The organism is Megasphaera sp. SC8-1, from assembly GCF_024436295.1.
Classification (GTDB): Bacteria; Bacillota; Negativicutes; order Veillonellales; family Megasphaeraceae; genus Megasphaera; species Megasphaera elsdenii.
On record NZ_JANFQH010000005.1, the window covers coordinates 1 to 57,671 of the forward strand.

General features: G+C 48.6%; 57 protein-coding genes, 2 tRNA genes and 2 pseudogenes (1 of these 61 running past the window's edge). 18 read left to right on the plus strand and 43 right to left on the minus strand.

All coding sequences use genetic code 11. From position 1 onward, the window contains the following. Positions 1-41 precede the first annotated feature (41 nt). The 6 genes from NOS26_RS00990 to NOS26_RS01015 form a co-directional block, all read right to left on the minus strand. Positions 42-947 carry a YadA C-terminal domain-containing protein gene (locus NOS26_RS00990; RefSeq protein ID WP_255917147.1) on the minus strand — a complete coding sequence of 302 codons (906 nt, stop codon included), beginning with the start codon at positions 945-947 and terminating at the stop codon, positions 42-44. A 374-nt stretch (positions 948-1,321) separates the two neighbouring features. Beyond that, positions 1,322-5,671 (minus strand): ESPR-type extended signal peptide-containing protein, encoded by a 4,350-nt coding sequence (locus tag NOS26_RS00995; protein ID WP_255917148.1) that lies wholly within the window; start codon positions 5,669-5,671, stop codon positions 1,322-1,324. A gap of 414 nt (positions 5,672-6,085) precedes the next feature. Beyond that, positions 6,086-6,535: a PPC domain-containing DNA-binding protein gene (locus NOS26_RS01000; protein ID WP_074787514.1), complete on the minus strand. Its 450-nt coding sequence runs from the start codon at positions 6,533-6,535 to the stop codon at positions 6,086-6,088. A gap of 100 nt (positions 6,536-6,635) precedes the next feature. Further along, complete coding sequence (locus NOS26_RS01005) at positions 6,636-7,007, minus strand: hypothetical protein (RefSeq protein WP_022498024.1); 372 nt, start codon at positions 7,005-7,007, stop codon at positions 6,636-6,638. A 1,099-nt stretch (positions 7,008-8,106) separates the two neighbouring features. Further along, entirely contained in the window at positions 8,107-8,625 is a 519-nt protein-coding gene (locus NOS26_RS01010; RefSeq protein WP_255917149.1) for a hypothetical protein, read from the minus strand. A gap of 2 nt (positions 8,626-8,627) precedes the next feature. Further along, complete coding sequence (locus NOS26_RS01015) at positions 8,628-9,647, minus strand: AAA family ATPase (protein WP_255917150.1); 1,020 nt, start codon at positions 9,645-9,647, stop codon at positions 8,628-8,630. A gap of 412 nt (positions 9,648-10,059) precedes the next feature. Between NOS26_RS01015 and NOS26_RS01020 the strand changes: the two genes are divergently transcribed. The 10 genes from NOS26_RS01020 (at position 10,060) to NOS26_RS01065 (ending at position 18,714) form a co-directional block, all read left to right on the plus strand. Further along, positions 10,060-10,758: a metallophosphoesterase gene (locus NOS26_RS01020; RefSeq protein WP_255917151.1), complete on the plus strand. Its 699-nt coding sequence runs from the start codon at positions 10,060-10,062 to the stop codon at positions 10,756-10,758. Between the two features lie 22 nt (positions 10,759-10,780). Then, a complete protein-coding gene (locus NOS26_RS01025) occupies positions 10,781-11,092 on the plus strand; it encodes a hypothetical protein (RefSeq protein WP_255917152.1) in 312 nt (103 codons plus the stop codon). A 20-nt stretch (positions 11,093-11,112) separates the two neighbouring features. Beyond that, a complete protein-coding gene (locus NOS26_RS01030; protein WP_255917153.1) occupies positions 11,113-11,832 on the plus strand; it encodes a DUF6557 family protein in 720 nt (239 codons plus the stop codon). Positions 11,833-11,979: 147 nt separating this feature from the next. Further along, positions 11,980-12,186 carry a hypothetical protein gene (locus NOS26_RS01035; protein WP_255917154.1) on the plus strand — a complete coding sequence of 69 codons (207 nt, stop codon included), beginning with the start codon at positions 11,980-11,982 and terminating at the stop codon, positions 12,184-12,186. A gap of 139 nt (positions 12,187-12,325) precedes the next feature. Further along, positions 12,326-12,907: an abortive phage infection protein gene (locus tag NOS26_RS01040; RefSeq protein ID WP_255917155.1), complete on the plus strand. Its 582-nt coding sequence runs from the start codon at positions 12,326-12,328 to the stop codon at positions 12,905-12,907. Further along, positions 12,907-13,752 (plus strand): nucleotidyl transferase AbiEii/AbiGii toxin family protein, encoded by an 846-nt coding sequence (locus NOS26_RS01045; RefSeq protein WP_255917156.1) that lies wholly within the window; start codon positions 12,907-12,909, stop codon positions 13,750-13,752. Before NOS26_RS01040 ends, NOS26_RS01045 begins: the two co-directional genes overlap by 1 nt. Before the next feature lie 66 nt (positions 13,753-13,818). Continuing rightward, complete coding sequence (locus tag NOS26_RS01050) at positions 13,819-14,001, plus strand: hypothetical protein (RefSeq protein ID WP_255917157.1); 183 nt, start codon at positions 13,819-13,821, stop codon at positions 13,999-14,001. 252 nt (positions 14,002-14,253) lie between these two features. Beyond that, positions 14,254-15,339, plus strand: a complete 1,086-nt coding sequence (locus tag NOS26_RS01055; protein WP_255917158.1) for a zinc ribbon domain-containing protein — start codon at positions 14,254-14,256, stop codon at positions 15,337-15,339. Positions 15,340-15,517: 178 nt separating this feature from the next. Further along, complete coding sequence (locus NOS26_RS01060; protein ID WP_255917159.1) at positions 15,518-16,324, plus strand: recombinase family protein; 807 nt, start codon at positions 15,518-15,520, stop codon at positions 16,322-16,324. Between the two features lie 287 nt (positions 16,325-16,611). Next, positions 16,612-18,714, plus strand: coding sequence for a MobA/MobL family protein (locus tag NOS26_RS01065; protein WP_255917160.1), 2,103 nt, complete (start codon positions 16,612-16,614; stop codon positions 18,712-18,714). On the opposite strand, the gene pglZ is transcribed toward NOS26_RS01065, so the two are convergent. From pglZ to NOS26_RS01090, 5 genes are all read right to left on the minus strand, one after another. Then, positions 18,709-20,418, minus strand: coding sequence for a BREX-1 system phosphatase PglZ type A (gene pglZ / locus NOS26_RS01070; protein ID WP_255917161.1), 1,710 nt, complete (start codon positions 20,416-20,418; stop codon positions 18,709-18,711). The genes NOS26_RS01065 and pglZ overlap by 6 nt on opposite strands. A 71-nt stretch (positions 20,419-20,489) precedes the next feature. Continuing rightward, positions 20,490-21,065, minus strand: coding sequence for a BREX-1 system adenine-specific DNA-methyltransferase PglX (locus tag NOS26_RS01075; RefSeq protein ID WP_255917162.1), 576 nt, complete (start codon positions 21,063-21,065; stop codon positions 20,490-20,492). Positions 21,066-21,164: 99 nt separating this feature from the next. Beyond that, positions 21,165-22,079 (minus strand): DUF4268 domain-containing protein, encoded by a 915-nt coding sequence (locus tag NOS26_RS01080; RefSeq protein ID WP_229778450.1) that lies wholly within the window; start codon positions 22,077-22,079, stop codon positions 21,165-21,167. Between the two features lie 43 nt (positions 22,080-22,122). Then, on the minus strand, positions 22,123-23,337 hold the full coding sequence (locus NOS26_RS01085; protein ID WP_008858595.1) for an RNA-splicing ligase RtcB: 1,215 nt from the start codon (positions 23,335-23,337) through the stop codon (positions 22,123-22,125). Between the two features lie 64 nt (positions 23,338-23,401). Then, on the minus strand, positions 23,402-24,763 hold the full coding sequence (locus NOS26_RS01090; protein ID WP_006555382.1) for a transposase: 1,362 nt from the start codon (positions 24,761-24,763) through the stop codon (positions 23,402-23,404). Between the two features lie 160 nt (positions 24,764-24,923). Here NOS26_RS01090 and NOS26_RS01095 point away from each other — a divergent pair, with 160 nt between their 5' ends. The 3 genes from NOS26_RS01095 to NOS26_RS01105 all read left to right on the plus strand — a co-directional run bounded on the left by NOS26_RS01095 (position 24,924) and on the right by NOS26_RS01105 (position 27,261). Then, positions 24,924-25,274 (plus strand): hypothetical protein, encoded by a 351-nt coding sequence (locus NOS26_RS01095; RefSeq protein WP_006555381.1) that lies wholly within the window; start codon positions 24,924-24,926, stop codon positions 25,272-25,274. A 2-nt stretch (positions 25,275-25,276) separates the two neighbouring features. Then, positions 25,277-26,131 (plus strand): IS3 family transposase, encoded by an 855-nt coding sequence (locus NOS26_RS01100; RefSeq protein ID WP_009014516.1) that lies wholly within the window; start codon positions 25,277-25,279, stop codon positions 26,129-26,131. Between the two features lie 275 nt (positions 26,132-26,406). Further along, entirely contained in the window at positions 26,407-27,261 is an 855-nt protein-coding gene (locus NOS26_RS01105) for an extended-spectrum class A beta-lactamase ACI-1 (protein ID WP_006555379.1), read from the plus strand. 201 nt (positions 27,262-27,462) lie between these two features. Here the strand turns inward: NOS26_RS01105 and NOS26_RS11685 are convergent, their stop codons facing one another. From NOS26_RS11685 to NOS26_RS01175, 14 genes and pseudogenes are all read right to left on the minus strand, one after another. Further along, positions 27,463-29,031 carry a recombinase family protein gene (locus tag NOS26_RS11685; RefSeq protein ID WP_014128548.1) on the minus strand — a complete coding sequence of 523 codons (1,569 nt, stop codon included), beginning with the start codon at positions 29,029-29,031 and terminating at the stop codon, positions 27,463-27,465. Next, positions 29,016-29,720: a zinc ribbon domain-containing protein gene (locus NOS26_RS01115; RefSeq protein ID WP_255917163.1), complete on the minus strand. Its 705-nt coding sequence runs from the start codon at positions 29,718-29,720 to the stop codon at positions 29,016-29,018. Before NOS26_RS01115 ends, NOS26_RS11685 begins: the two co-directional genes overlap by 16 nt. Continuing rightward, the gene (locus tag NOS26_RS11690) at positions 29,721-30,140 is read right to left on the minus strand and encodes a recombinase family protein (protein ID WP_370687612.1); all 420 of its coding nucleotides are present in this window, start codon (positions 30,138-30,140) and stop codon (positions 29,721-29,723) included. It lies immediately after the preceding gene. 114 nt (positions 30,141-30,254) lie between these two features. Continuing rightward, positions 30,255-30,690, minus strand: a pseudogene (locus NOS26_RS11695) (recombinase family protein); the annotation flags it as partial. 48 nt (positions 30,691-30,738) lie between these two features. Next, positions 30,739-30,900, minus strand: a complete 162-nt coding sequence (locus NOS26_RS01130) for an SHOCT domain-containing protein (RefSeq protein WP_009146349.1) — start codon at positions 30,898-30,900, stop codon at positions 30,739-30,741. Continuing rightward, the gene (locus NOS26_RS01135; protein ID WP_255917165.1) at positions 30,893-31,285 is read right to left on the minus strand and encodes a sigma-70 region 4 domain-containing protein; all 393 of its coding nucleotides are present in this window, start codon (positions 31,283-31,285) and stop codon (positions 30,893-30,895) included. The genes NOS26_RS01130 and NOS26_RS01135 overlap by 8 nt, the downstream gene beginning before the upstream one ends. Positions 31,286-31,408: 123 nt before the next feature. Then, on the minus strand, positions 31,409-34,072 hold the full coding sequence (locus tag NOS26_RS01140) for a DEAD/DEAH box helicase family protein (RefSeq protein WP_255917166.1): 2,664 nt from the start codon (positions 34,070-34,072) through the stop codon (positions 31,409-31,411). A 4-nt stretch (positions 34,073-34,076) separates the two neighbouring features. Then, on the minus strand, positions 34,077-36,107 hold the full coding sequence (locus NOS26_RS01145) for a site-specific DNA-methyltransferase (protein ID WP_255917167.1): 2,031 nt from the start codon (positions 36,105-36,107) through the stop codon (positions 34,077-34,079). Position 36,108: 1 nt separating this feature from the next. Further along, complete coding sequence (locus NOS26_RS01150; RefSeq protein ID WP_255917168.1) at positions 36,109-36,498, minus strand: hypothetical protein; 390 nt, start codon at positions 36,496-36,498, stop codon at positions 36,109-36,111. Between the two features lie 96 nt (positions 36,499-36,594). Then, positions 36,595-36,861: a hypothetical protein gene (locus tag NOS26_RS01155; RefSeq protein ID WP_255917169.1), complete on the minus strand. Its 267-nt coding sequence runs from the start codon at positions 36,859-36,861 to the stop codon at positions 36,595-36,597. A gap of 2 nt (positions 36,862-36,863) precedes the next feature. After that, positions 36,864-37,460, minus strand: a complete 597-nt coding sequence (locus tag NOS26_RS01160) for an N-acetylmuramoyl-L-alanine amidase (protein WP_370687613.1) — start codon at positions 37,458-37,460, stop codon at positions 36,864-36,866. A 29-nt stretch (positions 37,461-37,489) separates the two neighbouring features. Then, positions 37,490-37,795: a hypothetical protein gene (locus NOS26_RS01165; protein ID WP_255917170.1), complete on the minus strand. Its 306-nt coding sequence runs from the start codon at positions 37,793-37,795 to the stop codon at positions 37,490-37,492. Between the two features lie 143 nt (positions 37,796-37,938). Next, complete coding sequence (locus NOS26_RS01170; protein ID WP_255917171.1) at positions 37,939-38,202, minus strand: BrxA family protein; 264 nt, start codon at positions 38,200-38,202, stop codon at positions 37,939-37,941. Positions 38,203-38,251: 49 nt separating this feature from the next. Next, positions 38,252-38,881 carry a helix-turn-helix domain-containing protein gene (locus NOS26_RS01175; RefSeq protein WP_255917172.1) on the minus strand — a complete coding sequence of 210 codons (630 nt, stop codon included), beginning with the start codon at positions 38,879-38,881 and terminating at the stop codon, positions 38,252-38,254. 102 nt (positions 38,882-38,983) lie between these two features. On the opposite strand from NOS26_RS01175, the gene NOS26_RS01180 reads away from it, so the two are divergent. From NOS26_RS01180 to NOS26_RS01195, 5 genes and pseudogenes are all read left to right on the plus strand, one after another. Further along, entirely contained in the window at positions 38,984-39,160 is a 177-nt protein-coding gene (locus NOS26_RS01180) for a DNA-binding protein (protein WP_204904869.1), read from the plus strand. A gap of 144 nt (positions 39,161-39,304) precedes the next feature. Next, positions 39,305-40,306 carry a phage replisome organizer N-terminal domain-containing protein gene (locus NOS26_RS01185; protein ID WP_255917173.1) on the plus strand — a complete coding sequence of 334 codons (1,002 nt, stop codon included), beginning with the start codon at positions 39,305-39,307 and terminating at the stop codon, positions 40,304-40,306. A gap of 1 nt (position 40,307) precedes the next feature. Next, positions 40,308-40,748: a hypothetical protein gene (locus NOS26_RS01190; protein WP_255917174.1), complete on the plus strand. Its 441-nt coding sequence runs from the start codon at positions 40,308-40,310 to the stop codon at positions 40,746-40,748. A 5-nt stretch (positions 40,749-40,753) separates the two neighbouring features. Then, positions 40,754-40,903, plus strand: a pseudogene (locus NOS26_RS11700) (Arm DNA-binding domain-containing protein); the annotation flags it as partial. A gap of 24 nt (positions 40,904-40,927) precedes the next feature. Next, a complete protein-coding gene (locus tag NOS26_RS01195) occupies positions 40,928-41,890 on the plus strand; it encodes a site-specific integrase (RefSeq protein WP_255917175.1) in 963 nt (320 codons plus the stop codon). Positions 41,891-42,257: 367 nt separating this feature from the next. Here the strand turns inward: NOS26_RS01195 and guaA are convergent, their stop codons facing one another. From guaA to thiL, 18 genes are all read right to left on the minus strand, one after another. Continuing rightward, on the minus strand, positions 42,258-43,793 hold the full coding sequence (gene guaA, locus NOS26_RS01200; protein ID WP_255917176.1) for a glutamine-hydrolyzing GMP synthase: 1,536 nt from the start codon (positions 43,791-43,793) through the stop codon (positions 42,258-42,260). A gap of 109 nt (positions 43,794-43,902) precedes the next feature. Continuing rightward, positions 43,903-44,385 carry a CBS domain-containing protein gene (locus tag NOS26_RS01205; protein WP_022498026.1) on the minus strand — a complete coding sequence of 161 codons (483 nt, stop codon included), beginning with the start codon at positions 44,383-44,385 and terminating at the stop codon, positions 43,903-43,905. Positions 44,386-44,401: 16 nt separating this feature from the next. Then, positions 44,402-44,872, minus strand: coding sequence for a CBS domain-containing protein (locus tag NOS26_RS01210; RefSeq protein WP_014016231.1), 471 nt, complete (start codon positions 44,870-44,872; stop codon positions 44,402-44,404). A 203-nt stretch (positions 44,873-45,075) separates the two neighbouring features. After that, positions 45,076-45,462, minus strand: coding sequence for a RidA family protein (locus NOS26_RS01215; protein WP_022498027.1), 387 nt, complete (start codon positions 45,460-45,462; stop codon positions 45,076-45,078). A 79-nt stretch (positions 45,463-45,541) separates the two neighbouring features. Beyond that, positions 45,542-46,951 (minus strand): amino acid permease, encoded by a 1,410-nt coding sequence (locus NOS26_RS01220; RefSeq protein WP_255917177.1) that lies wholly within the window; start codon positions 46,949-46,951, stop codon positions 45,542-45,544. A 13-nt stretch (positions 46,952-46,964) separates the two neighbouring features. Beyond that, positions 46,965-48,185, minus strand: a complete 1,221-nt coding sequence (gene ilvA, locus NOS26_RS01225) for a threonine ammonia-lyase (protein WP_036204928.1) — start codon at positions 48,183-48,185, stop codon at positions 46,965-46,967. Positions 48,186-48,665: 480 nt separating this feature from the next. Next, positions 48,666-48,741 (minus strand) — tRNA-Glu (locus tag NOS26_RS01230). A gap of 1 nt (position 48,742) precedes the next feature. After that, positions 48,743-48,818, minus strand: a tRNA-Asn gene (locus NOS26_RS01235). Positions 48,819-48,904: 86 nt separating this feature from the next. After that, positions 48,905-50,089, minus strand: a complete 1,185-nt coding sequence (locus NOS26_RS01240) for an MFS transporter (RefSeq protein WP_255917178.1) — start codon at positions 50,087-50,089, stop codon at positions 48,905-48,907. A gap of 198 nt (positions 50,090-50,287) precedes the next feature. Beyond that, entirely contained in the window at positions 50,288-51,919 is a 1,632-nt protein-coding gene (gene groL, locus NOS26_RS01245; RefSeq protein WP_014016224.1) for a chaperonin GroEL, read from the minus strand. A gap of 50 nt (positions 51,920-51,969) precedes the next feature. Continuing rightward, on the minus strand, positions 51,970-52,251 hold the full coding sequence (groES, locus tag NOS26_RS01250) for a co-chaperone GroES (protein ID WP_014016223.1): 282 nt from the start codon (positions 52,249-52,251) through the stop codon (positions 51,970-51,972). A 136-nt stretch (positions 52,252-52,387) separates the two neighbouring features. Continuing rightward, the gene (locus NOS26_RS01255) at positions 52,388-52,978 is read right to left on the minus strand and encodes an ANTAR domain-containing response regulator (protein ID WP_014016222.1); all 591 of its coding nucleotides are present in this window, start codon (positions 52,976-52,978) and stop codon (positions 52,388-52,390) included. Between the two features lie 3 nt (positions 52,979-52,981). Then, positions 52,982-54,394: a histidine kinase N-terminal domain-containing protein gene (locus NOS26_RS01260; protein WP_072014528.1), complete on the minus strand. Its 1,413-nt coding sequence runs from the start codon at positions 54,392-54,394 to the stop codon at positions 52,982-52,984. A 27-nt stretch (positions 54,395-54,421) separates the two neighbouring features. Continuing rightward, entirely contained in the window at positions 54,422-55,432 is a 1,011-nt protein-coding gene (gene tsaD, locus NOS26_RS01265; RefSeq protein ID WP_255917179.1) for a tRNA (adenosine(37)-N6)-threonylcarbamoyltransferase complex transferase subunit TsaD, read from the minus strand. Positions 55,433-55,446: 14 nt separating this feature from the next. After that, positions 55,447-55,920 carry a ribosomal protein S18-alanine N-acetyltransferase gene (gene rimI / locus NOS26_RS01270; RefSeq protein ID WP_014016219.1) on the minus strand — a complete coding sequence of 158 codons (474 nt, stop codon included), beginning with the start codon at positions 55,918-55,920 and terminating at the stop codon, positions 55,447-55,449. Continuing rightward, positions 55,911-56,621, minus strand: a complete 711-nt coding sequence (gene tsaB, locus NOS26_RS01275) for a tRNA (adenosine(37)-N6)-threonylcarbamoyltransferase complex dimerization subunit type 1 TsaB (RefSeq protein WP_255917180.1) — start codon at positions 56,619-56,621, stop codon at positions 55,911-55,913. Before tsaB ends, rimI begins: the two co-directional genes overlap by 10 nt. Further along, positions 56,605-57,075, minus strand: a complete 471-nt coding sequence (locus tag NOS26_RS01280; RefSeq protein WP_014016217.1) for a bifunctional tRNA (adenosine(37)-N6)-threonylcarbamoyltransferase complex ATPase subunit type 1 TsaE/phosphotransferase — start codon at positions 57,073-57,075, stop codon at positions 56,605-56,607. Before NOS26_RS01280 ends, tsaB begins: the two co-directional genes overlap by 17 nt. Positions 57,076-57,087: 12 nt before the next feature. After that, positions 57,088-57,671, minus strand: the 3' portion of a protein-coding gene (thiL, locus tag NOS26_RS01285) for a thiamine-phosphate kinase (protein ID WP_014016216.1). Its footprint extends 391 nt past the window's final position; 584 of the gene's 975 nt are visible here — the last part of the coding sequence; its start codon lies off the right edge, out of view; the stop codon is at positions 57,088-57,090.

The following is a 57,671-nucleotide window of genomic DNA, read 5'->3' on the forward strand; positions in this document are numbered from 1 at the left end:
GATGCGTATGCAAATCGTTGTCTGTGCCATGATTCCCCCTTTTATCCATTCAGGCGAGCCAGGATTTCCTGAATCTGTTTCTTCATTTCCTGGTTTTCTTTTTCCAAGGCATCGATTCGTTTATCCTTAGCAGCATCGTCGGCTTTGATAGCCGAGATTTCCGTAGCCTGGTCGTGGATGGTCTGTGCCATTTCAGCCTTGCTGACGCCGTTGTATGCGGAGCCTTTGCCAATCTTGAAGGAGACACCGGCATTGAACCCCGGGTCGCCATTGCCAAGAGAAACACCCATGTTGACCATGGTATTGGCATTCGGCTGGTAGAAGGCGCCGACAGCCGCCGCATTGGCGTTACGGTAATGACCATAACCGACAGCGAAGCTTGCTTTATCAGCCGGGTCGAAATCAAGCGGATGGAGCGCTGCCAAAGCATTGCTGCCGGCTGCCGCTCTGTTGATGTTCGTATCCAAACGGCTGTACGCGTTGTTCATGTCGCGGTAAATCTGCTGCGTGTTGGCGGCAGTCAGGCCGTTGACGTAGCCGACGTTAGCCGCACTGTTCGGGTCGTTAGCATCGCTGACAACACCAGTAATGACGCGGCCCTTGCCATCCTTGCCATTGACATCAATCTTCGTAGCCGTGCTATTGCCACCAATCTGGATGGTGTCACCTTTAGTATTCGTGTGGATGAGGTCACTCGTCGTCTTGAGTCCCGAATCCAGAGCAGACAGGTTCTGACCGACCGTATTGTTACTCTTGATATAGGAGCCATCCGTCGTGACATGAACTTCATTGTAGAGCGTGCCGCCGGAGATCAGGCCCGTATTGCCAGAAGCGACCTTGCCGTTACCTTCGACATTGACAGCATAGGTCGTTGCACCATCTTTATCAGTACCAGGTGCTACAGTTGTATTTGTACCAGCGATGACTTTAACAGCACCTTTTGCCAAATCCTTGATGACCTGTTTGCCCGCATCGGTGATATTGCCGAGATCTTTATTGGCTTTGTCGTCAAGACCTTTCGTGATGTTAGTTACTTTGTTGTCAACTTCACTCTTACTGTAAGTTTCGTTCTTCGTATAGACTTCCGACTTATCGGCCTTCGTATTTAATTTTTCATCGACATAAGTCTTATCGGCCTTCTTACCAAGTTCTTGGTCAACGTAGGATTTGTCCGCTTTGTTGGCAAGTTCTTTGGCTACAGCATCACTGGTGACCAGCTGCTTATTACCTTCTTTTACCTCATTGGTACCAATAGCCGAAGCCCAGGCATCTTTATTCGTCTTGACTGCATCAGTCGAAGCAGCTCTACCATCTGCATCTTTCAGATTTTCACCGATGTTGGATGGTCGACATTGGCCTTCATGCCTTCCAGTTTCTTCAGCTGTGCGACGTTGACGGCATCGGTATCGTTTGTACCAGCGGCTACGCCGTTAATCTGGCGGGTTACCTTACCATCAGCGGTACCGATGGATACAGCCGCATTGGTAGCCTTCCAAGTAGCAGTACCATCTGTCGAATCCTGACCGGTAGTAGGATCATAGCCTTCTACAGAATTACCTGCTACAGTTGCAATAGAACCACTGCCAATAGCTACACCATCAGCAACATGTGCTTCGGCCTTCTGTCCAAGGGCAACGGCCTTAGTAACTTTGTCTCCATAAACCCTAGCATATCTACCGATGGCAATATTGCTTCCGGAAATTGCATGGGATTCAGAGCCGATGGTAATACTGTTATCTCCTGCCGAGGTATTCACACCAATTGTAACGGCATTGCCGCCAGTTGCCTTAGCAGCACGACCAATAGCAACCGCATTGTCAGCACCAGTGTCGCTGGTTGCATTGGCATTGTGGCCAATGATGACCGCGTCATTAGCTTTAGTTTGAGTATTTTCAGTTTGAGTATTTTCAGTATCACTAGAACCAATGATTACCGTGTTCTTCTCTCTAGTCAGTGTATGATTATCGCCGATGACAATATTCGACTTGTTGGATCTTTTGATTGGCAGGACCTTGTCATCATCATAGCTGTCGCCGGAAAGTTTATTGTTGGCGCCGATGACATAATCATGCTTGCCGTTAATGACCTCATTGTTGAAGCCGTCGACGTAGTTATACTGTGAAGACTTTTCAGAGTTATAATCCTTGATAGCTGTATCGGAAGTGTCAGTAACCCATTCGCCTTTAGTTTTCTCTACCTGATTGCCCTTGACCGTATTGCCGACACCGACAACCTGGCTCATGTAGGCACTTTCGACGTTATTGCCGCCGCCCATAACCATGACCTGTCCGCCACTATCCTTGACAGCAGCCTGCAGAGCCTCACCGAGTTTCGCCGGATCGGATACATTGTCTAAGATGGCCCCAGCTTTCGTCGGATCAATGAGGCGGTAGGAATTCGTAACGGTGTTGCCTGCACCATAGATGATGGCTGCGTTAGAGTTCGTCGTCATATTGGCCTGGCCGACGATGCTGTTGGCTACGCCGCTGAATACTCCAGACTGGGCCGTACTCTGGTTAATATTAAATGTACCATAAGATAGAGCTGTTGCACCACGGAAATCATAGCCCATAAGTTTCACATCACCCGTATTGATGACGCCGGAATAGGAACCGGCTACGGTCGAAGCAATACCGTCTGCTTCCGTGCTGAAGCCGGATGCCAAACTGCCCATGCCTTTTGCACCCTTATTATCCGAATTGTCGGCAAGAAGATCTTTCACAGTAGGCAAAGTTTCTTGCGTGCTGCTTTTTTTGTCATTAACAGAATAGTACTTGATGTTATGAGTCTTATCGTTCAGCTTAGATGCATTATCTGCAACCTGTGCATCAAGAGCACTCAGGTTCTGGCCAGTCGTATTGTTTGCCGACACATAATTCAATTTCTTGCCAGTTTCTGCAACCGGTGCGTCGTAGTTGTACAGCGTCTTGCCCGTTACCAGCTGGTCGGAAGTAGAAGCATTTGTAGCAGTAGTGGTCGTGCCTTTAGAGAACGCATCTGCGCCAAGAGCCTGGCCCCAGGCAGTTTTGCTGGCCTGCTGTGCTGCTGCTTCCTTACTGGGATCTTCAATCGGGGTATTTTCAGCATCAAACTGAACATTACCATTTTCGTCTATCTTGTAAACTTTGACGTTACTACCTACACCAGAAGCATTCTTAAGTTGCTCCATAACAACAGCATCATGATCTTCGATGCCGTCAGCAGCCTTAACGAGACGATTGTAGTAAGCAGAATCATAATATGTCTCTTGAATATCAAAATCGTTGTAATCAATAATAGTACCATCAGGATTACGTTCTCCATCGGCGCGCTCTTTCCAGATTATTTTATACCCGGATACGTCGCCTTTATCATGGCCGAAAGATATGGTTTGGGGAGCGTCTGCTGTAGCCTTATCTCCGATTGCCGTTGCAAAATTATCGAATACTTGCCCATCCATTTGGACCCCGGATGCCAGCTGCTTCCCCTGCCCCAATTCTTCACACTCTTTGTCAGTCATATCTCTTCTACTAAGCCCAGTTCCAGTAACAACAGACTGATGGCCAGCAGCTAAAGTGTAAGGAGCATCTATTGATGTAGAACCGCCAAGAATGCCTACTGAATGAGCACCATTAACAACACCATACCATCCACCAATAGAGGTTGCTGTATCTCCACCAACAAAATTATAAAGTCCACCAACAACAGTACTAGTGTTACCATAAGCAATATTCGCCTGACCACCATTTGCCACAGAATCCTCGCCAAACGCATCATTGTATCTACCTCCCATGATAGCTGTACGAGTACCAAAAGCAGTATTCACCCAACCACCATAAACAGCAGAAACTCCACCTACAGCCGTATTACCTGTACCACCACTGACTATTGCATTATCACCAGAAGCGGTATTGCCAGATCCACCAACAGCTACAGTACCACCGGTAATGATCGTGCCCTTCTTACTAAGGGTAATTATAGCGCCAGTCGTTGTACCGTCTGTTGTTGTCTGGTTGCTGATAGAGGTGATGCCCTTCAGATCTTTGTTCAGCTTGATTTCCAGTTTGGATGCCTGAGTCGTGCCATCCGCACTTTCTGCTGCCGGAGTTGAAACGACACCGATATTTCCTTCTGTCAAATCTTTTTCCGTTGCAGCGCCGCCCGTGATATTGAGCGTCGTGTTGAGTTTTGTTGGAGTTTGGGTGTAGTCTTTCGGCACATCTTTTTGCACATCGCCGGTAAAGGTAATGCCATCATCCAGATTGGCAATGTATTCAGTCCCATCTATAGCATTTGAATATACCAGACGGCCTTTCAGGTCATTCGGTGCATCAGTAGCACTATGTAGATAGGTAGAACCTATTGTCCCCTTAGCATCAATATTGTTAAAGGCAATATATCCTTGTGCATTATTGTTATAGTCTTCTCCTACACCGAGGACGACGCCGCGCTTTGTCCCTGAAGTACCGTCTTCTTTTCCATAGTTGACACTAACCGTAGATCCATCAATGCTCACACGATTTCCCAAGTTACTGGCTTCAGTAGAATCGGAATACACATTCAGGCTGCCACCCTCGCCTTCAGTCGCTTCCCCAAGGACGATATCCTTGTTCAGACCGATTTTGACGTTAGAGCCATCGTTAGAAATCTTTACGTTTTTATGATCCGTTGTCCCGTTCTTTCCATCAACAGCAGGCGAAAAGTCGACAGTCTTGCCAGAGGTAATAGTTGTGGAAGAGCTGTAACCGTTGGTGCTTAGGTTCCAGCCCGTAGTCCCGATGGACTCAATGGCTTTGTTCATCTGTCCCACCGTAGCCACATCAGTGTCACCTGTACCGTCAGCAACATTGGTAATTCGGCGCTTTAAAGTCGAACTACCTACGGAAACATAAGGTGTAGCAGAACTTGTATCCGTAGCGTCTGAATAGGCACCGATGGCGATGTTCCCGTCTTTGGCTTGAGCGCTATAGCCTAAAGCAACGGAAGACCATTTGATTGACGGTTTTAATTTGATCCCATAATTATCGTCTTGTACCGTACCGGAAGTTCCTGCACTTCCTTCGTAATCTACTACCTGGCTGGTTTCTTGGGTATTTTCAGCGACGGCATTGGAACCGATGGCAATGGAACCCCAGCCGGTGGCATTAGACTGGAAACCAACAGCTGTTACATAATTGTTTCTCATTCCGACAGGATCATTCTTTCCCCCGTCATTATATCTGTCGAGTTCCCCGATAAACACACTGCCTTTTGACTGTCCGGCATTGCGGTTCCCAATGGTAATCGTCTGCTCTCCTGCCTGTGCATACAAGCCCGCAGTGACAGCACCCGGTTCCTTTGCACCGCCGCCCTTATAGTTGGGTAATTCTTGCCAAGAGCGGTTATTGTTGATATTGCTTAATTTATATGGATACTTCGTCCACTGATTTGTTTTTTCATCAAAGTACCAGTAGTAACCATTGGCTCCTACATAGTCATTATTTTTCAGACTTTCAGTTCCGTCTGCTGCCTGCGCCACTGGCATCCCTACAAACGAGAAAGCTCCCAAGGCCAGCAACACAGCTGCCGTCAAGGCTGCTTTGCTTCTGACTGTATGACTTTGTGTGGTTTTGCAATGACTTTTTGCTAGTTCCGAGACGACAACGTAGCAATGTCTGGTTTTGCTGTAAATGACTTTAAATATTTTGTTCATAATTTTGCGCATCCTTTACTTATAATGACTTCACCTTATATACCATGTAAGATTTTTCCGATGCACCGCCTTTCACTATATTGCATTTTTATGTATTTTATATGGTCTTTTTGTGATATCATTATAGCACTTATTTTTGTTAATAAAAGGCTTAGTAAAGCCATTTTGCAGCTGTATAGACATCAACTTGTTATTACATTTTTATTCTTTTTATTGTAAATTATTAATATTTATTTAATACTATATATTAATAAAATATTACAAAAAATTTTACAAAAAAAAGAGCATTTCATGGAAATTCTCGCTTGAGGGGTTCATAAAATGCTCTCTTTTTGTATATAGACATGGGACAATTTTGCAGGGAATCTGCACAGAAAAAAGACCGTGTATGATGAAACATCATACACGATCCCGTTAATCTGTTTCTGGCCCGAAATCCCAAAATCCGGTTCCCGTTTCCGGATCATATTTCCGCCGAATTCGTCCGCCAAGGACGGGCCGTAGTTCGATTTCAGCCGTGTACAGAACTTCAATCGACTTGATATGCCCTGCCGCAATATGATGTTCGCCATCTTTTTTATAAGAAAAAGCCGCGTGGGTGTGATGGAAATAGGCACCCGCATCATCAGTAACGACATTCCCAGTCAGCGAGACTAGTTCCAGCATCCCTTTCAGCTCTTGGACCTCAAAACTCCCCGTTTCCGGAATAAACGTCTGGATTTCGGCCGAACGGCAGCCGCCAATACCCGAAAAAATAGCCGATTCAATCTGTTCATTCTGACAAATCCCTAAAATCGTGCTGATGATTTCATCCCCCTTGTCCATCCGAACATAATAAGTTTCACCAAATTTACGATAATCCATATGTCATGCCTCCTTGTAGCACACTGACCTACTGCCATTGTAAAGCCGGCACCAGAAAAGAGTCAAGGCAAGCACCATGGCGGTATTTTGGTAATTGCTCCTAAATCAATTTATTTTGTTTAGCAAGTTCCTTGATGATGGAAAGTGATAATTTGGTATACTTTGCGACTTTGTCTAAATCCACACCATCCTTGAGCATTTCCAAAGCTGATTCCAATTTTCCCTTCATCAGACCATCTTCATACAATCCTTCTCCTAAGTTGCACATGAGCTTCAAATCCCCCTCTCCTTCTTGTGTCAAATCAATCCCAAAATCATTATGCAGGGCCGTAATCTTTTCGTTGGCATTCTTTGACGATTTGAACATCAAATCAAGCAGATTTATCAGCTGGTCTTTGACTTTGCTGTTCCCTGATAATAGATGATAGGTCCCCATTTTCCTAATTGTATCAATTTTAAACTTTTTGCACAATTAGGAATATCCTCTCCGTGGTTCATAAAAGCTTACCAATAGACAAGAACAAACTGTGATTGAATCTCTCTAACGGGCCGCCCTGTTCGGGTCGGCCCCTACGCACAAGGCCGTTGGTCGTGTATTTTTTTAGCCGGTAAACGTTGTTTCCATTTATCGCCTGACTGCGATTCTGTAGGGGCCGTCCTGATAAAGGCGGACCGCCTGAATTTTGTGCATAGCCGGAATTTATGACGAATGGCACATGGTCGTAATACAATCGTGAGTTCGTCGCGGCGGAGCCGCATAGAGTCCGAAAAAAGTGACGTGGTTCGTGGTTGGTGATTCGTGGCTCGTAAAAACCTGCCATTATAGCAGAATGGGCTGTGGCCGCATCTCACAGCGGGCCGCCCTGTCCGGGACGGCCCCTACGCACAAGGCCATTGGCCGTGTATTTTTGTAGCCAGTAAACAGAGTTTCCATTTATCGCCTGGCTGCGATTCCGTAGGGGACGTCCCAAAGGGCGTCCCGCCACAGCTGTCCGTTTTGGCAACCGCCCTGCGCCTTCCTCTGGTCGGCACCTGACGGGCCAAAAAGGCCGCGTGAATCCCGTGTACAGCCAGAATTTATGACGAATGGCACATGGTTGTAATATGATAGTGAATTCGTTGCGGCGGAGCCGCATCGTAGGGGCTCGCACGTGGCGAGCCCGCGTGAATTCTGTGCATAGCCGGAATTTATGACGAATGGTACATGGTTGTAATATGATAGTGAGTTCGTTGCGGCAAAGCCGCGTTGAGTCCGAGGTAAAACCTATTGTATTTTGGTACACTTTGGGAACTTTTGAAAAAGCAAAAGCCTTACAAATGGCTTGGTTAAGCGATTTGTAAGGCTTGTTGAAACTATTCCCATTCTATGCTCTACTGAATTTCGCCAAACTAAAATGGCTTAATTATCGCATTTCTGGTTCATCCATTTCGTAAAAGCAGACCTATATTCGTGTTTTATACTAAATCTTGGTACAATTTTGGTACACTTCATCTCTGAAAAATCTCCTCACCAGAACATAGCCAAAAACAACATAAAAATTCAGACAGCTTGCCCCTTAGTCATCAATACTTTACGATTGACATAAGTGAAATATCCTTGCCTGTGCTTCATTCAAAACTAAAACTTCTGCTTTCCATATTTTCAATAGAGCATGTAATCGTTTCTGTAAAGCCTCTTGTACTGAATTGCACCATTCTTTCTGATGATTTTTGATGATTAAGATGAATTGGATTTTAGGTTGAGAATATAAATGTCTTTGAAGCTCTTTCCCTAATACAATACTGCCACTCACACTTTGTACCTCACTATGAATGGCACTACAAATCAACAGGGAATCAAGAAATTTTTTAGCAATTTCATCAATGAACTGGTTGAAAGCCATCCCTTCGTGACTGTTAGGGTTCGGTGCAGATGTTTTAGCCTCGATAAACAGAACATATACGCCTCGCCTTAGTTCTTTGAGTGTAAGACATTCTACGACAGAAATCCCCTTACCTCTCAACGATGCATACAGCTCACTTTTCTCTATATAAAAGGATTTGTCTTCCTCAAAAGAAAATTTCATGCCAGATTCTTCAAAAGTAAGCATACCTATCCTCCCAACGACCAATCCACTTCTTGCTGGTATAATCGGATGGATTCATCAATAATAGAATTATCGGGCATCCCGTCTTCCATATCATCATAAGATGGCTTCCCATCGGCTGTTAAAGACAATACCGGAATGGACAGGCTATGCATTTTAGCTAAAAGATACAATTTTTTTACGACGAAATATGAATGAGTCGCAATAAAGAACTGAATCCCCGCTTGAGACAATTCAAAAATCATATCTAAATAATCGGAAATGGCCTTCGGGTGAAGCGCCGATTCCAGTTCATCAATAAAGATAACTGCGTGGTTATCCAAATAACGATTAGAGAGCAATCGATTGAAAATAGCAATTTTTTTTACCCCTTCTGAGGTCATCCCAATCGTAAAGCGCGCATTTCCTCGTTTATAGTACCATTCATTCTTTTGATCATCGTATTCTATCTTCCCCTTGATGACCTGTTCCAATTTTTTTCGTCCATCAGCAAAAGCATCAAAATTCCGCCCCCGCTGTGGAGCAATTTGCAGTGCCTTAACCAAATCAAGATACGTATCGTCAAATCCAAATAACGAATCTTGATCTCGCGATTTCAAGATGATGTTAAAAAGCGATAAGACTTCCTTAGCAGGAATAAAAACAGATTTATTCTGACGCGGTGTATCAAAGGTATTTTGAATTTTGCCGATTTTCATATTCGTATCTTTTCCGAAAGTAAAACAAAACTCGGCCGAGTCCTCAACCATAGAAAAATTTAACGCACTCTTCCCTTTCTTAACCAAGTCTCCCAAAGCTTCCACTTGAAAAGTCCAGTACAATTTTTCGGCTAAAATATCTGCCAATTCACGTTTATCATTCCCTTTACCATACTGCTCCAAAGTGCGTAAAGCAGCGTAAAGTGCTTTCAATAAAATCGTCTTGCCACTACTATTTTCACCAATAATTAAATTTATATTCTGCAATGATGTCCATTGCAAATTTTCATGCTGACAAAAATTTTCCAGCTGTATCTTCTGAAGCACTGGCCTCGCCTCTTTCTTGATAACTTTAGTACCATCATACCGAATTCCAAGAAATAATACAATGCCGCTTTCCAGCTTAATCCGTTTCTGACCCGAAATCTCAAAAGCAGTTCCTGTTTCTGGATCATATTTCCGCTGAATCCGTCCCCCTTGTCCATCCAGACATGATAAGTTTCACCAAATTTACGATAATCCATATGTCATGCTCCCTGTAACATCATAACCTACTGTCATTGTAAAGCCGTCACCAGAAAAGAGTCAAGGCGGAAAAGGTCGTGTATTGTAAACAGCTGCCTGCGGCCATAGAAAAATTCAGTGAAAATCTCCTTTTAAAAGGTTTTTCTTTCAAAACGCCAGCCTATTTCTTGTTTTGAGGCAATCCAGTATAATAAAGACAAACGGAGGTGATTGAATGATTTATGTTACCGGCGATATTCACGCCAATCCGGCAAGGCTGGGTATGGATGCATTGGCCCAGCGTGGGATTCATATGAAGCCAGAAGATTATATCATCATTTGCGGCGATTTTGGGATTCCCTGGGTCGGGGAATCGAATGAAACAGATCACAAGTGGCTGGAATGGCTGGCCCAGCTGCCGTATACGGTCCTGTTCGTCGATGGGAACCATGAGAACTTCGACCAGCTCTGCCGCTATCCAGTGAAAAGCTGGTCCGGCGGCCGGGTCCATGAACTGCGGCCCAATCTCTATCACCTGCTGCGCGGCGAAGTCTTCACCCTCGAAGGCCGGACCTTCTTCACCTTCGGCGGGGCCAAGTCGACGGACAAGGCACAGCGCTGGCCTGGTGTGTCCTGGTGGCCCCAGGAAGAGGCGTCGGCCGAAAACTTCGACAATGCCGCCAAAAACCTGACAGCCCACGACTTCACTGTCGATTACGTCATCACCCATACGGCGCCGGCCCGCTTTGTCGACCAAGTCGCGGACATGAGCCAATGGATTGATGGCTGCAAGACCTCCCAACTCCTGAGCGGTCTGGAAGAGCTGATGACCTATAAGAAATGGTATTTCGGCCATTTCCATGTCGACTACATTCGGGACGACTCCGTGGCCGCCTGGATGTATCAGGACGTCGTACCGATCGAGAAAAAATGATGCACCGAAAGGACGTGATAGGATGGATGACGTCATGGATGAACGACTTCCGGATCAGGAAATATGGGTCAAAGCCATCGTTGCAAGGCAAAATGAATCTCAGTGGCGGGTAACCGATGGGAGCAATGCCTTTGAAGTTTATGTCGAAAAGGATGTCCTGGACCGACTCAAACGGGAAAACCTCAAGATTACCCGCGGAAATATTTTCCGTATCCGCTACTATATCCGGCAAAGCGTGAAGAATCATGACTTGTCGAGCCAGTATGTCGTTACGGAAATACTCGAAATCAAGAAGAGAATGAAGCAAATCGAAATGCCCTGGACCATCCAGTAAGCACTGAGGGAGGTGATTCTATGATTTTACAGGAAGCCTTGCGGCAGGCTGATGTACAGAAATTGGCGGCGGCGACGTATGAATATCATCGCGCTGCTGATTCGGGTCCAACCGTGTATGATGAAAAGCGATGTCATGGGGTTACGAAAGCCTATTCCGATTTCATCCAACGGCTGCTGACTTTGTCCCCAAAAAAGGAAGACGAGCAATGCTTGCTGCCGGATAACGATGGGCCTTTCATGACCGCTGCATTATATTTGTATAGTGATGTGCGTGCCGCTCTAGCCCAATGGCAGCTGGAAAAGTGCTACACGAAAGCGGAATTACAGCACTTTTCGACGGCTGAACTCAAAGCCATCCATCAAACGCAGCAACAGCATCAACCTGATAGTTATGCCTATACGTTTGAACCTTGGGAAAAGATGCTGGCTGTTGATATTTGCTGGCCGTGCGATTTTTCAGAGGACGAAAAGTTGCAATTTTTAGCCGCCGTGTTATACGAAATATCTTTTTGCGGCGTTACCTTGGAAGAGCATCGCCGTGCCCTGGCAGAAATGGAAGACGAATGGCAAGCCGTGAAGGACGCACAAACCTATCCGTTCGACGAATTCCGTCGTGAAATGGGCTGGGACGCCCTGCCCAAACGGGCTATAACGGAAAAACGCGAAGACATCATCAACTCGATTCTTGCCATTCAGCAGACGTATAAGATGTTCCAGCGGGTCTTTACGATTTTGTAAGAGCGAATTTTAATAGTACTACACATACACATGTGTATGTGTACATGTGTATGTGTAATTGTGAGCCCCGTCTACGCCGTCTTTCCGCTCTTGTCTTTCCATAGCGATTGTGCTATCGTTCAAATAGAACAACGAGGAGGTGTTCGCATGAGTCGGGAATTGGAACAATGGCTACTAGAGGAGCGAAGAGAAGGATTCAAGGAAGGATTCAAGGAAGGGTTGAAGGAAGGTGAAGACCGAGTGGCGGCCTTATTTAAACGGATGAAAGCCGACGGCCGCTTGCAGGACTTCTCTAACGCCCTCAAAGATAAGAATGTCAGAGAAAAATTATATAAAGAATACGGTATCGAATGACCTAAAGGCCCCGTGCGGAACGCGCGGGGCTTTTTTCTTCTAGATTAATCACTCTTATCGTATCAAGACGGAAGAGATATCTGTCTAGACTTTCATGCTTATTTTATTTATAATATAAGCATGAAAGTTGGTGATTCCTATGAAGCAAACTTCCGATTTCATTGATACCTCCGGTATGTTGCTAACCAAAAATGCGATACAGGGAGGCATCAAAAAAGATGAATTCTATCGTTTTATTGCAGCCAATCATTTTGAAAAGGCAGCCCACGGTATATATCTTTCTCCGGAAGCCTGGGAAGATGAGTCTTTCGTGCTTCATCAACGCTGTCCGCAAGCTGTCTTTTCCCATGATGAAGCCTTGTTTTACCATGGACTGACCGATCGTGAACCTATGCAACAGACTCTCACGATTTATTCTGGCTACAATACCCAGAAACTGAAAGAATCTGGCATCAAGGTTTTCACAGTAAAAAAAGAATTATTGAATGTAGGAAAGATTATAGTTGAAAATTCCTATGGGCACAAAATTCCGGTTTATGATTTGGAGAGAACCATCTGTGATTTGATGCGAAGTCGCCGTTATTTTGAAATCCAGGATTTTCAGACAGCCATAAAGACCTACGTAAAACGCCCGGATAAAGATTTGAACAAACTTATGACTTATGCCCCTCTTTTCCGTGTTGAAAAACGAATCCGCCAATATATGGAGGTACTTTTGTAATGAAACTGACTCAGGCTCAATTGAAAGGCCGCCTTAAAAGCCTTGCACAGAAAAATCACGCAGACGCCCGGAGTCTCATTCGTATTTATATGATGGAACGGTTCCTGGAACGAGTATCAACTTCTCGCTATAAAGACAACTTCATTATTAAAGGGGGAATTCTTGTAACGTCCCTGATTGGTGTTGCCCTGCGCTCCACCATGGATATTGATACCACCATCAAAAATCTGAATCTTTCTGAAACAGATATTTGTCAAACTGTGGAAGAAATTTGTGCCATTGATTTGCAGGACGAGATTACTTTTCAGATTAAGCAAATCAGTCACATCATGGATGAGATGGAATACCCTGGTATTCGCATTACCCTGAATGCTTACCTTGGCAAAATGCCGGTTCCTATGAAAATTGATGTTTCCACGGGAGATATCATTACACCTGGGGAAGTCCAATATCAGTATAAACTGCTGTTGGAAGACCGTTCAATTCCATTGTGGTCCTATAACTTGGAAACATTGCTGGCTGAGAAGCTGCAAACTGTTCTGGCAAGAGGAATCTTGAATACTAGAATGAGAGACTTCTACGATTTATATGAGCTGACCAGTGTCTATAAAGATAAAATCGACCAGTTGCTATTGAAAGATGCTTTTCATGCCACCTGCACGAAGCGCGGTTCCCTGCTGCTTTTGACTACGGGTCCTCAGATTATCTCTGCCCTTCAGCAGGATTCCCATTTAATGGAAATGTGGAAATCTTATCAACAGAAGTATTCTTATGCCAATGAGATTTCTTACATAGACATCATGCAGTGTACCCAAAACCTCTATGAGGTTGTTTCCCGCATGTAGAAAGGAAAAGCAGCGTGACGAGGCATCTATCCAACCAATATCATAAAACTGAAGGAGGTGTTCACCATGAGTTTGGAATTGGAACAGTGGTTATTGGAGGAGTACAAAGAAGGCTTGAAGGAAGGTGAAGACCGAGTGGCGGCCTTGTTTAAACGGATGAAAGCCGACGGCCGCTTGCAGGACTTCTCTGACGCCCTCAAAGATAAGAATGCCAGAGAAAAACTATATAAAGAATACGGTATCGAATGACCGGAAAGCCCCGTGCAGAACGCACTGGGCTTTTGTTTTTTTGTGCCTAAAGAGTCCTAACGAAGAAAAAACAGACCTAACTTTTAAGGGTTGCTTTTGGCGCAAAAATATAACATGGGGCCGGGACTCCGGCAAGGGTAAAGTGTACAGCGAGCTGCCCTTGCCTGCATCCCAGCCCCATGTTTTTTGTTGCGCGTAAAAGCAAGAACCAAGTGGTTCTGGAAAAGATTTCACCCAAAGGAGCGAATGACCATGAAAACCAATGAACGCGCAAAATACATTTACTTGACCTTACAGTTACTGCCGACCGAGAAAGAACACGAAGCGTTGCAAATGACCTGGGACAACTACAAAAAAGCATGCAATACTTTTTCACGAATTAAGTATTTGAAACTGGCAAAAGGAAAACATATGAATGTTTCTGCCTGCAAAAAAGAAGAACCAAAATCAGCCCGCGCATTAGCCCAAAGATTGCTTCATGCGGTTTACGAAAATAGCATCAAGTACACAGTGGAAGAAGCTTATAAAAACCAGGAAGACAGCAAAAAGTTGGCGCTGATTGTTTTCGGGGAATATGATGAAACGAACGTTAAACTTCTTGCCATCCCATATTTTCGCAAGCCGACTTTCACAGTCGATTTTTCCACGAAAAAATGCCGATTGGATCTTGCAAAAAACTTCCAGAAGATAGCTTTCACTATCCCCAAAGGGTTGCCAGAACCACCGGAATCCTGGGAAGTCAAACGGGCTTACTTGAAGCTTATCTATGGGACTTGGTATCTGACATTAGGGTTCTCCAATCCGACAATTAAAACAGAGGTCAAGCCAGATACCCATATCGTCGGTATCGACCGCGGAGAAATCAATATTGCCACGACTTACTCCCCGGATAAAGGAGCCAAGCGATATAGCGCAAAGGACTACTCCACCTCTTGTAAGGGCGGTACGAAAGACGATTACCACAAGAATCTTTTTGCAAAAGATGTCATTGTCGCACAGGAAATCGTAGAGAGAGAATCTCCCGATACGATATTTGTTTTAGAAGACCTGCATTTCAATAAATTGCGAAAAGGATGGTCCTATCGTAATTTCAGTGACGCATTCATCTACCTTGCGGCCTTGCACCACCAATGTGTATTCTTCTGCGACCCGCGCAACACCAGCCGGACCTGTCCCAAGTGTGGCGAAGTCACGAATACAAAACGCAATCGTGATGAACACCGATTCATCTGTTATAGTTGTGGTTACGGCGAAAAAGAAATCGTAAATGATGATGAAAATGCGGCCGAAAACATTTACCTTCGCGGCCGAAAAGAACTTTTAAAAGATGATTTCTGAGTAAAGGTTAAGAATGAGTTGAACCATGCTACACATGCACATGTGTATGTGTAGCATAAGCTACGCTTTTATCAAAAATCTTAAGTTTTGAGATGATCGAAAATATGATATAATAGCTGCATCCATAAAGTCTCAAAACCCCTACTCATAACTATAGTTTAAAAAGGAGGCCCTGAATATGAAATATGGTTATGCCCGCGTCTCAGCATTGGTTCAACTGAAAGGCAATTCCTTGGAAGAACAGCAGCAGGAATTAATTGCGGCTGGCGTTGCTAAAGAAAATATCATCTGTGAACAATACTCCGGGAAGACGACGGCCCGGCCTAAATTTGAAGTCTTGATTCAAAAACTGATGCCTGGCGATGAGCTAGTATGTTGCAAGCTGGATCGTTTTGCCAGGAACGTAGAAGACGGCTTGCGAACGGTCCGCCAGCTCTCCGACAGAGGCATCGTCGTCAACATTTTGAATATCGGCCGAATCGACAATTCAGCCGTCGGAAAACTGACGCTGACCATCATGTTGGCCTTCGCCGAATTTGAACGATCCATGATTCTGGAACGGACTGCTGCCGGGAAGGCGGTAGCAAAAACCAAGGCCGGCTATCGAGAAGGACGGCCGCCTTATAAAAAAGCAGTCATCGATAATGCCATGGAACTATTGAAGACTCATACCTACAAAGAAGTCGTGGAAATTACGGGCATAAGCCGGGCTACATTGGCCCGCTACAAGCAAAGATATGAACTCCGGGTCACCGCCGTAACGCCCTGCCCAAATCAGATTCTAAAAGTCATATTCTCTAACGGAGAGACGCGCTGGTTCGACACCAAGAAACTGAAAGGACCCGCCTTTGCCCCATTGAAAGATAAGGCCGTATTCGAGAAGCCTGTCATTTTTCACGGCATCATTACTTGGGCTGACGGAACCGTTGATGTGGCTCCAGAAACGGTCTATATGGAAAGCCAATGTGACGAGGCATCGGTCTGACAAAAATCATAAATGCAAGATCCTTTTTTGCTTGACATCCCCCCCAAAACGATCGTACGATCAGACTATGACAAGGTCCAAAAACAGTGGGCCTTTTACTAAGAACTCGGCCAACAAGTCTTATAGCGACTTTGCTATAGGGCGTTCCAAGACAGACAAATGCGCACTTACCCATTCGTTCGGAATGGTGTGCGCCTCCGCCCGGCGGAAGGGGGTGCCGCGACTTGTCGCGGATGCCTTACGGCTTGGACCCTAAAGGCCCGTACAATCAGAAAGGAGTATCACTCATGGCCCATTTCCATCTTTCCATGAAGGTCCAGCCACGCCAAAAAGATGGCAGAAAACTATCGGCCAAATTACATTACGACTACATCGCCCGCCAAGATAAGTATGCCCATCTGAAAGGACGTCAGGAAGACTTTGTCCTTGCGGAAAGCGGCAATCTTCCGGCCTGGGCTCACGGCAACGCCGGCACGTTTTGGAAGGAGGCTGAGGACCATCGCAGCCCGAGCGGAACAGCTTACCGGGAAATCGAAATAGGGCTCCAGGAAGAACTCTCCCTCGAAGATAACTTGACTTTGTTAAAAGGGTTCATGAACGAATTCCATATCGACAACTACGCCTACACCTTTGCCCTTCACAGTAAGGATTCGTCGCTGGAACAGGGCCACACCAACATCCACGCGCACCTCATGTTCTGTGAAAAAATCCAGGAAGCTGACCGGCCGCTGGGGCCGGATAAATTCTTCCAGCGTTACCGGGAAACGGCTAGCGGCGAGAAGACCGGCGGCTATCTGAGCAGTCGGGAATTCAAACCAAAATCGGTGCTTCGTACTATGCGCAAGCGCTGGGCCGAACGGGTCAACGAGATGTTCAAGGAGCGCGGCATCGACGCCGAAATCACGGAAAAAAATAACGCCGACCGCTACGATGAACTCGTCGAGCAGGGGCGTTATGACGAAGCCGAACTGGTAAATCGGACGGCTGCTCCCCACCTCGGAAGAGCCTACCGGAACGACGCCATCATGGAAAAACTGCGGGATATGGAAGACGAAGAAATGAAACGCGATAACCTCGCCCTCAACGACGTAGACCCTGATACTTCCGACGAAGCCGAACAGGCCGAAACGGAAGAACGGGTAAAGGCCTTTGCGGAAAAATCCAAACAGGAACAGATGCTGATTCTCTTCGTGAACGACCTGCAAATCCGCCGCCTGGCAAGGGTTCTCCAGCAGGAACGGCTCAGACAAAGACAGGCCCAAAAAGAAAGTCGGGCCGAAGGGAAGGAAATAAAAGATCCCCTCATCATCACTGCCGGCGACCTGGACCTCAAGATGGAAGAAGAAGAACTCCGTTTGAGACAGCTCGTCGACGAAGCCAAGGAAACCTATCGGAAGGCCCGTTGTGAAGTCTGGGAAGAAAAACCGCTCGAGGACGAAGCCATCGCAAGTGTCCTCGGCGAAAACTGGCGTAAGGAAAAACAACGTCTCTTGGGACTCCAGGGAACCCTGAAAGCCATCCGGAGGCACCTGGATGACAAACGGAATCCAGAAGAAGAAAAGGCCTTTTTGAGACGGAATTGTCGCGTTATGACGGCCTATGATGACTGCCGGAAAAAGATGGCCCAATGGGACAAACTCCAGGCCGAAAAACAAAGCGACATCGACGCAATTTATAAAGCTTTAAAAGCGAAAAACGACGCCAATCGAAAAGCTTCTAACTTGGCCTACGGCGACTTGAAGGGCAAGGAAAAACAGCTCCGCGCCTTCCACGACAAACGTCTCCAATTAGAAAGGAATTACGCACCGGACCAAATCCTGTTTGCCGAAAAACTGGCCCGAAAAGTCCAGCCCTACTGCAAGGTCCTCGGTCGCCAGCCGTTGAAGGACTTGATGCACGGACCATACCAGGGGAAAGAGTATTATTTGACGGGAGAAGTCAATTTCGATCCCGAAAAACGGGAATGGCGAGCCTTGGCAATCCGTACCGGCGATGACATGGATCAGGGCAAAGCTCCGCTGTATAAAGTACGATTACATGAAGAAGGGCCGGATCAGGACATTACCATTTTTGAAGTAAAACCGACGAAAGAACGGATTGCCATGTACAAAGAACTCTATCAAGATCAGCCACGCTGCCAAAGTGGGAAATTCCGTGCCAAAGCCTACAATTCTCAAGGCCATGAAAAGCCTTTCAAAGGGGCCTCTCCGACACCACCGCGGCCCATCGCAAAGGCGGCTGTTCAGAAATTAAACGACCTCATGGACGAAGCCATGAAGAGCGAAACGGGACGCATTGTCATCCATTGGCAGGATAACGAACGCCATTACATCAAGAAAACAAAAATGGAAAAGATAGAAGAAGAACTTTATAAGGGACGGTCATTATAATTCTACGTCGGGCAGATCCATGACGACTTCGCGGGCCAGGGTTTCCTGGCCCGTTTTTTCATTGATGACCTTCAGGTAGTAGCGATCGTTGAGGTCGTAATTCTTCTTCTGCAAATCAAAGGACAAGACAACGATACGGTCACCGGGAGTGGCAGCCTTGCTTTCCGCCCGGTACAGGACTTCGTTGGAAATGATTTCGCCACTGCCCGTTTCAAAACGTATCCGGTAAGTGACGGGCTTGACGACGTCACTGATGACTTGTTCCTGATAGAAGCTGAATTTGACGTGGAAGGCCGTGATTTTCCGAATATCGTTGATGAGGGCCAGGCCGACGTCTTCCGTATCGACGAGACCTTTCCGCGTGCTGATGAAAAGGCACGGTACCAGCAGTTCCTGCGGGGACAATCCGCCGTGTACATAGTTCATGCCGCCATGGCATTTAAAGACGCTCATGCCCTTGGCCAGGACGATAGAACGCGTGTCTTCATTGACCAGGATCTTCCCTAAGGGAATGGAGTAAATTCCTTCTCGGTCCACCGGCTGGTCCGTCAACAGGAACCGGCGGTCGGTCATCCAGGTCTTCCCGGCTTCGACCGTGTCCAGTTTATCCGTTGGGTCGAGGGCCTTGCGGGTGTACAGGAAGCCGTGGTCGGCCGTAATCAGGAAGCGATAGATATTGCCGCTCTTGGACAGGCGTTTGACCAGTCTGAAGAGTTCGTCAATCGTCTGATCTGCCGCCTGAAAGACGGAGTTCTCCGTTTTCGAGGCTTCGCCTGTCGCATCGATTCGGTTATGGTAGACGTAGATGACTTCTTTCCCAGCAGAAAAACTTTTCAGTTCCGATACTTTCATGGCAATAAGTTCATCATAAAGAATGGCTGCCGAATGAGGATTCTCTTGCTGCAACAATTTTTCCCGTTGCTCTGTCGACGCACATGGCTTGCCGTCTAGCAGGACCTTGGGCGTATCATCCCGGGTCAGTACTAGCGTATCGTGAGGCAGCAGCTCGGCCATCCCCAATAGGGTAATAGACGGCAGTGGCGCCATGCGGACTTTCTCCTCGACTGAGCAATTTTCATCGTCCTGGAACCGGGCAGCCAGCTCTTTGGCGGCTTCCAGGCGGAAGGCATCGGAAATGATGACGGCCACTTTCTCTTTGACAGGCCGGACTTCATCTTGATAGAAATAGCGCTGGCGCGGCACGATTTCCTGACAGTAATCGTTGCCATAGGCTTCGTTCCACTGCAACAGCAGCGGCTCTAAGAAGGCGTTCTGGTAGAAGTTCTGGACCAGGGTCCGCAAAGTGTCGAACTGACCCGGATTTTCGCCATCCAAGGCATCATAGGCCGTGAAGAAATGGCGGTACTCCGTATCGATCTGGTAATCGCTTTGGCAGTACGTTTCGGTCAATTCTTTCAAGGTCGTCCGCGGTTCGTAGTCCTGCCGGACCAAGAGCTTCTGCGCCGCCAGGAGCAACGAGTATTCCGACCGGAAATGCTGGCCGAAATGAAGTTTCAGCCGTAAATCACACAGGGCTTCCAGGGACAGGCCGCCGACTTCCCCATTCGGGTCCAGGCCGACGAGGCGGTCATTGACCCATTGGATAAAGAGCTCGTCAAGGCAGGCAAAAGACGACGTATGGAGGAAGAGTTCCAGCGGTAGTTTAGCCAAGACGGACTTGGTATCAAGCTGGCCGGCAGCCATGATTGACCGCCTGGTACATCACGGTCATCTGTTGATATTTGAGGGTCCCAGCTACCGCATGGAACATGCCCTCATGCGTCAAGATGGCAGGGCTTCATCCCAGCCACAAACAATCCCGCCAAAAACAGGGAATTCCCCACGGTAATTCGAGGGAATTCTGAAGGTGAAATTAGGGAAAATTGCTTGACAAAAAACATCCGTTCGGCTACTTCCTGGAGCCAGCCGCTGAGGAAGAGGTTATTACAGCCTTCGTCGAGGAGCTGCTGCATATAGTCGAGGAGGCCGTCGTAGTTACCCGGTTCGCCCTGCAAGAGGCTGCCATAGTTCTTGGCGTCCCGGAAGGTGTCGATGAGTTCATCGGCGAGGTTGACGAACTGGTCTTCCAGGCTCATCTGTTCAGCTTCGACCTGGCCCCGCATATCGCTCCACTTAGTCAGGCCGTTGCTTTCTTCGATGGCGCAGACCTGGGGCCACAGTTCCCGTGAAAAGAGGCACCGATCGTACTGGCGAGCTTTCATCATCAAAGAGAAATACGTCAGCTGATAAGCCCGGTCGTCGATGTCCAGGCCGTAGAGGTTATGGGCCAGAATGCTCTGAGCGGCTTCTCGTTCCGTATAGCCCTGAGACAGGTATATATCCAAAGGCATAGACCAAGATGTGGTCGTTGCCGGAACAGGGATCTCAAAGGTGTCTGTATTTGATACAATCGAACGATAGCAGGGATTTTGAACACCCCCGTGTTCACTTCAATCGGTGTTGTACTGATTGGCTATCTTCTTGAGCAGAAGTGCTTTTTCCATGAACCAGTCAAAGTAGTTTTTATATTCTTTTCTATCAAACGCCGCATCAAGCTCCTTGGTCAAAAGCATACGTCCATCTTTTTCACCTTCTGACCACTCAATGGAAGCGCCTAATTCCTTTTCTATCGTATCTTGATTATCTTTCAGCTGCCTATACCAATCCTTCCCCTTGGCAACATACAAGCCCGCTGTCGCCCGATGGCGGGATGTGTTGATTGTAAATTCTACCACCACAGACGATACGCCGGTACTCAGGTTGTACCAATTGGTCGCGAAAGCCTTTCTGCATGAGAAGCTCTTGCTGAACTTACTGTCTTTATCGAAGGCATAGTCACAGAACTGCTGCCAGAAGTTCAATTGGAATTTCCGCAGCGGCGTCAGGGTTTCTGCAGCTTTCACCGTTTTTGCCCATTCGTTGGGACGTTCTACAACATTAAACCGTGGTGCTGGCAGCGAATCCCCAATGCGCCAGAGTTCAATTTCAATCAGGAAAAAACCAATATTTTCATCCGTATGCTGATTCAGCCATCCGATAGCCTGTTTATGCTCATCACGAGCCCTTTTGACAATCCAGACTATAATTTCAGCGTCTTTCCCTGCCGCATACGTAATGATTTTTCCCAAATGATCATGGTCGGTATCTTCCAGCTGATTCTCGATGATAATCCCACGGGAACTCCCGCTTTCGCGGGCGTAGATGTCTACACTGAAACTTCCTACTGGAGATTCCGTTTCCTCAAGCTCTAGGTCAATTTCAATGGCATCACTCAGCTGTTCCAGATTTTCTTTTTGGGCAAGCCATTTTGAAAAATCCTGTTCCTCATGCGGCCAGATAGACCGCAAGTCATCAATCCGTTTCATGCACCCTAGTTTTTCCATATATGTCACTTCACTTCCCGATGCTTTAGAAATGCTTCTCCTCTGCCGCCTTGAAATTATAGACTGGTTTCATCACGTCGATAACGTCCACGGTGTCACCGATGACATCCAAGATATCGTCAAGGGATTTGTAGGCCATAGGAGCCTCGTCAATGGTACCTTCGTTTACCGATGTTGTATATACGCCTGCCATCTCCTGCTGGTATTCCTTGAGGGAAAGCTCTTTGATTGCCTGGGTACGGGACATGATGCGGCCTGCGCCGTGCGGGGCAGAGTAATTCCACTCGGCATTGCCTTTGCCGAGTGCCAGGATGCTTCCGTCACGCATGTTGATGGGAATGAGAACCTTTTCACCCTTATGTGCGGCGATGGCTCCTTTTCTGAGAATCATCTCATCGACATCGATGTAGTTGTGAATGGTATGAAACGCTTCGCCGGGCTGAAGGCCGGCTCTTTCCAGCAGTTTTTTGGCAATCTGCTCCCGGTTCAGTCTAGCAAACTGCTGGCAAAGAGCCACATCATGCAGATACTGCCTCAGGTATTTTCCGGAGACAAAGCAAAGATCTTCCGGCAGCTTTTCTCTGCGTTGTTCTGACTTCGCCTGCTGGATGGCCTTCTGGATTTCTTTTTGCCGTCCTGCTGCCTTGTATTCTGCTATGATATGCTGGAGCCGTTCTTCCAGTGTTTCATCATGGGCATTCAGCTCAACGGCCATGCGCTGATAAATCTCCGCCACCTGTTTTCCCAGGTTCCGGCTTCCTGTATGGATGACGAGATAATGTCGACCATCATGGGTTTTATCGACCTCGATGAAATGATTCCCGCCTCCCAGGGTACCGATACTGCAGGCAATCCAAGACAGTTTTTTCAGCTTGTCATAACAATAGAGCCGCTGCAAATTGAAGTCAGCCTGTTTCTCAGGCCAGACATTCATCCCGGAAGGTACGATGTGAGCCGCTTCATCGAGTCTGGCAAAATCAATCGGCTGCTTGTCAAGAGCAATCGTATACATGCCACAGCCGATGTCCACGCCGACGATGTTCGGTACTGCCTTGTCTGTGATTGTCATCGTCGTACCAATCGTACAGCCTTTCCCGGCATGGACGTCCGGCATAATCCGCACCCGGCTCCCCTTCGTCAGCTCATAGCTGCACATGCGGCGGATTTGTTCCCTCGCTTTCTCATCGATACTCTTGGCATACGATATTGCCGTTGTAACTGTTCCTTCAATCCGTTCCATTGTCGCTTCACCTGCCGTCCCTGAGTTCCATAATTTTCTACTATTATACAACAGTTTACAGCTTTTAAGCCGCTTGCTCATCGCCCCAAGCCAATGCTTGCAAAGCCTTGAGCAATGTGCTTGAATTTATGCTACTTTGGGCTTTGGACACCAAAGTGGCGAAAAATACTTCCTTGTGGATCTGCTGGCTTAGCGCGTGCCGCAGCTCTTGCGGGCTCTTGTCCCGGTAGGTGTTCAGCCGCTCGTCCTCATACGGCAGGATCTTCATGAGAGCGTGCCCGGAATTCGTTAGGTTCAGCAGATGCTCAATCGCAGTCTTTGTGCGAACTTTGTAGCTGCCGAGCTCCCAGAACATCTTCTGCTCGTAGTAGTTCGTCTCAATGCCCCAGCGGAGCTTGTAGAGCTTGAGCGGGTAAATCGCCATATGCTTGGAGCTGGTGTTGCGGAGCCCTTTGTTCTCCTGCCAAGCAATGCTCATGTGCAGCGCCATCGGATCTATGGTGCTGAAAAAGAGACGGTACGAGCCACTCTTGCTCAGCGTCACATAGGCATGGACGGTATGGTCGCCAAAGATGCGCGTTTTCACCAGACGGTGAGCAACAAAATAGTTGTCCATCCGGCAAAGGTAATTCGTGAGATCATTGGCAATCTCGTCCAGCATCAAGCGTTTACCGTACTTTGGTGGACGGCCGCGACGGCCTGCCGTCGAATCCGGCAACTCGAACATGGCCGTATCGTGGCGTGCATTGCAGGTCACATTGAGATTCGGATAGCTGAGAGCATGTGCGAGCAACTCGCGCTTGGCGTACCAGCTATCGAAGAGCAGGATGACCTGGCGTTTTTCAAGGATTGGCATGACTTCATCGAGAAGCTGGCAGGCAAGTGTCAGCTTCGAGGCTTCGCCGTTGCTCATGACGTAGCCAATCGGCACCGCGATATAACGGATCTGCTGCTTGCCTGCGGTCTCATGGAGGACCGGCACGCTCATCGTCAGGCTGACGAAGGCATGCCCATTGAAATAGGACTTGCCATCGTGTTTGGCGTGGTCGTACAGGATGCCTACACCGTCGAAGTGCTTGCCCCACTTGGCAATGGACGTGTCGTCCACGCTGAGCAGGATAGGCTCCTGCCGCAGTGCCTCTGGCACTATGGCAAGCGCCTGCAGCGCCAAGGCCTGGCGAATGGATGCATCCGTGACGAGGCCGTTGCCAAGGGCGCGGTAATAGCTGTTGAGCGATGCGTCCGTCTGCTTCGATAGGAACTGCCGGAACAGGCAGCGCACCGACGGCGCCGACTCCAGAGCCAGTTGAGCAATGAGTAACCACGCCAGCAGATGGCGCGTCCGTCTCGTCGCAGATGGGAACAAGGAAGAAAAAGTCGTCAGGAGTCTGTTAACTGTCGGCTGACTGGTGTATAATTGAGACATCACGTAGCACCTCTCGTGTTTGGTTTGTGGTGAATCTTGAAGTGGTAAACTAAAATTGGACACGGAGGGGGTAATTTTTGGACATACGGTGTATACTGTACGGATAGTACGAAATTAATTATCGGACAGAAATTCTCCCTCACAGGACAGGAGGTTTGCCGTGAAGTACACAAAAGAACAGAGATTGGACATTGGCCGCCGCATTTACGACGGCGAAATCAGCCGGTATGAAGCTGCAGAGGAATACGTTATCAATGAGCAGACGGCACGGAATTACATGAGAATGTACCGGGATGCCAACCAGTTGCCGCCCAAGCAGGGACGAAGAAGCATCTGTGCGCCCTCGTTCAAGAAAGCTCCGGCAGAGCTGGATGAACTGAAGGCGATGACAAAGGAAGAACTTATCCAGGAACTAATCAAGGCCAAGATAACCGAGGCACGGCTAAAAAAAGGCTACGAGGTGAAGGGGGATGGTACTGTAATTCTGTACGGCAACAAGATTATCAAGTAATCATGGAACTATCCGGAGAAATTCCGGTGAAGCTTCTTTGCAAGACAATGGGCATCCAGAGGAGCAGTTTCTACGCTTGGAAAAAACATCTTTCTCAGCCGTCGGGCAAAGAAAAGCGCCTTTTGAGCAACGTCCTGCTGTTCCAGGAGTACCATTGGAAGTATCCATCGCACGGCTATCGCTGGCTGAACGCCAAGATACGGTTGGACAAAGAGATTGTCCTGTCCGATCCCTATGCCCACAAATGCTGTAGGATTGCGGGAATCAAGAGCAAATCCAAGCACTACAGGTACAAGAAGGCTGGCGATCCAGCGCGGATATTTCCCAACCTGCTCATGTCTGAAATGCAGATCGATGGGCCAATGCAGTGCATCGTGAGTGATATGACCGCTTTTTATGTGAAAGGCATCTACCATGAACTGACTCTTTATATGGATCTATGGAACAATGAGATTGTCAGTCATTCCCTCTCTGCAAAACGCGGTGATCGCATGACTTACATCAGCGGACTGGAAAATCTGATTGAGTGGCAAAAACGGCATCCGGAGCACCAAATGGTTCTCCATTCTGACCAGGGATCGGTCTACGCCTCCAAAGCCTACAACGAGCTATTGCCCATGTACGGCATCACCCGATCCATGTCACGTGCCGGGACCCCCACAGACAATGCCGCTATGGAGTCCATCAATGGATGGATCAAGGCGGAGCTGTTCATGGACTTGCATGTGACCGGCGAGAAACCGGTCAAGGAGGAGGTGGATGACTACATTCTTTTCTTCAATGAACAGAGGCCAGCCTATTCCTTAGGCTACCTGACGCCGAAGCAGTATCGGGAACGTCACACGCCCATCTGCTGATCTCGTCTGCATTATCGATGGCATGGTTTGTCTAACAAGCTTGAAGGATGTCAGAAAAGTTGATGAATCTTGTACATCGATTCGTTTTTTATGCCTGATTTTTTTAGTTTTGTGTCCAATTTTTGTTGACAAGTGCAAGTGACTGCATCTTTGATTGTATGAAGTGATGTATTAGTAATGGCAATAAGAGTGCTAATTGCTGATGATCACGCTCTATTGAGCCAATACGACCCGTTGAATTTGGCGGGTCGTTCAACAGATAGTAGGAGGTTATTATGAAGAAATTTTGTTTTTTGTTTTTGATAATCTGTGGCTTGATGGTTTTCTGCCTTCAGGATTGTCAAGCGCGGCAGAAATTAAATCTTGCTGATCTGGAAAATAAATATAACGCCGTGATTGGTGTTTACGCCGTTGACATGGAGAATGGAAAAAAAATTTGCTACAAACCTGATACGCGTTTTTCCTACTGCTCGACACACAAAGTTTTTACGGCTGCAGAATTGCTAAGACAAAAAAATACCTCCGATTTGAATGAAATTCGTAAGTTTTCGGCGGAAGATATTTTGTCCTACGCGCCAATCACCAAAGACCATGTTGCTGATGGCATGACGCTGGCGGAAATTTGTTCGGCATCGCTCAGGTGGAGTGACAACACGGCGGCAAATTTAATTTTGCAGGAGATCGGCGGCGTGGAAAATTTCAAGGTGGCACTTAAAAATATTGGCGACAAAACTACCAAACCTGCGCGAAATGAACCTGAACTTAATCTTTTCAATCCAAAAGATAATCGTGATACTAGCACGCCGAGACAGATGGTAAAAAATTTGCAAGTCTATATATTCGGCGATATTTTGAGCGACGACAAGAAAAAACTGCTGATTGATTGGATGAGCGACAATTCCATAACCGACACGCTTATCAAGGCAGAAACTCCGCAAGGTTGGAAAGTTATCGACAAGAGCGGTTCAGGCGATTATGGGGCGCGGAATGATATTGCCGTGATTTATCCGCCCAATCGCAAACCCATTGTCATGGCGATAATGTCGCGCCGCACGGAAAAAAATGCAAAATCTGACGACGCTATGATTGCGGAGGCGGCAAAACGAATTTTTGATAATTTAGTATTTTAAAGGGGCTTGATAGCATCGGTATTGCCGATGGGCAGAGAGGGCCATCACGCAAAAATATTTCGCCAAACATTTATATCTCACTCAAACTTCGCACACCTGAAACCCTTACTATTATATCATATTCCGATTTTCTTCATCAAAAATACGGCAGAGAATCCTGCGTTTCCTCTTGGATTCTCTGCCGTAATCCTTTTTTCCTGCTTATGCTCTGATTTCCGTCCCGTCCTTGAAGGTCACCCGGATATCGTCTTTGCTGTACACTGTGATGAAATCCACCAGGCTGCCCCACAGCCGGGCATCGAACTCCTTAATGAGATCCTGATTCCTAAGCTCCTTGATGAAGCTGTCCATCTGACGGCTCCGGGCCTTGCGATACTGGATGGCTTCACAGGTCTTGTCGTACTGCGTCTTCGCTGCTTCATACCGACTGACCAGTTCGTTGTAGTTCCGGTCATAATCATCCTGGTTCTGCGCGACCCTGGCGTTCTCGGCTATGAGCTGCTGTATCTTGTCGGCCAGCAGGTTCAAATCTGTGCTTATCCTGTCCCGCTCCTCTTCCAAGTCTTCTGTGTCAGTGAGCCGTTCCTTCAGCAGTGTGATGCTGTCAAGTACGTCCGCTTTGTTTTCGATGAGCTGATTGACGGCCCGGACGAAGGCTTCCTTGATATCATCCTCTGTCAGATGTGGTGTCTTGCAATGGCTCTTGAACTTATCGTTGCATCGGTAGATGGTTCTGCGGTACTTGTCGGTCGAATGCCAGACCTTGGCCCCGTACCAGCCTCCGCACTGGCCGCACTTGATTTTGCTGGAGAAGATGGATACGCCGCTGTAACGTCCCCTGCCTTCACGCCGCCGCTTGATTTCTTCCTGTACCCAGTCGAAGACCTGCGGGCTGATGATGGCTTCGTGGTTATTTTCCACATAGTACTGCGGCACTTCCCCTTCATTCGCTTTCGTTTCTTTGGTCAGGAAGTTGACGGTGAACCGCTTCTGCAGCAGGGCATCGCCCTTGTATTTCTCATTTGTCAGGATGCTCTCTACCGTCCCCGGATACCAGCGTTTCTTTCTTGCCGGAGTTTCCAGCCCTCTGGAAGTCAGCTCCCTGGCAATGGAGTGGAAGGTATACCCGTCCAGGAACAAGCGGTAAATCAGTTTCACCGTCTTGGCCTGTTCCCGGTTGACGACCAGATTCCCGTCCGGTCCCCGGTCATAGCCAAGGAAATGGCCGAACGGCACACACACCTTCCCGTCAGCGAATCGCTTCCGATGGCCCCAGGTGACGTTTTCCGAGATGCTCCTGCTTTCTTCCTGCGCCAGGGAACTCATGATGGTGATGAGGAGTTCGCCCTTGGCATCGAGCGTCCAGATATTTTCCTTCTCGAAATATATCTCGATGCCCTTGTCCTTGAGCTTGCGTACCGTTGTCAGGCTGTCTACGGTATTTCTGGCGAAGCGGCTGACTGATTTTGTGACGATGAGGTCGATTTTCCCATCCATGGCATCCCTGACCATCCGCTTGAAGCCATCGCGGTGACGCGTGTTGGTAGCCGAGATGCCTTCATCGGTGTAGATGCCGACAAATTCCCAGTCATCCCGTTCCCTGATATAGTTCGTATAATAATCGACCTGTGCTTCATAGCTGCTGATCTGGTCATCATGGTCCGTGGAAACCCTGGCATAGCCCGCTACTCTCCGCTTCTTCCGGCTGTTAATCGGAGCCGCCGTATAACGGCTGATGGTGGCCGGGATGGCCCTTACTGTCTTTGCCACTTTTCTCCGCTCTCCTTTCTCCGTGCCTTGGGACGCCGCTTGGATGGCGTAGGCGTATAAGAAATCTCTTCTGTTCTCCCACTCTTGAAATGGACAGTCAAGCAGTCTGGCTTTCCGGCTTCGATAGATTCCACTTTTCCCCGGAATCTATCCTCATCAAAGTCCTCTAACCCCATGGCCTCTGCGGCCACACGCTTCAGGTCATCTTCCCGGATGCTGACCGATTCACATTTGCCGCCTTTGCTGCATCGCCAATAAACAGGCCTGTCATGCTTCGTTTTGCACCTCCGGAAAGAGGATCCGCACAAGGCGCACCGGACACGTGTCGTAAAGGCGGAGAACCGGGTTCCCTTGCCATTGGCCATGTAGTTTTTCATCCATTCCCTCTGGCGATCCTTATACTCATCGGTCCAGCAATCCTTCTTCGCCGTTGATACCCAGTGCCGGATAAGTTTCTGTCCGTTTTTCATACAGAAAACCATCACATGGTATTCTGGTACTACTATCTTTTCGACCTGGTCAAGAAAAGCCTGCTCGTCAAAATCATCCAGCCCCAAAACTTCTGTACTCTCCTTCACAAGGACTTCCTGCGGGATACTGCCTTTTGCGCCGCAATTCCGGCCTTTCAGCTTATGGGAGCCGCAATCCCAGAATTCTTCAAAGCCCCGGTCTGTGCGGCAATTGTGCATCTAACTCCGACCGCAGATGCCGCATTTGATTTTTCCCGTGAAGCAGGTCGTGTTCAAGGACTTATTAGCCAGCGCCCCCAGTTCCTTTCGCCGCGCCATCTCCTGCTGCACGTAATCAAAGGTTTCCTTGTCGATGATAGGCTCATGCGTATTTTCAACATAATACCTAGGAAGTTCGCCCCGGTTCTTCTTCCGCTTCTTGAGGATTAGATCCGTCACATATTCCTTCTGGAAAAGCATATTGCCAGTATAGGTAACATTGGTCAGGACAACCCTGATGTTGGAATCCATCCAGCGGCAGCCATTCCGGGTCGTGATACCTTCGGCAGCAAATTCCCGTTCGGTTTCAAGACGTGACTTGCCATCAAGGAAATTCTGGAAGATGCGCCTGACAACAGCTGCTTCCTCGGGAACTACCACCAGGTTATCCCCTTCCCAGCGATACCCATAAACACGGAACCGCCCGTTAGGATTCCCCTGCTCAAATTGTTTCTTGATGCACCACCGGATATTTTCACTAATGGAACGGATTTCCTCCTGGGCAAAAGATGCCAGGATGGTCATCATCAGCTCGCCATCCCCGCTCATGGTATGGATATTCTCTTTTTCAAACCAGACTTCGACGCCCAGCTCTTTCAAATGCCGGACGGTACGCAGAAGGTCTACGGTGTTGCGTGCGAAGCGCTGGATGGACTTGGTCAGGATGATGTCTACCTTCCCGGCTTCGGCATCTTCCAGCATCCAATTCCTGCCTCTTCTTCATCCCCGTCCCAGAGATGCCATAGTCGGCATAGACCCCGGCGTATTCCCAGTCCGGGTTCTTCTGGATGAGGCTGCTGTAATAACTGACCTGCGCCGAAAGGGAATGGTGCATCCGCTCCGATTCCATGGATACGCGGGCATAGGCTGCGGCTTTCTTTCTCTGCTTCAAATTTGGTATGCGTCGTTCAATCTTACGGATAGTTCGCATAGAATCAGCTCCTTTCGACACTATATATCACTCTGTTTGATACAATTATCAAGTGTATAAGTCCCCGGAAAACGGCTGATAGCGGCGAAGCATCTCCTGCTCGAAGTCCCGGTACTCCTTCCCGGTGATGAGCTTTTCGGCCAGCATCCGCCTTGCCAGATACATCGCCATCTGGAAGGCTGTTTCATTTTGAAACGACCTCTTATCCATGGCGGACACCTCCGAACCGGTATGCAATATAGCATGCGTGGGAGCAGAACTTCCGATGGCTGTTGCCATAGACGGTGAATTCCTTCCCGCAAGCCGGACAGGTATAGTTGTAGACTGCCTTCCGCTTCACCAGCTCCAGATGTGCATTCCACCACTTATTCCGGCAGGCATCGCAGCAGAACCGTTTCCGCTTCCGTCCCGGATTCTGCTCAATCGGCTTTCCGCACTGCTCACAGACTGCCCCCGCTGTACTGGCATCCAGGCTGTGCCGCCGGCAGAACGACTTCACCGTATTGATGGAAATCTGGAGCCGCGCCGCTATCCTGCCATATCCTGCCCCATCCCGGCGCAGGACAATAATCTGTTGTTTCTGTTCATCCGTCATCGAGGACACCTCCTGAAAATTTAGCTTTCAGGAGTAACAGGACAGAACGGCTATTGTTAAGTACTATGGAAGCAAAAAAAATACGGATGCCCGTAATGAGCATCCGATTTTTATTACTTGCACTTAATAAACCACTAATTCATTCGGCATTCCGTCTTCTCTAGAGCTTGTTCCTGACGAACCATCTGCAGAAATCAGGCTCTGCATCTCTTCATCAAACTCTTTCATACGAGTATCTTGATTGAAAAAGTGCAGTCCCCAGATCCTATACTGATTATTATCAACGTATGTTTTCACTGGAATTGCTTCTGCTTTCATCTGCAGCAGGAAATTCTCTTTCCACTTATCTTTTTCAAGAAGCATAGTTCCCTTCGGCTCCACGAATATTTGTAGCTGCTCAAATCGATCCGTTTCTGGCCGCTGAAGGAATATTACATAGTCCGGCTCGAAACGCTCTCCATCTTCAAATGAATAGAGGTGGAATTCCCGCTCGTTTCTTACCAGATATACCTTACTGTATACTTTTCGTAGCTCCTCTACATAATCACGAAAATATGCAACAAACGCTTTTTCTTCGGAAGTTCCGAAGTTATCAGTATAAACAAACCAATCTTCCTGAGACAAATCTATTTTCCATTTCTCTGGGACAGACGAATCATTCTGAGAGATACCCACGCCACCATCATGTGGCTCAGTGTAGTTGACTGTTTTATTACGGAATACTTCACAAACACGATGTGCTCTGAATTTTTTTGTTCCCAAATAAGTTTCCTCTATACCAGAAATCGAATCACTGATCTTCTTAAGCGTATTGAAAACCGCCTGGTACAACACATTGACAGCTGGTCTTTCTTCAGGACAATGGATATCAATTCTTACTTTCCCAAGATACTCATCTTTTGTAATAAACTCCCTCGTAGAGTGGACATTGGGAAAATACGATTTCAGTGTATTGAATCTGAAAATCGGATATTTCATCATGGCTTTGTTAACGATGGCATAGTTAATACTTGCTATTTCTCCGATAGTCATATGCGAGGTCTTCAGTTTGTTCACTGTATAATCATTTTCGTCTTGTCCTTCCTTCATAATTTCATCCAAACCGGAACTGCCTGACGAATAGGTATAACTATAAAGAGCATCACGAACATTCGGCTGAAGTCCGAACACTTCTTTACGACTCTTAACTTCACGGTCATTTATAAAAATCAATCCATCTTGATAGAGCGGGTCTGTCTTAAAATCTTCTTTAAGTACATATTCCCTTTGAACAATTTTATCTGTATCAAGTCCAATCTCGCGAAGAGCCTGATGAAGCTCTGTCACGTATCGATGATCGTTTTGGCAATGATATAAAAGCGTCTCGCAAATCCTCATCTCATTTGTTATATCGTCGTCATATTTTCTCTGATATTTCGGCTGTTCCGGATCTATCTGGAACGGGCAGTACCTCGCACCACGTCCAATCAGCTGAGCCTCAGCAATTGTTGCCGGGGATATTTTTCTTCCGCTCGACTGACGAGTTTCATATAAACGAACAATATCAAATAGATTAAGGACATCCCAGCCCTCATCTAGCTTCTTGACTTCAAAAATCGCTCTGTATGGATTATCCGCATCTTCCAAAGAATTCAAGAGAATCTGCTTATTTTGGGCATCCTTATCATCATTTACAGAAACACAATGCGGTTCCGCAAAGTCATCTCGTAGTTCTGCAGCGAGCGTATCCGCAGAGATGCCATTATCTGTAAAGTAAGTATAGGCCTTTTTCATAACAGGATTATCCGTTGAAGTGAAAAGCTCCAGCAGTTTATTCCCTGACAGATGACTTATTATATCGATGAAAGATGCCATGAACTCTTTGCTATCAGCAATCTTAGCTGCTTTAAACAAAACGACAGGCTTTATAGACAACCGGTGATCCTGAAACACTTTCAAACGATACTGGCTTAGTACCAATGCCTGCAAAGCGCGATCCATCAGCGGCAGATCAGAGCGGAGTGTCACAATGTCCTTTGAATATCTATCCTGATAGAAATTTGGAAGCGGATAATTGAAAATAATCTTGTTTTCATAGGCAGCTTTAATAGCCTGATTTTCAAGGTCACATGTCGCCGTAAATTCAAGCAGCACATTACCAGGGTTCCTACTGAATATATTCTTTACGGTCTGTTCCCATGAATGATAGCTATCAGATTCTGCCGCCGACATTTTCTTTTTCGTGTCTACATTCAGATGGTGCGCTTCATCAGATATAAGCACAACTTTCTGATTATCAAAATCATCAAAGGACATCCCATTTTCCTTTGGCATCCACATATCCATATGGAGCCCCTGGGTGGTTGAAAAGCAGATATTAATCCTATCTGGATTAGATGCCTGGAAATTTGTCACTTCCTGAATAATAATCTTTTCGCCGTCAATCACAATCTCATCATTAAAGAGATATTTTGTAGAGGACGAGTCAAGAAAGTTCACTTTTGTCTTTTCAACAATGTTTGAGAGATTGACAAAGAACAGAAAGTTCCTATATCCCTGCTTATAGAGATATAACATCAGTCCGGCCATGATCAACGTCTTTCCGCTTCCTGTAGCCATATGAAATAATGTTTGGGACGGATGCTGGCGCAGATTTCCCTCAAAATAAGTAATGAAATTCTCGAAGGCTTCTCTCTGGTATGGGCGAAACTCAAAGTTGGGGTTTATATTCTGCTGTATATACGATGGAAGCTGCTTTCCGGCTCTCGCTTCGCGGAGGACATCCATCTTTTCATATAAAAATGCCATGCGCTCAATCCTCCTTGTAAAAGCTTCTTGTAAATGCTTTGTCTTCCTCGGAAATTTTAAAGTCTTCGTCATCCATATCGCAATAGTTCACATAAAGCAGGTTCTTGTCCAGAAGTTCCATAAGAAAGCGTTTCTGATCATCAAGAGAAAGTGTCTCAAAATCAGAGGCCGCCGCATCAATATCCGCCGGATTTACCTTGCAGCTGATAAAACCACTCTTTACCATACGGTGGTAAATATCTTTAAGCGTATCTGTATCGGCTGCAACCTGAATCTCATCAGCAAAGTTCTGGTTGAGTTTGGCAAGCTCACAATACACGAACGAACCGCCCCCCTGCCAATTAACAGCTTTAGAAATACCTGTTGCATCTCCTTCAAGGACATTCTTTAAACGACTAATACTATCATTATTGCCATAATCCAACTGTTCTATGCCTATATATTGTCTATCCAACTTATGAGCAACTGCGCATGTAGTTCCACTTCCAAGATGATAATCCAGCACTATATCACCTTTATTCGTGGACATTTCGATTATTCTTCTAAGTAGCTTCTCAGGCTTCTTGCCGCCTTTAAGGGTTACATTTCCTTCTTTCGCAATACCCTCATAAGGAGTATCTATCCAAATATTAGAAAGTTGCATACTAGGAACTTTTCTACCATCAATAATTCTGATTTTCTTTGAATAAAACGCCATTTCGCGCCCATTGTAAATGTGTACAGTGTAATGCCCATCTCGAACTACTGTGTATACAACACCTTTATTTTTCTTTGATATATTCCTCTTTTCGACAACATCCTGACCCGCATTATCACCTATTGCAGTAGACTGGAAAATTGAATCAGAATGGTCCAATGTAAACTTTGAAACAATGTCATTAAAAACGGATTCTCCTAGTTCTTTTTCCGCCTCTTTAGGTGAGCTATAACCATTTTTATTTGCTATATATTTAAAAATATCAACAATTTTCCATACACTTGGATCGTCATCTATATTTTCAACATACCATTTATAATTTTTATCATACTCTGAAACAGTATATTGAGGATTATATGTCCATTTTTGCTTGTGCTTTGCAAAAGCCAATATGTATTCTGCCGTTTCAAAGACGCCAGGATTAACACTGGCGAATCCTGATGGGGATTTTGTTTTTACAGTAATCTTGTTAATAAAATTATTTTCTCCATCTTTATTGAAAATTTCCTTTAAAAGGCAATGCAGTTCTGCAACCCCATCATCGCTAATTTGAACAAATATCGCTCCATCTTCTCTTAACAGTTTTCTAGCAATCTCAAGCCGATTTTTCATAAATGTCAACCATGTTGACATTTTGAAATTACTGTTATATGCAAATGTATCTTCATTCTTTGATGTTTGAAAAAAATACGGAGGATCAATATAGATACATTTTATTTTTCCTTCAAATCGTTCTAATAATGATGAAATAACAAGAAGGTTATTTCCTTTAATTATAAGATTGTCTTTATCTGAGATATCGGTTACTCGTTCACAAATAACATTCAATCCTCGATTCAAGTCACTTTTGCCACCATCAAATTTATATCTTCTAGCATTGCAAAAGACCTTCGGATAAAGCAATCTATCAACTTCATCTGGAGCAAGTGTTTCATTATAGAAAATTTCAGAACGCTTCTGCTCCTCTTTTGTCTGCCCGCCCTCCAGAACGCAATCTTTATACGGGAACACAAGCTCCACCTTACCTGAAGTGCTAATCATCTTGCCGTATTCGTCAGCAAGCCCGATTTTATTCTTAAAACGGGTATAACTGTCTGGCAGAAATTCGCGATTATTAATTACCCACGCAAAGCCTACTTTATCAAAGACAAGAATATCATCGACTTCCTTAAAGAAGCGAGACTTTGTATCTTCGTTCGAAATCAGCAGTCGGATCAAGTTTTCGTCCATCTGCATGGCAGCTTCATAGACGGCATTGCGCAGAAATGTTCCATCTTCCGCAAAAAATCTCTCATCCTGCTTAAGTACATTCAGGACTATGTCAAAAAAATTCTCCATCTTATTTTCCTCCATCTTCTATAAAAAGTTCAGGTACGTTATATCGGATTTCTACGGTATTAAGTTGTACCAGTTCATTCGAGCTTTCGAGCAACACCTTCAGCAGCAGTTTTGGATTCTTTGCCGAATTTCTGATGTATTTATCGGTAAAGCCAGTGTATGGAGGACATGTTCTCCATACACTGGCTTTACCGTCACTTTCTTTCACAGGCATATCCAAAAAGCCTGAATTGCTACTATCTAGCTTGCGTTGGAGTTTATTCCAGACACAGTCAGAAATGAGCCTGTGCTCCTGAGCATGGATGATAATCATCATTGTGAAGTTCGGCAAATATTTTGAACAGGTGTCCATTTCAATACGCTGATGAAACTGGCTAAATAATTTTGGCATACTGCCTAAAAGGTGTAAGGTGCTGTATAACTAATTTAGTATAACACAAAAAGCCGGTACAGAACATCCTTCCCGATGTCCCATACCGGCTTTTTCTCATGCAATCTTCTGTTTTACATCAGCCACAATGGCTTTGACTGCCTGCTGCATCAGGGTGATATACAGCCTGTTCCGAATCTTCACCCACCAGCTGGTGGTGGTCTGGATTTCTGCTTCCAGCGGATCTGTGAGGTTCTTCATTTGGGCTTCCACCATCTTCTGGACGTCATCCAGGTCGATGGACTTGATGGCTGCTTCGGCTTCGCTCCTGGCAAAGCCTACGACGGCATCGGCGACGGCTTTCCTGATTTCTTCACGGTTCATGGTCATTTACCTCCTAGAATCAGCTGTTCGTAATCGGTGATGCCCCGTGCCACGGCTCTGGCCAGGGCATCCTGGGCATTGGCCAGGATGTCTTCATCATCTGGATTGGTGATGAGGGCCAGTTCGACCAGGACAGCAGGCATGTCGGTGTTCGTGAGGACATACAGGCCGTTGACGCCGGGCGTGGCAATTTTCACACCGCGATTGGTGGTATCAAGGACATCGACGATCTGACTCTGGATGTAGCTCGCCAGCATGCTGCCACGGTAACTGCCGGCGCAGGCCCAGGTTTCTGTGCCGTTGGCTTCTTCGGCTTCAGCAGCATTGCAGTGGATGGACACGAAGATGTCGGCATCACTGGCATTGGCGGTCTCGCAGATTTCCTCCAGACTGTTGGACTGGAGCAGTTCTGTTGCTACTCCTGCCGCATTCAGGTAACTTTCCGCAGATTGACCGACGGCCAGGGCTACGTCACATTCACGCAGATTGCTTTCACTATTGACGGCCCCCGGGTCGGGATGGCCGCCCGACGCACGGCCGGAATTCAGGAATAAATCGCCAGAATCAGTGCTGTGACCAGACCGATGATGACGATACAGTCGGGGATATTCACTTTTTCAAACATACCTTACACCGCCTTCGGCGTGACGATCACGACGCCATCCTTGCGGACGATATCGAAATTCTCCATGGCCAGGATGCGGTCAGCTGCTGAACTCCAGTGGCTGTCTGCCTTATATGCATCCAAAGCAGCTCTGGGAACCAGGATTTTGGTCTCAGCAGGAATACCGCGTTCTGCATCGTTCACATTCTCTACGACAAAGTCCACGTTCACATTGTCCAGGACGAGGTATTCCAGATTCTTGCAGGTCGAAAGGGTATGATACGTATTGAGTTCGCCCTTCCCAACATTGCACAGAGTATCAAAGTACACGCATTTCAGGCTAGTACAGTAAGCAAACAGGCTGTAAATCGTATCAATATCGCAAAATCCGCTCAGATCAGCTTATACCGGGGTATAGCCAGCCGGAACGATGATATCCGTCGGGATGGGCGTAGCCTCTGTCGCAGTAATCACTACATCGCCAAAGGAGACTGTTGAAAGAAGGCACAAAAAGAAGGCCCAGCCGCCTTGAGGCGCCGTTCCAGAACCTGGCGTATCTCATTGGCCCGGCTGGCCGAACTGGCATTGAAAAAGTTCTCTTCTTCACTCATGCGCTTCAAATCAGCAAAAGACTTCCCTTCCGCCAAAACAGCCACCGCCTGACGAAGCTCACGGAACCAGAACTGCTCCTTCACCCGGGCCGGATAAGGCTGTGTAAGCACAGCTAAAGCCATCATGTAACGCCTCCTTGGTCGTGGAAAAAATCAATTCTCACCACTGGATATACTATTGTTTGTCCAGTTTTTCTTGTTTCATTAGTTGAAATGCTTCTTCTACATCATAAGCAGGCTTTCTCTTTACCTGCCTCAATAATTGATCTAAAGCCTGATTCCGCTCCATAGCCTTCTTAGTCGGCTTTTTAAGTTCAATTAAGTCCGGAATCTTTAAGAGTTTTCGGATGCTATCAAATATAATTTTATCCGCTAAGCCCCGCTGTGAGTCCATAAAATAATACACATCAATGGCTTTGACAATTCGTAATAAAACGGCAATGTTAGCACGAACACCGAAGGAAGGGAAATCTTCACTTAAATCCTTCGACTTAAAATAAACAGCATATTCCTCTTTATAATTATCAGGAAAAGCTAAAGGAATGTCCAACACGCTCTTTTCAGCCATGGTTATAGAATCCAAGGTATAAACCGATTCAGAGCGGCCAGCCAGCCAATCTAACGAAACACCGAACACATTCGCTATCCGTATGAACAATTCAAAAGTAGGGCCATGGCGTCCGGCTTCCAAATCAGCAATGGCACCTGTACTTTTCAGGCCGAACAGAGCAGCAAATTCAGCTAAAGACAGTTTGTAAGTCGTTCGCAAAATACGCAAACGAAGCCCAAATATTGAAAAAATCATGGTTATCCCCTTGCAATTATCGTTATTTGAGAGTATAATTATAATCGTAAATAACGAGTGATTTATTTACGAATTTATTTTAAAAAGAGAGGAGGTTTAAAGATGGACGAACAGAAACTAATGCTGACCGCGGCGGATGTCGCCCAATTGTTGGACGTAAAGCAGTCGCGTGCTTACTCCATAATCAGGAAAATGAACGCCGAACTCAAAGCACAAGGTAAGCTAGTTCTCCGCGGCCGCGTGAACCGTCAATACTTTTTTTCCAAAATCAAAATATGACTACGAAAAGACTACCGATAATAAAGAAAAAGTCAAGCCAGATGCCCCACATCCAGCCTGACTCTGATGCAAGTATAATCTTCCCATAGCATCGTCTTTATTATACCAAAAAAGTCTCTTTCGTGCCACAAGGAGGCTTCACAATTGAATTATAACGATAAAAAAAAGTACTATTTCATACAATTTGATGATCGTATTACCGACGACATCCATATTTTAGGTCTAAAAAAAATGCCCGGCGGAAAAGCGGTTATCTATACCTATCTGGAAATGCTCGTCTTGGCCGGCGAAACGAAAGGAGTCATCCAACGCAACGATATGTTCTCCACCATCGCTGACCAGATAGCACTCCAGCTCAAAGGGATATCGCCAGAAGAGGTCAATACAGTCTTTGCCGTTTTCACCAAATGCGGATATATCGCCATCAGCGATGATGGCCAGTCCTGTACCTTTAAGCAGGCACCCATCTTAACGAGCAGCCAGAAAGGCGGTACACGCCGCAAAAAACTGGCGGCTATCAGAAAAGATGCCCTAGGGACATTACCACCACCAGACGACGACACAGGTCTTATCGCTGATACAAAGAATGCCGAAGAAGAAGAAAAGCCTTTTCTTAAGGCAAAAAAATGGTCCCATATCAGGGCAAAAAACGCCACTACCAGCAATGGTATGAGGCACTGTTCCGAGGTACTAGATAGTGTAATGGCAAATAATGCCGCCAGACATCATGATGATGATGCTCTTTATACCAAAAAACAACATCATCATATCTCTACCGACTTGGAGGACAAACGGACACGCCTCATCGAATGGGGGATCAGCTCATTCGTAGCCGGGCAAATCGTGGCAATGACTCATATCCAGGACATGAGTCTGGAACGGCTAGATGCCATCCATCAGATAGCTCAATCCAAAGCTACCAACAATCCTCCTGGATATTTGGCAGCTTTATTGAAAGACCAGACTTTCAAACTGCCAAAGGAAATCGAAATTCCCAAAAAGCAGAAAATTTACAATCCCGATTGTCCACATTGTCATGGTACGGGCAAATGTAAGGCTTCAATATCTACTCCAGATTATGATTATGAAGAAGAATTAATGGTATCCTGCGATTGCTGGGAACATTATCAAAAAGGAGGAAAGTAAAATGGGATACACTATGAAGAAAGGGAACTTAACTTTGAACGGTTTTTATGCGTGCAGCAACTATGTTCTTCATGAGCTTGCCAAAGACCCTAATTGGCATGAAGGCCGTCCAGAAGCGCTTTACGAAGGCAGCAATGACAAAACAGCTTATGCTTTTTTCGAATCGGGGAACTGGTACCTTCTGGATTTCCAACACATAACAGCCGTTAAAATTCCCGAAAAGGTCATCGAAGTCCTGGTCGATGAAAATGAAACTCAGCGTAAAGCGGCTATTTTGCTGAGGAATCTCCAATTAGTCGATTTGATGATCCAACACATGCACTCTGGAACCTGGTCTGACGGATTGCCCGTCAGGCCGTTCTTCAAAGACGACTACTGCTGTATAGAATATGAATCCGGCCGCTGGTGGCATTACGATATTGATAATGGAACTTGGTTTTAGAGGAGATGACTGGATTGCCTGCTTTTAAAGATACCTCAAATAATACCTGGAGTGCGTCCTTTTATTACACCGATTGGACGGGACAGCGCAGGCGGAAAAAGAAAGTTGGTTTCAAAACCCGTCGGGAAGCCTTGGCCTTCGAGGAAAATTTCAAGTCCAAGGCCGCCGGGGCCACTACGATGACATTCGGTGAACTCTACGAACTCTATATGGAAGACGCCAGGGTCCGTTTAAAGCCGACAACATACCGGAATAAGGAGTTTGTCATCAAGCTGAAGGTCCTGCCCTTTTTCAAGGACCTTCCCATCTCTTCGATTACGCCGGCGATTATCCGGAAGTGGCAGAATCAGATGCTGAGCGCGACGTACACGCCCTTTGGCAAACAGAAGACCGCCCAGCCTTACACGCAAACCTACCTGAAGACGATCAATAATCAAGTATCGGCCATCTTCAACTTTGCCGTGAAGTACTATCACCTTCCGCAAAATCCAGTCCGGCTCTGTGGTTCCATGGGGAAAAAACGGTCTGACCGTATCAGCTTCTGGACGCTCGACGAATTCCGCCAGTTCATTACGGTGTACAAAGACGACATCCTGTACTACACGATTTTCATGCTCCTCTTCTGGACCGGTATGCGCGAAGGCGAACTCTTAGCACTAACCGCAGCGGATTTCGACCTGGAAGAGCAAACAGTCAGCATCACCAAGAGCTATTCCCGTCTGGACGGCCAAGATCTGATTCAAAAGCCCAAAACGTCGAAGAGCATCCGGACCATCACTATCCCGCCCTTTCTCTGCACCATCGTCCAGAACTACATGAACGCCATCTACGGACTCCGCAGCCAGGACCGGCTCTTTCCCACGACGAAGTACGCCATCCTGAATCACCTTCACACAGGCAGTAAAAAAGCCGGCGTGAAAAAAATCAGGGTCCACGACCTCCGCCATTCCCACGCGTCCTTCCTCATCGACCTAGGCTTCTCACCCCTAGTCATCAAAGAACGCCTGGGACACGAAAACATCGAAACCACCCTGAGTACCTACACCCACCTCTACCCATCACAGCAGCGGAAATTGCTAGCGGCCATGGAAAAATTCGGTGAAAAGTCCATCCCCAAAGATGACGACAAAACTACAGCCTAAGTAAATTCAAAACCAGGCGCTGTCACACGAAGACAGCGCCTGGTTGTTTTGTCCATTTCAAATTCATAAAGACCTGCCATTATATCAGAACAGTCTATGTTTAAATTTTACAGCGGGCCGCCCTGTCCGGGTCGGCCCTTACGCACAAGGTCGTTGGCCGTGTATATGTTCAGATTGCAAATCTACGTGTCCTTTGTAACCAAGTCTATTCCATATGTATAAAAATGCACATTTTTTGTTCGAGAAATTTGGCAAAAATAGGCCCTAAAAAAAGTTTTTGAAATTTTTTTGGTACACTTTTGGAACTTTTGAAAAAAAGAAAGCCTCACAAACGGCTTGGTTAAGCGATTTGTGAGGCTTGTTGCAACTATTCCCATTCAATCGTAGCGGGTGGTTTACTGGTAATGTCATACACGATGCGGTTGATATGGTCTACTTCGTTTACGATGCGGCTGGAAATCTTATCGAGGACATCGTACGGAATACGTGCCCAGTCAGCCGTCATGAAGTCGGTCGTAGTGACACCGCGCAGGGCCAAGGTGTAGTCATAGGTACGGAAGTCGCCCATGACGCCGACGGAGCGGTTGTTGGTCAGAACGGCGAAATACTGGTTGATGTCTCGCTGCATGCCGGCATTGGCGATTTCTTCGCGGAAGATGGCATCGGCATCGCGGAGGATGGCCAGTTTTTCTTTGGTGATTTCACCCATGACGCGGATAGCCAAGCCCGGTCCCGGGAAAGGCTGACGCCATACGAGGTATTCCGGCAGGCCCAATTCGGCACCGAGTTCGCGGACTTCGTCTTTGAAGAGGTTGCGGAGCGGTTCGATGAGGCCTTTGAAATCGACGACAGCCGGAAGGCCGCCTACGTTGTGATGGCTCTTGATGACGGCAGCATCGCCGGCACCGGATTCGATGACGTCGGGGTAAATCGTCCCCTGGGCCAGAAAATCGACGGAGCCGATTTTACGGCCTTCGTCTTCGAAGACGCGGATAAATTCTTCGCCGATGATTTTCCGTTTCCGTTCGGGATCGCTGACGCCTTCGAGTTTCTTGAGGAAGCGTTCCGACGCATCGACGCGGATGAAGTTCATGCCGCTGTCCTTGAAGGCCGCTTCGACTTCGTCGCCTTCATTCTTGCGGAGCAGGCCATGGTCGACAAAGATGCAGGTCAGCTGACTGCCGACGGCTTTGGAGATGAGGGCTGCCGCTACGGAGCTGTCGACGCCGCCTGAGAGGGCCAGGACGACTTTGCCGTCGCCGACGGTTTCTTTGATGTTGGCAATGGCCGTCTTGGCATAGTTGGCCATGGTCCACGAGCCGGTGCAGCCGCAGACTTCAAAGAGGAAGTTATGGAGCATTTCCTTGCCGTGTTCCGAATGGAGTACTTCCGGATGATACTGCATGGCATAGAGTTTCTTTTCCGGGTTCTGCATGGCAGCGACCGGGCAATTGGCCGTATGAGCTACGATTTCAAAGCCTTCCGGGATGGAAGCGACGTAGTCCTGATGGCTCATCCAGACGATTTCTTTTTCCTGCAGGCCCTTGAACAAAGGCGATGCCGTATTGACATCGATTTCGGTCTTGCCAAATTCGCGCATGTCGGCGTGTTTGACTTCCCCGCCTAAGGTCTGTGCCATGAACTGCATGCCATAGCAAAGGCCGAGGACCGGGATGCCGAGATGGAAGACTTTTGCTTCGATCTTCGGCGCATTGTCTTCATAGACGCTGCCAGGACCACCGGTGAAGATGATGCCCTGGGGCTGAAGTTCTTTGATTTTAGCAACGGCTTTGTGATACGGGTATACTTCACAGTATACGTGGTTTTCACGGACGCGCCGTGCAATGAGCTGGTTATACTGACCACCAAAATCGACAACGATGACGAGTTCTTTGGTATCCATTAAGTGCCTCCTCGTGAAATACTTTCTTTGACAGCGGCGGCTGCCTAAATCATTCGATTATCATATTATAACACACGAAGATGAGAGTGACTAGTCACAAAGGGGCTAATTACGTCCATTCCCGGTACAAATCTTTGAGGATGCACGCCCGGGTGATCATACCGACGACACGCTTATTGTCCACGACGGGAAGGACTTTCAAATGTTCCAGGATCATGACGGCCGCTACCTGTTCGACGTCAGCTTTGGGCGTAGCAATCATGACGTTCTTGGTCATCAGTTTCGAGCAGGGCTGGTCGAGGAGGTTCTTGAACTCCTTGGCATATTTGCCGACGCGGCTGGTATAAATCTTGGTGCCGATGAAGGGCAGGCGCGGGATGTGCGGCTTCGAGCTGCGGTACATGAGGTCGGCACTGGAGATGAGGCCGATGAGATGGTCTTCTTCATCGACGACGGGCACAGCCAGCAGGCGGTGCTTGATGAAAATGCGGAAGACGTCGCGGATGGGAATATCCGGCGTTACCGAGACGAAAACCTTTTCCATGACATCTTTCACGCGGACAATTGGTTTTTCTTTCATTTCTTCAGCCATGGTACGTCCCCTCCCCTTAGTCATCGCCGTATTCGCGATACAATTCATCGAGGATGTTGCCGCGGGTAACGATGCCGACGATATGTTTTTCCTTGACAATCGGAATGACTTTCAGATGTTCTGCAACCATGACGCCGGCAATCTGTTCCACTTCCGCATCCGGCGCAGCGATGATGACATCTTTTGTCATCATGTCCTTGGCCGTGCAGGCCATGAGTTTCTTGAAGCCCTTGTCGTATTCACTGATACCGTTATAATAAATGCTGGCTCCCAAAAGATTGACATAGTGCGGGACATGAGGCTTTACCTTCTTGTAGAGCAAATCAGCGTCGGTAACGATGCCGGCGAGCTCTTCCTTTTCATTGATGATAGGAATGGCCGTAATGTGATTCTTGACGAACATGTTGACTAAATCAAAGACAGACGTTTCCGGCGAAGCCGTAACGAAATTCTTTTCCATAATATCTGAAGCTGTACGTTTAGACATAGTTATCACTCCTTTTCTTATATTATAAGTATTAGACACAAAGGCCCTGATTTCCTGCTTGGGAGGTAAAAAAAGGTCCTGTCGTATAACGACAAGACCTTTTAAGTGGCTAGTTGTTAGTGGTTAGCGGATGGTTTTAAATTTAAGGCACAGCGGGCCGCCTACGAACAACGAGCCACGAATCACGAGCCACTAAATACAGCTTATTTTCCGCAATAAGCGATGACTTCGACTTCTACAAAGACGTCTTTCGGGAGGCGGCTGATTTCGACGCACGAACGGGCCGGCAAGGTCTTCTGGAAGTATTTGCCGTAAACTTCGTTGACAGCGCCGAAGAAGTTGATGTCCGTCAGGTAAACCGTCGTCTTGACGACGTCATCATAAGAAAGGCCGGCTTCTTCGAGGATAGCGCCGACGTTCTTCATGCACTGTTCGGCCTGTTCGACGACGCCGCCGGAAACGATTTTGCCTTTTTCCGGGTTGATGGCGATCTGGCCGGAAGCAAAGAGGAAATCACCGGCTTTGATAGCCTGAGAATACGGGCCTACTGCGCCCGGAGCTTTCGTAGTACTGATAACATTGACTGCCATGATAATGCATCTCCTTAATTTTAATCTAACTGTATTATACCTCGCAGGCCCTGGGAAAACCATAGGCCTGCGGCAATAATCACGATTCTGATTTAGCGTCAGCCCCTTCGATGAGGTGCCCTTCCCTGTCATACTGCTTCTTGTTCAAACCGCAGGCAAACCAGGCGGCGACGACAGCGGCGATGAAAACCCACGACGAGAAGATGGACATGCGCGTATCAGGGTTGTAAATCATGCCGATAGTGACGAGAATCAGGAAGATGATGCAGAAGTAATTGGAATAGGGATAGAGAGGCGATTTGAAAGGATGTTTCGCCATGACTTCCGGTCCCCAGGACTTGCGGAAATTTTTCTGGGCATAGGCCAGGACGAACCAGGCGACCATGCCCGGAAAAACGGAGGCACTGTATAAGTAAAGGAATAATTTGGAGTCCGGCACGAGGTAGTTGAGGATGACGCCGATAGCCAGGACGACGATGGTGACGGCAATGCTGTTGCGCGGCACGCCACTCGGCGACAATTTGGCAAAAATCTTCGGAGCCTGTCCGTTCTGTGCCAGCGTGTAGAGCATACGGCCCGAACTGTACATGCCGCTGTTGCAGCCGGACAGGGCCGCCGTGAGGACGACGAAGTTGATGATGCCCGCTGCGGCCGAGATGCCGACTTTGGCAAAGGTCATGACAAAGGGGCTGCCGATGTAGCTGACTTCACTCCAGGGATAGATGCAGAGGATAACGAAAATCGAGCCGATGTAGAAGATGAGGATACGCCAGACGATATTGTTGACGGCCTTCTTCAAAGTGTGTTTCGGGTCCTGAGCTTCGCCAGCTGTAATACCGATGAGTTCAACGCCCTGGAAAGACGCGGCGACGACGCACATGGCTGCCAGCATACCGCCCCAGCCATTGGGCATGAATCCGCCGTGGTCCCAGAGATTGCTGATACCGACAGGAACGCCGCCATTGCCGAAGCCAAAGAGGATGACCGCAGCTCCGACGATGAGCATGATGATGATGGTGACGACTTTAATCAAGGCGAACCAAAATTCAAATTCACCGTAATATTTGACGGCTGCCATATTAGCCGCTGCGACGATGGCCATGCCGGCCAGGGCTGAGATCCATTGCGGCAGCAGTGGGAACCAGTAGTGGACGTAAATGCCGACAGCTGTGATTTCCGACAAACCGACGACGACCCACAGGAACCAATAGGAGCAGGCAGTGAGGTAGCCGACGAAAGGACTGATATATTTATGTCCATACGTGGCAAAGGAGCCGGTAACGGGTTCCTGATAAAGCATTTCCCCCATGATGCGCATGATGAAAAACATGACGACGCCCGTCACGGCATAACAGAGCAATACCGACGGTCCCGCCATCTGAATGGTGTTGGCCGATCCCATGAACAGGCCGACACCAATCGTCCCCCCAAGAGCGATCATCTCTACGTGGCGCGGTTTCAGGCCGCGTTCCATTTTCTGCTGTTCCATGATCTGCCCTCCATTACTTCAAGGTAACAAAATAATGATGGTCTTTGAGCATGGTCATCAGTTTTTCAACGTGCTTTTCGTTGGCCGTTTCCAGTTCCAGGGAGACGGCGGTCATGCCCATGTCGATGCCGTGCTGGCTGCGTTCATGGGTGATGGAAAGGACGTTGGCATTGGTGCCGGCAATGAGGGTCAAGAGCTTGACCAGTTCGCCCGGGACGTCGGGGATGACGGTCTGGAAGAAGATCTTGCGCTGCGACTTGATCAGGCCCTGGTTGATGACGCGGGTCATATTGTTGACGTCGATGTTGCCGCCGCTGACGAGGGCTGCGACTTTCTTGTTGCGGATGCCGGAAATCTTGCCGCTCATGAGAGCTGCGACCGGTACGGCACCGGCCCCTTCGGCAACGGTCTTGCCCCGTTCCAGGAGAATCAGGATAGCGCTGGCGATTTCCGATTCATCGACGGTGACGATTTCATCAACGTATTTCTTACAGATATCATAGGTCAAGTCGCCCGGTGTCTTGACGGCGATGCCATCGGCCAGAGTAGCCTTGCCGTTGTAGGTAATGACCTGTCCTTTTTCGATGGATTCTTTCATGGACGGCATGTTTTCCGTCTGGACGCCGATGACTTTGATCTTAGGGTTGACGTTCTTAGCGGCTACGGCCAGGCCGGAAATGAGGCCGCCGCCGCCAATCGGTGCGACGATAGCATCGACTTCGGGAAGCTGTTCGATGATTTCCAGGGCAATCGTCCCCTGGCCGGCAATGACTTCCGGGTCGTTGAAGGGATGGACGAAGGTATAGCCGTGTTCCGTCGTCAATTCAACGGCTTTGGCTGCGGCTTCATCGAAGAAATCCCCGTAGAGGACGACATTGGCACCGTAGCCGCGGGTCGCCGTAATCTTACTCAAGGGAGCGTGTTTCGGCATGCAGATGACGGACTGGCAGCCATATTCGCTGGCAGCCAGAGCCACGCCCTGGGCGTGGTTTCCGGCCGAAGCGGCGATGACGCCTTTTTCCCGTTCTTCCGGGGTCAGGGAAGCGACTTTGTTATAGGCCCCGCGCAGTTTAAAGGAGCCTGTCCGCTGGAGGTTTTCCAGTTTCAAATAAACTTCGCAGCCAGCCAAATCGCTGACGGAATTACTGTACGACAAGCCAGTCTTCTGGGCGACGCCCTTTAAACGTTCCTGGGCCTCTTTGATCATTTGTAAGGTAACTCTTTCTTCACTCATGTTGCATGCTGCCAAACGGCAGCGTCCCTCCTTCGTTAGTTAGAATAAATACGGTTTGATTATGCTTTTACTATACGCCTTTGATTGTCCATTGTCAATAGAGTATTTGGCTGTTTGTATTTTATCAGTAGACTTATGTTTACTAAAGCAGAAATCATCATTGCTTATTTCGCATAATTTGGTGTTGAACGATGCGAAAAGAAGAAGCTGCCTTATACAGCAGCTTCTTCGTGGCTAGCAGTTAGTGGCTCGTGGTTAATGGTTAGTGGCTCGTAAGCGCTTTACTAATTACAAATAATAAAAGGGACTGTCACACGAAGGCTTATGCCATCATGCGGAGTCCCGTTGCTTCATAGTTTGTAGTACAGAATTTATGGTTTGCAGAAAAGACCTTTAAATTTAAAGCCATCTGCTAACCCCTAACAACTAGCCACTAACAACTGAAAAAGGCTTGTCGTCGTACGACAAGCCTTTTTCATATGGTGACCCCTACGGGATTTGAACCCATGTTCTCGCCGTGAAAGGGCGATGTCTTAGACCGCTTGACCAAGGGGCCATGGCTCCTCAAGTAGGACTCGAACCTACGACAAATCGGTTAACAGCCGATTGCTCTACCAACTGAGCTATTGAGGAATATCACTTCAAGCTCGTTCCGAATCGGAACAATTAACATTATACTTGAAGAGATAGAAAAATGCAAGTCTTTTTTACGATTTTTTTTAATGACTTTCTCCTGCCCTGCCGAGGAAATGGAAATAGGCCGTAAAACAATACACGGCAGCGACTAAGCCGATGGCTGCACCGGCATAGCCGATATACGGCAACAGGCCATGAGCCGTGACCTGCCCGCCAATCCAGGTACCACCGCCGATGCCGACATTGAAGATGCCCGAAAAGATGGACATAGCCACCGGTGCCGCCCCCATCGGGACGTGGCGGATGAGTTCGGCCTGGAAGGTGACGTTGAACAACGTCGAAGCACAGCCGACGACCAGGCAAGCAGCGACCATCGTCCCTGCCCCGCCAGCAGCAGCCTTCCACAAGAGGAACGGAATGACCAGCCCCAGCAGTCCGGCCCGGATGATGCCATAGCGGAAATGATTGTAAAAACGGGAAAAGACAAAACTCCCTACAAGGCCGCTGACGCCGAGAAGCATGAGCGTCGACGTGATTCCCTGGTCGCTAAAGGCAGCGACGATTTTGAGAAAGGGTTCGATATAGCTGTACGCCGTGAAATAGGCCGTCGCAAACAGGACAGACAAGATATAGACACTGACGACGACGGGATTCCTGAGCAGCTTAGGCAGGTCATCGCGGGAAAAAGAGGCGTCACTGGCCAGTTTCGGAAAAACGAAGGCCAAATAAAGGAGCACGGCTAAGGCTGTTGCCGTAATGGTCAAGAAAGTCATGCGCCAGCCGGCATAGAGGCCAATGATCCGCCCCAAGGGCAGACCGAATATCATGGCGACAGCCGAGCCGGTGACGATCATACTCAAAGCCAAAGGGCGATGAGTCCGCGTGACCAGGCGTGTCGCTATCGGAGCTGCAATGGACCAGAAAATAGAATGAGCGCAGGCGACGCTGATACGGGCTGCCATGAGCATGGGAAAATTCAAGGCCAGCCCCGACGCCAGCTGTCCCAAGACAAAGAGACCCATAGTCCCTAACAAGAGGCGCCGCATCTCCATCTGGCAGACGAGTAGCATGAGCGGCAAGGACAACAAGGCTACGACCCAGGCGTAGACAGTGATCATAATGCCCGTCTGGGACTCAGTCATTGCGAAGGACTGAGAAATGTCCATGAGCAGACCGATAGGCATGAATTCCGATGTATTGAAAATAAACGCCGACACGGTCAAGCCCAGGAGAGGTAATACATACTTCAAGGGAATAGAAGGAAACATGATAAATTCTTCCTTTGCATAAAATTGGGCCCCTCTATCGTACTCGCCATGAAGGGAAAAGTCAATAAGCGGGCCGCCGATTATGGCGGCCCCTACGCGGCTTCGGCAAACGAACCACAAAAAGGGCTGCCGCCTAAGCGACAGCCCTTTTTCGGGTAGTCTTTATTCTATTTCATTACTAGTAAGCCTTACTGAGTCTTACATCATGCCGGGCATACCGCCGCCCATGCCAGCCGGGGCTGCCGGAGCTGCCGGAGCCGGTTCCGGTTTGTCAGCGACCAAGGTTTCCGTCGTGAGGACGAGGGCTGCGATGGAAGCTGCGTTCTGGAGAGCTGTACGGGTTACTTTAGCCGGGTCGACGATACCAGCTTTTACCATATCGACATATTCTTCTTTGAGGGCGTTGAAGCCTACACCGTCTTCAGAAGCTTTGACTTTAGCAACGATGACCGAGCCTTCGAGGCCAGCGTTTTCAGCAATCTGGCGGAGCGGAGCTTCGATAGCGCGTTTGACCAGGTTGATACCCGTCTGTACGTCGCCGTCTTCATTGAATTCGTCGAGAGCCGGGAGGATGTCGATGAGGGTCGTGCCGCCGCCGGCTACGATACCTTCTTCAACAGCTGCACGGGTAGCGTTGAGGGCATCTTCGAGACGATATTTCTTATCTTTCAATTCGACTTCTGTAGCAGCGCCGACTTCGATGACAGCTACGCCGCCGGACATCTTAGCCAAACGTTCCTGCAATTTTTCTTTATCGAAATCAGACGTCGTTTCAGCAATCTGGGCTTTGATCTGAGCAACGCGGTCTTTGATGGCCTGAGGATCGCCGTGGCCTTCAACGATGGTCGTTTCGTCTTTGGTTACGCGGACCTGACGAGCTGTGCCGAGGTCTTCCATGGTAACGCTGTCGAGTTTACGGCCTACATCTTCTGTAATAACCGTAGCGCCCGTCAAGGTTGCGATATCCTGGAGCATTGCTTTGCGGCGGTCACCGAAGCCCGGAGCTTTGACAGCGACGGCTTTGAAGGTACCACGGAGTTTGTTGACGACCAAGGTTGCCAAGGCTTCACCTTCGACGTCTTCAGCGATGATGAGGAGTTCTTTACCAGCCTGGACGACTTTTTCGAGAACCGGGAGCATTTCCTGGATAGAAGCGATTTTGCGGTCCGTAATGAGGATGTACGGTTCGCTCATGACAGCTTCCATTTTATCCGGATCCGTTACCATGTACGGGGAAATGTAGCCGCGGTCGAACTGCATGCCTTCGACGACGGAGAGCTGCGTGCCCATGGTCTTCGATTCTTCAACCGTAATGACACCATCTTTGCCGACTTTTTCCATAGCGTCTGCGATGAGGCCGCCGACTTCTTCGTCACCAGCCGAGATAGAAGCTACCTGAGCGATAGAAGCTTTGTCAGAAACAGCGATAGAACGTTTCTTGATTTCTTCGACGAGTTTAGCGACAGCTTTTTCAATGCCCCGTTTGAGAATCATCGGGTTAGCACCGGCTGCGACGTTGCGCATGCCTTCCTGGATCATAGCCTGTGCCAGGATGGTAGCTGTCGTCGTACCGTCACCAGCGACGTCGTTAGTCTTGGTTGCGACTTCTTTGACGAGCTGTGCGCCCATGTTTTCAAAGGGATCTTCCAATTCGATATCGCGGGCGATGGTAACACCATCGTTAGTGATGGTCGGTGCGCCGAATTTCTTGTCAAGAACGACGTTGCGGCCTTTAGGCCCTAAAGTAACTTTTACGGCATTTGCCAAAGCGTCTACGCCTTTGCCGAGAGCGCGGCGTGCATCTTCGTTGAACAAAATCTGTTTAGCCATGTTGAACACACTCCTATGTGAAAGTTAAGTAGTTTTAAATTGATGATTTATTAGATGATAGCCAAGATGTCGCGTTCGCTGACGATCAAATATTTGGTGCCTTCGAACTTGACTTCTGTGCCGGCATATTTGGAGAAAATAATCTTGTCGCCTACTTTGACATCCAAAGCAACGCGTTTACCGTCGTCCTGTACTTTGCCCGGACCTACGGCTACGACTTCGCCCTGGCTCGGTTTTTCTTTAGCAGTGTCCGGTAAAAAAATACCGCTTGCAGTTTTTTCTTCCTGTTCCAATACACGGATAACTACGCGATCTCCTAACGGTTTTAACATTTTATATTCCTCCTTAAAAGTAAGTTGCTACTCTTTATTAGCACTCCATACTTCCGAGTGCTAACTTACAATATATATATTAGCCATTAAAGGTAAAAAAGTCAAGGCCTTAGCCCTGACTTTTTCCTGAAACGTTTTATTTTTTTTGACTTTTTATCTTTTCCGCACTGGCGACGACCGCATCGGCCACGGCTTTCAAGGATTTCCGGTTCTTCATGCTGTACTGCTGCAACCGGCGGTAAGCTTCGTGTTCGGATATATGATATAAGTCCATGAGGCAGCCTTTGGCCCGGTCGACGGCTTTGCGCGTCTCGATGCGTTCGTTCATATCATCGAGCTGCTGGGCCACTTCGCGCTGGTGGCGGAACTGGGAAATAGCAATTTCGATGGCCGGGAAGAGATTCACCGGGCTGACCGGTTTGACCAGATAGCCGAGGACCCCGGAGTCCTTGGCCTTGTCGACGATATCCTGCTGGCTGTATGCCGTGAGCAGCAGGACCGGTGCCAGGCCTTCGTGGCCAATCATGCGGGCCGCGTGGATGCCGTCCAGGCGGGGCATCTTGATGTCCAGGAGGACGATGTCCGGCTTCTCCTTGCGTACTAAATCGAGGGCCTCGACGCCATCAGCCGCTTCCCCGACGACGGTATGGCCGGCATCTTCCAGCATTTCACATAAATCCATACGGATGATCGATTCGTCATCCCCTATTACAACGCGATATCCCATTGGTTATTCTCCCCTCTCTGGTAATGGAAAACGGATTGTGACGACCGTCCCTTCCGGCACACCGTCATCGAAAGCAATCGCCCCTTGTAAATCTTTCTCGATCAGCGTCCGCACGATGGCCATGCCCAGATGCTTGCGGCCCGTATCGACCGGCGCCTGGGCCATGCCGACGCCGTCATCACAGACCAGGATGAGACCGGTATCCCCGTCCCGGCGGATCGTGATAGACAGGGTCCCCTGGCTGCGCCCTTCAAAACCGTGGATGATAGCATTGGTAATGAGTTCGTTCAGGACCAGCGCCAGCGACGTCGCAGCATCGGACGGCAGAGGCAATATTTCCCCGGAAAATTCCGTCTCTACATGGCAGTCCTTGCTGACCAGGCTGTGAGCCAGGAGGCCCAGCAGTTTCTGGGCCACGTCGGAAATATCAATGTTCTCTTCATCGTGGTGGGACAACGTCTCGTGGACCAAAGAAATGCTGAGAATCCGGTTCAGGCTTTCTTTGAGGACGTCCCGCGCTTCTTCACTGGTCGTGCGCCGCATCTGCATGCGCAGCAGACTGGCGATGGTCTGCAAGTTGTTCTTGACGCGGTGGTGGATTTCCTTGATGACCGACGTCTTGACCATGAGTTCTTCTTCCTTGCGGTGCAATTCTGTCCGCTCGGTCAGGATGGAAATGACCCGGCGGACTTTGCCGCGCTGCAGGATAGGAATGACCCGGCGGGAAACGACGGCTTCACCGAGCGTCACGTCGTCGGTCAGCCCCGTCGCCTGGGACAGGGCTTTCTTGGCCCCGGTCAGGTCGAGGCGGGTATTGTAGATATTGGTCCCCGTAATGGCGCCGCGCTGGCCGCACATGTGCAGGATGCTGTCGGCCATGTCGTCGGCATAGATGACGACGCCGTTGCAGTTGACCAGGACGACGCCATCCTGGATGGACAAGGGCCGGTACATGGAATGGAAATCCATGGGCACCTGCAAGGACAAAAAGGCCGTTTCCGTCAAGATTTCCCGATTGTCTTCGACGGCTCCGACAAAGGCAATGACGGCAATCGTCCCGCCGCCGTTATCGACGAAGGGATAGGACACGATCGGCGCCATGCGGCCGTATTCGATTTCCCTTTCGCCCTGCAAGGCCTGCCCGGTCTGGAAGACCTGATAGTTGAAGGGTTCTTCATACCGGGAAAAGACAGCGCCCGGATCGGTCGTCTCGGTCTGCCGTCCTTTTTGCAGGAGCGGCGTCCGGTGGGCGGCCAGGACCAGGGTCCCCGCGTCTTTTCCCGGCACGTAGACGAAGAGTTCCCGGTGCGACAAGTCGCTGGCGAACTGCAATAATTCTTCACTGTTCTGTAAAATATGGATCTGCACGGGCGACAACGTGCTCTGAGTCCGGCAGACCGCTTCAAGTGTAGCCATAGAAGATTCCCCCATCTCTTCACAGGATTAGTCCGATGTAATCGGCAGGGCCGGCTTGGCGTTGAGCGTCAAATCGGCAAAACGGCCGTCCAAGGCCATATAATAGGCCCGGCAGCCGATCATGGCGCCGTTATCGGTGCAGAGGATCGGATCTGGCCGGTAAAAGGCATAGCCCTTGTCGGCACAGGCCGCACTCATGGCCGCTGCCAGGCCGCTGTTGGCCGAGACGCCGCCGGCGACGGCAATTTTTTTAGCCCCACAGTAAGAGGCGGCGTCCATGGTCTTTTCGACGAGCGTTTCGACGACGGTCTTCTGGAAGCTGGCCGCGACATCGGCGGCATTATAGGACTGGCCGCGCTGTTCTTGCGTGTGCAGGTAGTTGAGGACAGCCGACTTGAGGCCGCTGAAGCTGAACTCGAAGTTATGCTTTTCATGGAGGGCTTTCGGGAAGGCGATGGCATCGGGATTACCTTCCTTGGCCAATTTGTCGATCTGCGGACCACCCGGATAGGGATAGCCCATGACGCGGGCAATCTTGTCGAAGGCTTCACCGGCGGCATCGTCCCGGGTCTGGCCCATGAGTTTGAACGAATTATAGCCATTAATCTGGACCAGCTGCGTATGGCCGCCGGAAACGACGAGGGCCAGGAACGGCGGTTCCAGTTGGGGATGGCTGAGGAAGTTGGCAAAAATATGACCTTCCATGTGGTTGACGCCGACCAGGGGCTTGTCGGCAGCGAAACTGATGGCCTTGGCAGCGGCGACGCCGACCAGCAGGGCGCCGACCAGGCCGGGCCCATAAGTAACACCGATATGGTCGATATCGGCTAAGGTGACCTGTGCCGTATCGAGAGCTTCCTTGATGATAGGCAGGACGTATTCGATATGCTGGCGCGAGGCGATTTCCGGTACGACACCGCCGAATTTGCGGTGAATCGGTACCTGTGTCGATATGATGTTGGAGCGGATATGGCGGCCGTCTTCGATGACAGCAGCCGACGTTTCGTCACAACTCGTTTCTAAAGCTAAGGTATACATAGATTTCATCCTTTTTATCGTGAATGGCTGAACCATTGGTAATTTTCTTTCTGACACTGCATGATGCAGGCATCTTCTACAGGCTGGGAATAGTAATCCTTACGGACGGCAACGCCTTCGTAGCCCAGCTTGCGGTACAAGCCCTGGGCCGGTGCATTGGACTGGCGGACTTCCAGGAACATACTCGTACAGCCGTCCTGGAACAGGGCTTCCATAGCCGTGCGCAGGAGGGTCTCGCCATAACCGTGGCCCCGGGCGGACGGGTGGATGGCGATGTTGGCCAGCTGGCCTTCATCGGCGATGAGCCAGACGTCAGCGTACCCGAGGACCTGACCTGTTTCCCCTTCCAGGACGTAATACTTAGCGACAGGATTGTCCAGTTCCGCTGCCAGGGACTGATGGGACCAGGGCACGGAAAAGGAGGCCTCTTCGATGGCGATGATGGCCGGCAGATCTTCCCGGCCAGCCTGACGGACCGTTACCGGCATGATGCACCGCCGTGGCGTTTTTCCCAGAGCACTTCCGCTTCGCTGCGGCGCAGGTACGACGGCGTCAAGGTCATGCAGTCGTCGTAGTCACCGGCAGCAAAGCGGACATTGGCCGCCAGGGCTACGCTGCCGGCGCGGGGAATGACCATCGTCGGCGGCGCCATGCGGAACAAGGGACTGCGCCCTTCGATGTCCTTACGCCCTTTGAGGGAGCCGTCGCCGCAGAAGACGACGGGCTGACCTTCCTGTTCCAGCGTATCCAGGACTTCCGTCCGCGGGGCGATATAGATTTCTTTTTCCGTCGTCAGCGTCGTCCGGTCCCAGCGATAGACGCCGGCATAGACGTTGCCTTTCTGGGCGTCGATGAGGGTACAGATACGGTCGGAGACGCCGACGAAATTCCAGGCCAGGCTGACTGGGGTCGTCACGCCGACAATGGGGACGTTCCAGGCAAAGGACAGGCCTTTGCCTGTGGCCAGGCCGATGCGCAGGCCCGTAAAGGAACCGGGGCCGACGGCTACGGCGACGCCGTCAATCTGGCTTTTCTTGACCGACGCCTTGTCGAGCATGTCGGCAATGTGGGGCATGAGCTGTTCCGAATGGGTCAGCCGTGCCTGGATAGTGAGTTCGGCCCGCAGCGTGTCTTCATGGAGTAAGGCGACACTCGATACGAGGCTCGATGTTTCAATGGCTAAGAGCATATTTTTTTACCTCATTTTCTACAGCCTTCCAGCGGCTGCCGCGGAAATCAAAATGAAACAGCCGGTCTGTAGGACTCGTCTTTTCGATAGTGACAATGGCGGCATCATCAGGCAGGCGGTCTGGGAATTTTTCCGACCATTCGATGACGGTCACACCGCTTTCGAGATAGTCGTCGAATCCCAGGTCATCTAATTCATATTCTTCTTCCAGCCGATAAAAATCGAAATGCTGGAGAGGAATGGTATTTTCATAATAATTCAGAATGGTGAACGTCGGGCTGACGACGACATCGTCGATGCCCATGCCCTGGGCAATGCCCTGGACGAAATGGGTCTTGCCGGCACCGAGGTCACCGCGCAAGGCCAGGACATCACCGTCGCTGAGGACCGGACCCAGGGCTTTGCCTAAGGCTATCGTTCCGGCTTCTGAATGGGTAGCTACATCAAAGGTCATAATTTTCTCCTTTTAAAAATGGGTCCAGCCCGTCGGCGGCAGGACCTGTTCTCCCCCATCGTGGCGGAGCAGGACCCGGCCCGGTCCCGGACGGACGGTCCCGATGGCGGTCACGGCCGGATAATCGGCCTGCAGGGCCTGGAAATCAGCGGGGGCCATGGTGAAGACCAGTTCATAGTCTTCGCCGCCGTTGAAGACGAATTTCCAGATATCCTTGCCCGATGACGCCGCCCAGGCTTTTAGCCCGTCACTCGTCGGCACCTTATCCCGGTCGATGACCAGTTCGACACCGCTGGCCTTGGCGATTTCATTGGACTCGCTGGCCAAACCATCGCTGATGTCGTTCAAGCTATGGCAATGATGCTGTACCAATAACCGGCCCAAGGAAATCTGCGGTTCCGGGTACTGGTGGGCTTTCTTCAAAGCTTCATAACCGTCCTGCCCAGCCAGGAGCACATCCAGGCCACCGGCAGAATCGCCGATCGTATGGGATACGGCAATGACATCGCCAGCCTGGGCGCCGCTGCGCAGCAGGGCTTTCCCGGCTTCGATTTCGCCAAAGGCGGCCACGGTGATGACGACGCCTTCTTTAGACA

What these genes read in the sequence shown, in the direction of transcription:
- NOS26_RS01035 (WP_255917154.1), top strand. Translation starts at nt 11,980, where the DNA reads ATGAGTCGGGAATTGGAACAATGGCTACTAGAGGAGCGAAGAGAAGGA.
- NOS26_RS01280 (WP_014016217.1), bottom strand. Translation starts at nt 57,075, where the DNA reads ATGACCTTTGATGTAGCTACCCATTCAGAAGCCGGAACGATAGCCTTA.
- NOS26_RS01150 (WP_255917168.1), bottom strand. Translation starts at nt 36,498, where the DNA reads ATGCCAAAATTATTTAGCCAGTTTCATCAGCGTATTGAAATGGACACC.
- NOS26_RS01045 (WP_255917156.1), top strand. Translation starts at nt 12,907, where the DNA reads ATGAAACTGACTCAGGCTCAATTGAAAGGCCGCCTTAAAAGCCTTGCA.
- NOS26_RS01240 (WP_255917178.1), bottom strand. Translation starts at nt 50,089, where the DNA reads ATGTTTCCTTCTATTCCCTTGAAGTATGTATTACCTCTCCTGGGCTTG.
- NOS26_RS01205 (WP_022498026.1), bottom strand. Translation starts at nt 44,385, where the DNA reads ATGGCTGAAGAAATGAAAGAAAAACCAATTGTCCGCGTGAAAGATGTC.
- groL (WP_014016224.1), bottom strand. Translation starts at nt 51,919, where the DNA reads ATGGCTAAACAGATTTTGTTCAACGAAGATGCACGCCGCGCTCTCGGC.
- NOS26_RS01255 (WP_014016222.1), bottom strand. Translation starts at nt 52,978, where the DNA reads ATGGGATATCGCGTTGTAATAGGGGATGACGAATCGATCATCCGTATG.
- NOS26_RS01210 (WP_014016231.1), bottom strand. Translation starts at nt 44,872, where the DNA reads ATGTCTAAACGTACAGCTTCAGATATTATGGAAAAGAATTTCGTTACG.
- NOS26_RS01170 (WP_255917171.1), bottom strand. Translation starts at nt 38,202, where the DNA reads ATGATGGCTTTAGCTGTGCTTACACAGCCTTATCCGGCCCGGGTGAAG.
- NOS26_RS01090 (WP_006555382.1), bottom strand. Translation starts at nt 24,763, where the DNA reads ATGTCTCAATTATACACCAGTCAGCCGACAGTTAACAGACTCCTGACG.
- pglZ (WP_255917161.1), bottom strand. Translation starts at nt 20,418, where the DNA reads ATGGCTGCCGGCCAGCTTGATACCAAGTCCGTCTTGGCTAAACTACCG.
- NOS26_RS01135 (WP_255917165.1), bottom strand. Translation starts at nt 31,285, where the DNA reads ATGACGGATGAACAGAAACAACAGATTATTGTCCTGCGCCGGGATGGG.
- NOS26_RS01195 (WP_255917175.1), top strand. Translation starts at nt 40,928, where the DNA reads ATGACATTCGGTGAACTCTACGAACTCTATATGGAAGACGCCAGGGTC.
- NOS26_RS00995 (WP_255917148.1), bottom strand. Translation starts at nt 5,671, where the DNA reads ATGAACAAAATATTTAAAGTCATTTACAGCAAAACCAGACATTGCTAC.
- NOS26_RS01105 (WP_006555379.1), top strand. Translation starts at nt 26,407, where the DNA reads ATGAAGAAATTTTGTTTTTTGTTTTTGATAATCTGTGGCTTGATGGTT.
- NOS26_RS01180 (WP_204904869.1), top strand. Translation starts at nt 38,984, where the DNA reads ATGGACGAACAGAAACTAATGCTGACCGCGGCGGATGTCGCCCAATTG.
- NOS26_RS01020 (WP_255917151.1), top strand. Translation starts at nt 10,060, where the DNA reads ATGATTTATGTTACCGGCGATATTCACGCCAATCCGGCAAGGCTGGGT.
- NOS26_RS01115 (WP_255917163.1), bottom strand. Translation starts at nt 29,720, where the DNA reads ATGCACAATTGCCGCACAGACCGGGGCTTTGAAGAATTCTGGGATTGC.
- NOS26_RS01215 (WP_022498027.1), bottom strand. Translation starts at nt 45,462, where the DNA reads ATGGCAGTCAATGTTATCAGTACTACGAAAGCTCCGGGCGCAGTAGGC.
- NOS26_RS01030 (WP_255917153.1), top strand. Translation starts at nt 11,113, where the DNA reads ATGATTTTACAGGAAGCCTTGCGGCAGGCTGATGTACAGAAATTGGCG.
- NOS26_RS01075 (WP_255917162.1), bottom strand. Translation starts at nt 21,065, where the DNA reads ATGCCTTTGGATATATACCTGTCTCAGGGCTATACGGAACGAGAAGCC.
- NOS26_RS01175 (WP_255917172.1), bottom strand. Translation starts at nt 38,881, where the DNA reads ATGATTTTTTCAATATTTGGGCTTCGTTTGCGTATTTTGCGAACGACT.
- NOS26_RS01065 (WP_255917160.1), top strand. Translation starts at nt 16,612, where the DNA reads ATGGCCCATTTCCATCTTTCCATGAAGGTCCAGCCACGCCAAAAAGAT.
- NOS26_RS01040 (WP_255917155.1), top strand. Translation starts at nt 12,326, where the DNA reads ATGAAGCAAACTTCCGATTTCATTGATACCTCCGGTATGTTGCTAACC.
- guaA (WP_255917176.1), bottom strand. Translation starts at nt 43,793, where the DNA reads ATGGATACCAAAGAACTCGTCATCGTTGTCGATTTTGGTGGTCAGTAT.
- tsaB (WP_255917180.1), bottom strand. Translation starts at nt 56,621, where the DNA reads ATGCTCTTAGCCATTGAAACATCGAGCCTCGTATCGAGTGTCGCCTTA.
- NOS26_RS01050 (WP_255917157.1), top strand. Translation starts at nt 13,819, where the DNA reads ATGAGTTTGGAATTGGAACAGTGGTTATTGGAGGAGTACAAAGAAGGC.
- groES (WP_014016223.1), bottom strand. Translation starts at nt 52,251, where the DNA reads ATGTTAAAACCGTTAGGAGATCGCGTAGTTATCCGTGTATTGGAACAG.
- NOS26_RS01190 (WP_255917174.1), top strand. Translation starts at nt 40,308, where the DNA reads ATGGGATACACTATGAAGAAAGGGAACTTAACTTTGAACGGTTTTTAT.
- rimI (WP_014016219.1), bottom strand. Translation starts at nt 55,920, where the DNA reads ATGCCGGTAACGGTCCGTCAGGCTGGCCGGGAAGATCTGCCGGCCATC.
- NOS26_RS01100 (WP_009014516.1), top strand. Translation starts at nt 25,277, where the DNA reads ATGGAACTATCCGGAGAAATTCCGGTGAAGCTTCTTTGCAAGACAATG.
- NOS26_RS01140 (WP_255917166.1), bottom strand. Translation starts at nt 34,072, where the DNA reads ATGGCATTTTTATATGAAAAGATGGATGTCCTCCGCGAAGCGAGAGCC.
- NOS26_RS01060 (WP_255917159.1), top strand. Translation starts at nt 15,518, where the DNA reads ATGAAATATGGTTATGCCCGCGTCTCAGCATTGGTTCAACTGAAAGGC.
- NOS26_RS01025 (WP_255917152.1), top strand. Translation starts at nt 10,781, where the DNA reads ATGGATGACGTCATGGATGAACGACTTCCGGATCAGGAAATATGGGTC.
- ilvA (WP_036204928.1), bottom strand. Translation starts at nt 48,185, where the DNA reads ATGAGTGAAGAAAGAGTTACCTTACAAATGATCAAAGAGGCCCAGGAA.
- NOS26_RS01145 (WP_255917167.1), bottom strand. Translation starts at nt 36,107, where the DNA reads ATGGAGAATTTTTTTGACATAGTCCTGAATGTACTTAAGCAGGATGAG.
- NOS26_RS01220 (WP_255917177.1), bottom strand. Translation starts at nt 46,951, where the DNA reads ATGGAACAGCAGAAAATGGAACGCGGCCTGAAACCGCGCCACGTAGAG.
- NOS26_RS01000 (WP_074787514.1), bottom strand. Translation starts at nt 6,535, where the DNA reads ATGGATTATCGTAAATTTGGTGAAACTTATTATGTTCGGATGGACAAG.
- NOS26_RS01130 (WP_009146349.1), bottom strand. Translation starts at nt 30,900, where the DNA reads ATGGATAAGAGGTCGTTTCAAAATGAAACAGCCTTCCAGATGGCGATG.
- NOS26_RS01080 (WP_229778450.1), bottom strand. Translation starts at nt 22,079, where the DNA reads ATGAAACGGATTGATGACTTGCGGTCTATCTGGCCGCATGAGGAACAG.
- NOS26_RS01260 (WP_072014528.1), bottom strand. Translation starts at nt 54,394, where the DNA reads ATGGCTACACTTGAAGCGGTCTGCCGGACTCAGAGCACGTTGTCGCCC.
- tsaD (WP_255917179.1), bottom strand. Translation starts at nt 55,432, where the DNA reads ATGTATACCTTAGCTTTAGAAACGAGTTGTGACGAAACGTCGGCTGCT.
- NOS26_RS01010 (WP_255917149.1), bottom strand. Translation starts at nt 8,625, where the DNA reads ATGCTTACTTTTGAAGAATCTGGCATGAAATTTTCTTTTGAGGAAGAC.
- NOS26_RS01055 (WP_255917158.1), top strand. Translation starts at nt 14,254, where the DNA reads ATGAAAACCAATGAACGCGCAAAATACATTTACTTGACCTTACAGTTA.
- NOS26_RS01155 (WP_255917169.1), bottom strand. Translation starts at nt 36,861, where the DNA reads ATGAACCGTGAAGAAATCAGGAAAGCCGTCGCCGATGCCGTCGTAGGC.
- NOS26_RS01085 (WP_008858595.1), bottom strand. Translation starts at nt 23,337, where the DNA reads ATGGAACGGATTGAAGGAACAGTTACAACGGCAATATCGTATGCCAAG.